General features: G+C 60.9%; 44 protein-coding genes (2 of these 44 cut by a window edge). 13 read left to right on the forward strand and 31 right to left on the reverse strand.

The window, feature by feature from the left end; all coding sequences use genetic code 11:
• The 4 genes from CGA21_RS15805 to hemE form a co-directional block, all read left to right on the forward strand.
• Nucleotides 1-1,417, forward strand: partial view of an SPOR domain-containing protein gene (locus tag CGA21_RS15805; protein ID WP_110754708.1) — the 3' portion only. The gene continues 167 nt to the left of window position 1, outside the view; the window shows 1,417 of its 1,584 coding nt (coding positions 168-1,584); the start codon falls outside the window, past its left edge; it ends in the stop codon at nt 1,415-1,417.
• 350 nt (nt 1,418-1,767) lie between these two features.
• Nucleotides 1,768-6,213, forward strand: coding sequence for a glutamate synthase large subunit (gltB, locus tag CGA21_RS15810; protein ID WP_110754706.1), 4,446 nt, complete (start codon nt 1,768-1,770; stop codon nt 6,211-6,213).
• Nucleotides 6,214-6,245: 32 nt separating this feature from the next.
• Nucleotides 6,246-7,664: an FAD-dependent oxidoreductase gene (locus CGA21_RS15815; protein WP_020796157.1), complete on the forward strand. Its 1,419-nt coding sequence runs from the start codon at nt 6,246-6,248 to the stop codon at nt 7,662-7,664.
• Between the two features lie 252 nt (nt 7,665-7,916).
• Nucleotides 7,917-8,984, forward strand: a complete 1,068-nt coding sequence (gene hemE, locus CGA21_RS15820) for a uroporphyrinogen decarboxylase (RefSeq protein WP_110754704.1) — start codon at nt 7,917-7,919, stop codon at nt 8,982-8,984.
• A 126-nt stretch (nt 8,985-9,110) separates the two neighbouring features.
• On the opposite strand, the gene CGA21_RS15825 is transcribed toward hemE, so the two are convergent.
• A complete protein-coding gene (locus CGA21_RS15825; protein WP_188264557.1) occupies nt 9,111-10,385 on the reverse strand; it encodes an MFS transporter in 1,275 nt (424 codons plus the stop codon).
• A gap of 119 nt (nt 10,386-10,504) precedes the next feature.
• Between CGA21_RS15825 and CGA21_RS15830 the strand changes: the two genes are divergently transcribed.
• The gene (locus CGA21_RS15830; protein WP_110754700.1) at nt 10,505-11,407 is read left to right on the forward strand and encodes a LysR family transcriptional regulator; all 903 of its coding nucleotides are present in this window, start codon (nt 10,505-10,507) and stop codon (nt 11,405-11,407) included.
• Nucleotides 11,408-11,546: 139 nt separating this feature from the next.
• Here the strand turns inward: CGA21_RS15830 and CGA21_RS15835 are convergent, their stop codons facing one another.
• The 19 genes from CGA21_RS15835 to CGA21_RS15925 are packed head-to-tail and all read right to left on the reverse strand — an operon-like array spanning nt 11,547 to nt 28,922.
• The gene (locus CGA21_RS15835) at nt 11,547-12,773 is read right to left on the reverse strand and encodes a beta-ketoacyl-ACP synthase (RefSeq protein ID WP_188264558.1); all 1,227 of its coding nucleotides are present in this window, start codon (nt 12,771-12,773) and stop codon (nt 11,547-11,549) included.
• Entirely contained in the window at nt 12,773-13,501 is a 729-nt protein-coding gene (gene fabG, locus CGA21_RS15840; protein ID WP_110754696.1) for a 3-oxoacyl-ACP reductase FabG, read from the reverse strand. Before fabG ends, CGA21_RS15835 begins: the two co-directional genes overlap by 1 nt.
• Nucleotides 13,498-13,959 (reverse strand): hotdog family protein, encoded by a 462-nt coding sequence (locus tag CGA21_RS15845; RefSeq protein WP_020796176.1) that lies wholly within the window; start codon nt 13,957-13,959, stop codon nt 13,498-13,500. Before CGA21_RS15845 ends, fabG begins: the two co-directional genes overlap by 4 nt.
• Complete coding sequence (locus tag CGA21_RS15850; protein WP_188264559.1) at nt 13,956-15,152, reverse strand: beta-ketoacyl-[acyl-carrier-protein] synthase family protein; 1,197 nt, start codon at nt 15,150-15,152, stop codon at nt 13,956-13,958. Before CGA21_RS15850 ends, CGA21_RS15845 begins: the two co-directional genes overlap by 4 nt.
• Complete coding sequence (locus CGA21_RS15855; RefSeq protein WP_020796178.1) at nt 15,149-15,631, reverse strand: hypothetical protein; 483 nt, start codon at nt 15,629-15,631, stop codon at nt 15,149-15,151. The genes CGA21_RS15850 and CGA21_RS15855 overlap by 4 nt, the downstream gene beginning before the upstream one ends.
• A 46-nt stretch (nt 15,632-15,677) precedes the next feature.
• A complete protein-coding gene (locus CGA21_RS15860; RefSeq protein ID WP_188264560.1) occupies nt 15,678-16,925 on the reverse strand; it encodes an NAD(P)/FAD-dependent oxidoreductase in 1,248 nt (415 codons plus the stop codon).
• Entirely contained in the window at nt 16,912-18,072 is a 1,161-nt protein-coding gene (locus CGA21_RS15865) for a sodium:proton antiporter (protein ID WP_188264561.1), read from the reverse strand. The genes CGA21_RS15860 and CGA21_RS15865 overlap by 14 nt, the downstream gene beginning before the upstream one ends.
• The gene (locus CGA21_RS15870) at nt 18,069-20,408 is read right to left on the reverse strand and encodes an MMPL family transporter (protein ID WP_188264562.1); all 2,340 of its coding nucleotides are present in this window, start codon (nt 20,406-20,408) and stop codon (nt 18,069-18,071) included. The genes CGA21_RS15865 and CGA21_RS15870 overlap by 4 nt, the downstream gene beginning before the upstream one ends.
• The gene (locus tag CGA21_RS15875; protein WP_188264563.1) at nt 20,392-21,084 is read right to left on the reverse strand and encodes an outer membrane lipoprotein carrier protein LolA; all 693 of its coding nucleotides are present in this window, start codon (nt 21,082-21,084) and stop codon (nt 20,392-20,394) included. The genes CGA21_RS15870 and CGA21_RS15875 overlap by 17 nt, the downstream gene beginning before the upstream one ends.
• A complete protein-coding gene (locus tag CGA21_RS15880) occupies nt 21,081-21,506 on the reverse strand; it encodes an acyl-CoA thioesterase (RefSeq protein WP_020796183.1) in 426 nt (141 codons plus the stop codon). The genes CGA21_RS15875 and CGA21_RS15880 overlap by 4 nt, the downstream gene beginning before the upstream one ends.
• Entirely contained in the window at nt 21,499-23,043 is a 1,545-nt protein-coding gene (gene hutH / locus CGA21_RS15885) for a histidine ammonia-lyase (RefSeq protein WP_188264564.1), read from the reverse strand. Before hutH ends, CGA21_RS15880 begins: the two co-directional genes overlap by 8 nt.
• Nucleotides 23,024-23,965, reverse strand: a complete 942-nt coding sequence (locus tag CGA21_RS15890; protein ID WP_188264565.1) for a glycosyl transferase — start codon at nt 23,963-23,965, stop codon at nt 23,024-23,026. The genes hutH and CGA21_RS15890 overlap by 20 nt, the downstream gene beginning before the upstream one ends.
• A complete protein-coding gene (locus tag CGA21_RS15895; protein WP_188264566.1) occupies nt 23,962-24,696 on the reverse strand; it encodes a glycosyltransferase family 2 protein in 735 nt (244 codons plus the stop codon). The genes CGA21_RS15890 and CGA21_RS15895 overlap by 4 nt, the downstream gene beginning before the upstream one ends.
• On the reverse strand, nt 24,689-26,368 hold the full coding sequence (locus CGA21_RS15900) for an acyl-CoA synthetase family protein (RefSeq protein ID WP_188264567.1): 1,680 nt from the start codon (nt 26,366-26,368) through the stop codon (nt 24,689-24,691). Before CGA21_RS15900 ends, CGA21_RS15895 begins: the two co-directional genes overlap by 8 nt.
• Entirely contained in the window at nt 26,365-26,910 is a 546-nt protein-coding gene (locus CGA21_RS15905) for a membrane protein (RefSeq protein ID WP_020796188.1), read from the reverse strand. Before CGA21_RS15905 ends, CGA21_RS15900 begins: the two co-directional genes overlap by 4 nt.
• Nucleotides 26,907-27,161: an acyl carrier protein gene (locus CGA21_RS15910; RefSeq protein ID WP_020796189.1), complete on the reverse strand. Its 255-nt coding sequence runs from the start codon at nt 27,159-27,161 to the stop codon at nt 26,907-26,909. The genes CGA21_RS15905 and CGA21_RS15910 overlap by 4 nt, the downstream gene beginning before the upstream one ends.
• Before the next feature lie 9 nt (nt 27,162-27,170).
• Nucleotides 27,171-27,431: a phosphopantetheine-binding protein gene (locus CGA21_RS15915; protein ID WP_110754676.1), complete on the reverse strand. Its 261-nt coding sequence runs from the start codon at nt 27,429-27,431 to the stop codon at nt 27,171-27,173.
• The gene (locus CGA21_RS15920; RefSeq protein ID WP_110754674.1) at nt 27,412-28,221 is read right to left on the reverse strand and encodes a lysophospholipid acyltransferase family protein; all 810 of its coding nucleotides are present in this window, start codon (nt 28,219-28,221) and stop codon (nt 27,412-27,414) included. Before CGA21_RS15920 ends, CGA21_RS15915 begins: the two co-directional genes overlap by 20 nt.
• The gene (locus CGA21_RS15925; RefSeq protein WP_188264568.1) at nt 28,197-28,922 is read right to left on the reverse strand and encodes a beta-ketoacyl synthase chain length factor; all 726 of its coding nucleotides are present in this window, start codon (nt 28,920-28,922) and stop codon (nt 28,197-28,199) included. The genes CGA21_RS15920 and CGA21_RS15925 overlap by 25 nt, the downstream gene beginning before the upstream one ends.
• A 355-nt stretch (nt 28,923-29,277) precedes the next feature.
• Between CGA21_RS15925 and CGA21_RS15930 the strand changes: the two genes are divergently transcribed.
• Nucleotides 29,278-30,048, forward strand: a complete 771-nt coding sequence (locus tag CGA21_RS15930; RefSeq protein ID WP_020796193.1) for a ParA family protein — start codon at nt 29,278-29,280, stop codon at nt 30,046-30,048.
• Between the two features lie 133 nt (nt 30,049-30,181).
• Here the strand turns inward: CGA21_RS15930 and trxC are convergent, their stop codons facing one another.
• The 4 genes from trxC to CGA21_RS15950 form a co-directional block, all read right to left on the reverse strand.
• Complete coding sequence (gene trxC / locus CGA21_RS15935) at nt 30,182-30,616, reverse strand: thioredoxin TrxC (RefSeq protein WP_034148665.1); 435 nt, start codon at nt 30,614-30,616, stop codon at nt 30,182-30,184.
• 72 nt (nt 30,617-30,688) lie between these two features.
• Nucleotides 30,689-32,152, reverse strand: a complete 1,464-nt coding sequence (gene selO / locus CGA21_RS15940; RefSeq protein WP_110754668.1) for a protein adenylyltransferase SelO — start codon at nt 32,150-32,152, stop codon at nt 30,689-30,691.
• 48 nt (nt 32,153-32,200) lie between these two features.
• A complete protein-coding gene (gene mscK, locus CGA21_RS15945; protein ID WP_110754666.1) occupies nt 32,201-35,551 on the reverse strand; it encodes a mechanosensitive channel MscK in 3,351 nt (1,116 codons plus the stop codon).
• A gap of 34 nt (nt 35,552-35,585) precedes the next feature.
• A complete protein-coding gene (locus CGA21_RS15950) occupies nt 35,586-37,328 on the reverse strand; it encodes a potassium/proton antiporter (RefSeq protein ID WP_110754664.1) in 1,743 nt (580 codons plus the stop codon).
• A gap of 355 nt (nt 37,329-37,683) precedes the next feature.
• On the opposite strand from CGA21_RS15950, the gene CGA21_RS15955 reads away from it, so the two are divergent.
• The gene (locus tag CGA21_RS15955; RefSeq protein WP_110754662.1) at nt 37,684-37,914 is read left to right on the forward strand and encodes a hypothetical protein; all 231 of its coding nucleotides are present in this window, start codon (nt 37,684-37,686) and stop codon (nt 37,912-37,914) included.
• Nucleotides 37,911-38,213, forward strand: a complete 303-nt coding sequence (locus CGA21_RS15960) for a cell division protein ZapA (protein WP_110754660.1) — start codon at nt 37,911-37,913, stop codon at nt 38,211-38,213. Before CGA21_RS15955 ends, CGA21_RS15960 begins: the two co-directional genes overlap by 4 nt.
• Nucleotides 38,214-38,307: 94 nt before the next feature.
• Here CGA21_RS15960 and CGA21_RS15965 read toward each other — a convergent pair whose 3' ends face one another.
• Nucleotides 38,308-38,718, reverse strand: a complete 411-nt coding sequence (locus CGA21_RS15965) for a hypothetical protein (RefSeq protein ID WP_188264569.1) — start codon at nt 38,716-38,718, stop codon at nt 38,308-38,310.
• 282 nt (nt 38,719-39,000) lie between these two features.
• On the opposite strand from CGA21_RS15965, the gene CGA21_RS15970 reads away from it, so the two are divergent.
• On the forward strand, nt 39,001-40,941 hold the full coding sequence (locus CGA21_RS15970; protein WP_188264570.1) for a methyl-accepting chemotaxis protein: 1,941 nt from the start codon (nt 39,001-39,003) through the stop codon (nt 40,939-40,941).
• Nucleotides 40,942-41,055: 114 nt separating this feature from the next.
• Here the strand turns inward: CGA21_RS15970 and CGA21_RS15975 are convergent, their stop codons facing one another.
• The gene (locus tag CGA21_RS15975; RefSeq protein WP_188264571.1) at nt 41,056-42,858 is read right to left on the reverse strand and encodes an acyl-CoA dehydrogenase; all 1,803 of its coding nucleotides are present in this window, start codon (nt 42,856-42,858) and stop codon (nt 41,056-41,058) included.
• A 248-nt stretch (nt 42,859-43,106) separates the two neighbouring features.
• On the reverse strand, nt 43,107-47,057 hold the full coding sequence (putA, locus tag CGA21_RS15980; protein ID WP_020796202.1) for a trifunctional transcriptional regulator/proline dehydrogenase/L-glutamate gamma-semialdehyde dehydrogenase: 3,951 nt from the start codon (nt 47,055-47,057) through the stop codon (nt 43,107-43,109).
• 81 nt (nt 47,058-47,138) lie between these two features.
• On the opposite strand from putA, the gene CGA21_RS15985 reads away from it, so the two are divergent.
• From CGA21_RS15985 to CGA21_RS16000, 4 genes are all read left to right on the forward strand, one after another.
• Nucleotides 47,139-47,522 (forward strand): hypothetical protein, encoded by a 384-nt coding sequence (locus CGA21_RS15985; RefSeq protein ID WP_188264572.1) that lies wholly within the window; start codon nt 47,139-47,141, stop codon nt 47,520-47,522.
• On the forward strand, nt 47,519-49,003 hold the full coding sequence (gene putP, locus CGA21_RS15990) for a sodium/proline symporter PutP (protein ID WP_033044748.1): 1,485 nt from the start codon (nt 47,519-47,521) through the stop codon (nt 49,001-49,003). Before CGA21_RS15985 ends, putP begins: the two co-directional genes overlap by 4 nt.
• A 288-nt stretch (nt 49,004-49,291) precedes the next feature.
• The gene (locus tag CGA21_RS15995) at nt 49,292-50,701 is read left to right on the forward strand and encodes a PAAR domain-containing protein (protein ID WP_188264573.1); all 1,410 of its coding nucleotides are present in this window, start codon (nt 49,292-49,294) and stop codon (nt 50,699-50,701) included.
• 528 nt (nt 50,702-51,229) lie between these two features.
• Nucleotides 51,230-52,066, forward strand: coding sequence for a 23S rRNA (adenine(2030)-N(6))-methyltransferase RlmJ (locus tag CGA21_RS16000; protein ID WP_188264574.1), 837 nt, complete (start codon nt 51,230-51,232; stop codon nt 52,064-52,066).
• 143 nt (nt 52,067-52,209) lie between these two features.
• On the opposite strand, the gene msrA is transcribed toward CGA21_RS16000, so the two are convergent.
• The 4 genes from msrA to aceF form a co-directional block, all read right to left on the reverse strand.
• A complete protein-coding gene (gene msrA, locus CGA21_RS16005) occupies nt 52,210-52,857 on the reverse strand; it encodes a peptide-methionine (S)-S-oxide reductase MsrA (RefSeq protein WP_110754095.1) in 648 nt (215 codons plus the stop codon).
• Nucleotides 52,858-52,919: 62 nt separating this feature from the next.
• Nucleotides 52,920-55,613, reverse strand: a complete 2,694-nt coding sequence (locus CGA21_RS16010) for a putative bifunctional diguanylate cyclase/phosphodiesterase (protein ID WP_110754093.1) — start codon at nt 55,611-55,613, stop codon at nt 52,920-52,922.
• A gap of 230 nt (nt 55,614-55,843) precedes the next feature.
• Nucleotides 55,844-57,238 (reverse strand): alkaline phosphatase D family protein, encoded by a 1,395-nt coding sequence (locus CGA21_RS16015; protein WP_188264575.1) that lies wholly within the window; start codon nt 57,236-57,238, stop codon nt 55,844-55,846.
• Between the two features lie 258 nt (nt 57,239-57,496).
• On the reverse strand, nt 57,497-57,671 hold the 3' portion of the coding sequence (gene aceF / locus CGA21_RS16020) for a dihydrolipoyllysine-residue acetyltransferase (protein ID WP_188264576.1). It continues 1,784 nt past the right edge of the window; 175 of the gene's 1,959 nt are visible here — the last part of the coding sequence; the start codon falls outside the window, past its right edge; it ends in the stop codon at nt 57,497-57,499.

Below are 57,671 nucleotides of genomic sequence, written 5' to 3' on the forward strand. Positions count from 1 at the left end.
AGGTCCGCATGGCAGTGGCAAGACCCTGCTGCGTCAGGCCCTGGTGGCCAGTACCAACAAGCAGACCGTGCAAAGCGTGGTGGTTTCCGCCCGTGGTGCTGGTGATTCGGCTGGCGTGTTGCGCCAGGTTGCCCAGGCACTGGACGTTGCCCAGGCTGAGATCGGGGCAATTCTGAAACAGGTGGTGCAGCTTGCTCTGACTGGGCAGGAAGTCTATCTGCTGGTCGATGACGCCGAGCAGCTCGACGAGTCTGCGCTTGAAGCCTTGATGGCCCTGGCCGCAGGAGCTCCGGAAGGCCGCCCGCATGTGTTCCTGTTCGGCGAGTCCTCGATGATCGCTCAGCTTGAGGCCTTGCAACTTGAGGAAGAACGCTTCCACGTTATCGAGCTGCAGCCTTACACCGAAGAGGAAACGCGTGAATACCTGGAGCAGCGGCTTGAAGGCGCCGGCCGGGGTATCGAACTTTTCACTGTAAATCAGATCTCTGATATTCACGAAAGCTCCGAGGGTTGGCCTGGCAACATCAATCAGGTTGCCCGCGATGCGATGATCGAAGCCATGATTGCCAGCCGCTCAGCGGTGAAGCGTCCAAGTATGGGGTTCAATATGCCGAAGAAACACGTATTGGCAATTTCCGCCGTCGTTGTGGTCGCGGTAGCCGCCGCCTGGTTGATGCCCGGTCGCAGCAAGGCACCGACCACGGGTGCGCCTGCCAATGAACAGGCGCAACTGCCGCTTGGCCAGGGTTCGTCGGGCGGTGCTCCGGCCGTCGAGTTCGCGGGCAATACGCAACCAACGCCATTGCCGTTGGTCGGTAATTCGCAGCCCGTCATGCGGGCGCCATTGGCCGAAGCGGCGGGTGGCATTACCGAGGGCGATGACGGCGTGCCGGTCGAGGGTTCCAGCGCGACGCCGCCGACCGTGACCACCATTGCACCGCCAGCGGGTGTTCCAGCCGGTCCTGCGCCCACGCCAACCGCCAAACCGACGCCTGCACCGACCCAGGTCGCTACCGCCAAGCCAGCGCCTGCTCCGGTTGCCAAGCCGGCTCCAGCTCCAGCGCCAGCCAAGCCAGCCGCCGTTGCTGCCAAGCCGGCCGAGAAGCCAGCGACCGCTGCCAAGGCTGCCGGTGGCACCTGGTACGCCGGTCAGGCGCCGGGCAACTACGTGGTGCAGATCCTCGGCACCAGCTCGGAAACGGCCGCGCAAAGCTTCGTCAAGGAGCAAGGCGGCGAGTACCGTTATTTCAAGAAAGTCCTCAACGGCAAACCGCTCTACGTGATCACCTATGGCAACTTCGCCAATCGTGATGCAGCCGTTTCCGCCATCAAGGCCTTGCCAGCGAAGGTCCAGGCTGGTAAACCTTGGCCTCGCACTGTCGCCAGCGTCCAACAGGAACTGGCAACAACTCGCTGAAGATTCGGCGGCCTTACCCAGGCCGCCTCTCCAAGCACCTCAAAATTTCTACAAGTGCGCGCAACCTTCCGGGCTGCGTGCCTTGTGGTGTCTGCGTCACAGTAGTCTTTGAGTCGTAGCGGTCAAAATTAAAAAAAGTTTTGACTAGCACAGCAGATCGCTTTAAACCTTTCACAAATGCGACATAGATTTGCGACATTTCGTCGCCAAATTTGTGAGGCCAAGTGTCGGTGTGTACAATGACCTCCCTTTTGCCCCCGCAAAGCTGGCGTACGTTCGGCGCGGATGGTAAGTGGTTGAATTGAAAAGAAATTTGCCTCGATAAGGGGCAGCCTGGTGAGAAAGTGTCTATGAAAGCAGGTCTGTACCAACCAGATGAATTCAAGGATAACTGCGGTTTCGGCCTGATTGCCCATATGCAGGGCGAGCCCAGTCATACCCTTTTGCAAACGGCCATCGAGGCCCTGACCTGCATGACCCACCGCGGTGGGATTAATGCTGACGGCAAGACCGGTGACGGTTGCGGTCTGCTGATACAAAAGCCGGACGTGTTCCTGCGAGCCATCGCCCAGGAAACCTTCGGCGTCGAACTGCCCAAGCAATACGCGGTGGGCATGGTTTTCTTCAACCAGGACCCGGTCAAGGCCCAAGCCGCTCGCGAGAACATGAACCGCGAGATCCTGGCTGCCGGCCTGCAGTTGGTCGGCTGGCGCAAAGTGCCGATCGACACCAGCGTCCTCGGCCGCCTGGCCCTTGAGCGCCTGCCACAGATCGAGCAGGTGTTCATCGGTGGCGAAGGCCTGAGCGACCAGGACATGGCCGTCAAGCTGTTCACCTCTCGTCGTCGTTCATCGGTGGCCAACGCCGCCGATACCGACCACTACGTCTGCAGCTTTTCGCACAAGACCATTATCTATAAAGGCCTGATGATGCCGGCGGACCTGACCGCCTTCTATCCAGACCTGAGCGATGAGCGCCTGCAAACCTCGATTTGCGTGTTCCACCAGCGCTTCTCCACCAATACCCTGCCGAAATGGCCGCTGGCCCAACCGTTCCGCTTCCTGGCGCACAACGGCGAGATCAACACCATCACCGGCAACCGCAACTGGGCCGTGGCCCGTCGCACCAAGTTCGCCAACGATCTGATGGATCTGGAAGAACTCGGCCCGCTGGTCAACCGTGTCGGTTCCGACTCCTCGAGCATGGACAACATGCTCGAGCTGATGGTCACCGGTGGTATCGACCTGTTCCGCGGCGTGCGGATGATCATTCCGCCTGCGTGGCAGAACGTCGAGACCATGGACCCGGACCTGCGTGCGTTCTACGAGTACAACTCAATGCACATGGAGCCGTGGGACGGCCCGGCGGGCGTGGTAATGACCGACGGTCGCTACGCAGTGTGCCTGCTCGACCGTAACGGCCTGCGTCCGGCGCGCTGGGTCACCACCAAGAACGGTTTCATCACCCTGGCTTCGGAAATCGGTGTCTGGAACTACCAGCCTGAAGACGTGATCGCCAAGGGGCGCGTGGGGCCTGGCCAGATCTTTGCCGTGGACACCGAGACCGGTCAGATCCTCGACACCGATGCCATCGACAACCGTCTCAAGTCACGTCATCCGTATAAGCAATGGCTGCGCAAGAACGCCCTGCGTATCCAGGCGACCATGGAAGACAACGACCACGGTTCGGCGTTCTACGACGTCGACCAGCTCAAGCAATACATGAAGATGTACCAGGTCACGTTCGAAGAGCGCGACCAGGTGCTGCGCCCGCTTGGCGAGCAAGGCTACGAAGCCGTGGGCTCGATGGGCGACGATACGCCGATGGCCGTGCTGTCCCAGCGCGTGCGTACGCCTTACGACTATTTCCGCCAGCAGTTCGCGCAGGTGACCAACCCGCCGATCGACCCGCTGCGTGAAGCCATCGTCATGTCGCTGGAAATCTGCCTCGGTGCCGAGCGCAACATCTTCCAGGAGTCTCCGGAACACGCGTCGCGCGTGATCCTCAGCTCGCCGGTCATTTCCCCGGCCAAGTGGCGCTCGCTGATGAACCTCGATCGTCCGGGCTTCGAACGCCAGAAAATCGACCTCAACTACGACGAAAGCGTCGGCCTCGAAGCGGCGATCCGCAACGTTGCCGATCAGGCTGAAGAAGCCGTGCGCGCCGGTCGTACGCAGATCGTCCTGAGTGACCGTCACATTGCCCCGGGCAAGTTGCCGATCCACGCCTCCCTGGCTACCGGCGCGGTACACCACCGCCTGACCGAGAAGGGCCTGCGTTGCGACTCCAACATCCTGGTGGAAACCGCGACTGCTCGCGATCCGCATCACTTCGCCGTGTTGATCGGTTTCGGTGCCTCTGCCGTTTATCCGTTCCTGGCCTACGAAGTGCTGGGCGACCTGATCCGTACCGGTGAAGTGTTGGGCGACCTCTACGAGGTGTTCAAGAACTACCGTAAAGGCATCACCAAGGGCCTGCTCAAGATCCTCTCGAAGATGGGCATCTCGACCATCACTTCGTACCGTGGCGCACAGTTGTTCGAAGCCATCGGCCTGTCCGAGGAAGTCTGCAACCTGAGCTTCAAGGGCGTGCCAAGCCGCATCAAGGGTGCGCGATTTGTCGACATCGAAGCCGAGCAGAAAGCCTTGGCCACCGAAGCCTGGAGCCCGCGCAAGCCGATCCAGCAAGGCGGCCTGCTGAAGTTCGTCCACGGTGGCGAATATCACGCGTACAACCCGGACGTGGTCAACACCCTGCAAGCCGCCGTGCAGCAGGGCGACTACAGCAAGTTCAAGGAATACACCTCGCTGGTCGATAACCGCCCGGTGTCGATGATCCGTGACCTGCTCAAGGTCAAGACCCTCGACACCCCGCTGGACATGAGCGAAATCGAACCGCTGGAATCGGTGCTCAAGCGCTTCGACTCCGCCGGTATCTCGCTGGGCGCCCTGTCGCCTGAAGCTCACGAAGCCCTGGCCGAAGCCATGAACCGCCTCGGTGCGCGTTCCAACTCCGGTGAAGGTGGTGAAGACCCGGCGCGCTACGGCACCATCAAGAGCTCGAAAATCAAGCAGGTTGCGACTGGCCGTTTCGGTGTGACCCCGGAGTACCTGGTCAACGCTGAAGTGCTGCAGATCAAGGTTGCCCAAGGCGCCAAGCCGGGCGAAGGTGGTCAGCTGCCAGGCGGCAAGGTCAACGGCCTGATCGCCAAGCTGCGTTATGCAGTGCCGGGCGTGACCCTGATTTCGCCACCGCCGCACCACGACATCTATTCGATCGAAGACTTGTCGCAGCTGATTTTCGACCTCAAGCAGGTCAACCCGAAGGCGCTGGTTTCGGTGAAGCTGGTAGCGGAAGCGGGCGTCGGCACCATCGCCGCCGGTGTGGCCAAGGCCTACGCGGACTTGATCACCATCTCCGGCTACGATGGCGGCACCGGCGCATCGCCACTGACCTCGATCAAATACGCGGGCGCTCCGTGGGAACTCGGCCTGGCCGAAACCCACCAGACCCTGCGCGGCAACGACCTGCGCGGCAAAGTCCGGGTGCAGACCGACGGCGGCCTGAAGACCGGCCTCGACGTGATCAAGGCAGCCATCCTCGGCGCTGAAAGTTTCGGCTTCGGCACCGCACCAATGATCGCCCTGGGCTGCAAATACCTGCGCATCTGCCACCTGAACAACTGCGCCACCGGCGTCGCGACCCAGAACGAGAAGCTGCGCAAGGATCACTACATCGGTACCGTCGACATGGTGGTGAATTTCTTCACCTACGTCGCCGAAGAGACCCGTGAGTGGCTGGCCAAGCTGGGCGTGCGCTCCCTCGAAGAGTTGATCGGCCGTACCGATCTGCTGGAAGTCCTCGAAGGCCAGACCGCCAAGCAGCATCACCTCGACCTGACCCCGTTGCTGGGCAGCGACCACGTGCCGGCGGACAAACCGCAGTTCTGTGGCGTAGACCGCAACCCACCGTTCGACAAGGGCCTGCTTGCCGAGAAAATGGTCGAGATGGCCACCTCGGCGATCAACGACAAGAGCGGCGCGGAGTTCGAACTGGATATCTGCAACTGCGACCGTTCCATCGGCGCGCGGATCTCCGGCGACATCGCCCGTAAGCACGGCAACCAGGGCATGGCCAATGCGCCTATCACGTTCCGCTTCAAGGGCACGGCCGGCCAGAGCTTCGGTGTATGGAACGCCGGCGGCCTGAACATGTACCTGGAAGGTGACGCCAACGACTACGTCGGCAAGGGCATGACCGGCGGCAAGCTGGTGATCGTTCCGCCCAAGGGCAGCCTCTACAAGACCCAGGACAGTGCCATCATCGGCAACACCTGCCTGTACGGCGCCACTGGCGGCAAGTTGTTCGCCGCCGGTACCGCGGGTGAGCGTTTCGCCGTGCGTAACTCCGGTGCCCACACCGTCGTGGAAGGCACTGGCGATCACTGCTGCGAGTACATGACCGGTGGTTTCGTCTGCGTCCTGGGCAAGACCGGTTATAACTTCGGCTCTGGCATGACCGGCGGTTTCGCCTACGTGCTCGACCAGGACAACACCTTCGTTGACCGGGTCAACCACGAACTGGTGGAAATCCAGCGGATCAGCGGCGAGGCGATGGAAGCCTACCGCAGCCATTTGCAACGCGTGCTGAACGAGTACGTCGAGGAAACCGACAGCGAGTGGGGTCGTGAACTCGCCGAGAACCTCGATGATTACGTGCGTCGTTTCTGGTTGGTCAAGCCCAAGGCTGCCTCCCTGAAATCGTTGCTTTCCAGCACCCGTGCCAACCCGCAGTGATATGCGCCTGAAGAGTTTGATGAGGTTTTAAAATGGCTGAACGTCTGAATAATGACTTCCAGTTCATCGAGGTCGGGCGCAAGGATCCGAAGAAGAAACTGTTGCGTCAACGCAAGAAAGAGTTCGTGGAAATCTACGAACCGTTCAAACCCCAGCAGTCGGCCGACCAGGCCCACCGCTGCCTGGGTTGTGGTAACCCGTATTGCGAATGGAAGTGCCCGGTGCACAACTTCATTCCCAACTGGCTGAAACTGGTGGCCGAGGGCAACATCCTCCAGGCCGCCGAGCTGTCCCACCAGACCAACACCCTGCCGGAAGTCTGCGGCCGGGTGTGCCCGCAAGACCGTCTGTGCGAGGGTGCCTGCACCCTGAACGACGGTTTCGGCGCGGTGACCATCGGTTCGGTGGAGAAGTACATCACCGACACCGCGTTCGCCATGGGCTGGCGCCCGGACATGTCCAAGGTCAAGCCGACCGGCAAGCGTGTCGCGATCATCGGCGCGGGCCCGGCGGGCCTGGGCTGTGCCGACGTGCTGGTGCGTGGCGGCGTGACGCCGGTGGTTTTCGACAAGAACCCGGAAATCGGTGGCCTGCTGACCTTCGGCATCCCCGAGTTCAAGCTTGAAAAGACCGTGCTGAGCAATCGCCGCGAAGTCTTCACCGGCATGGGCATCCAGTTCCGCCTCAACACCGAGGTGGGCAAGGACGTGACCATGGAGCAACTGCTCGAAGAATACGATGCCGTTTTCATGGGCATGGGCACCTACACCTACATGAAGGGCGGCTTTGCCGGTGAAGACCTGCCGGGCGTGTACGACGCCCTGGACTTCCTTATCGCCAACGTCAACCGCAACCTGGGCTTCGAAAAGTCGCCGGAAGATTTCGTCGACATGAAAGGCAAGAAGGTCGTGGTACTCGGCGGTGGCGACACCGCGATGGACTGCAACCGTACTTCGATCCGCCAGGGTGCCAAGTCGGTAACCTGTGCCTATCGTCGTGACGAAGCGAACATGCCGGGCTCGCGCAAAGAGGTGAAGAACGCCAAGGAAGAAGGCGTGAAATTCCTCTACAACCGCCAGCCGATCGCGATTGTCGGTGAAGACAGGGTCGAAGGCGTGAAGGTGGTCGAGACCCGTCTCGGCGAGCCGGATGCCCGTGGCCGTCGCAGCCCCGAGCCGATCCCGGGCTCCGAGGAGATCATCCCGGCCGACGCCGTGGTCATCGCCTTCGGTTTCCGTCCGAGCCCTGCGCCGTGGTTCGAGCAGTTCAGCATCCAGACCGATAGCCAGGGCCGTGTAGTAGCGCCGGAACAGGGGCAGTACAAGCACCAGACCAGCAACCCGAAAATCTTCGCCGGTGGCGACATGGTTCGCGGCTCTGACCTGGTGGTGACGGCGATCTTCGAAGGCCGTAATGCGGCTGAAGGGATCCTGGATTACCTGGGCGTCTAAGCCGTAATCCAGAATTGGAATGCAATCAAATGTGGGAGCGGGCTTGCTCGCGAAGGCGGTTTTCCAGTCAACATCTCCGTTGAATGTGATGGCCTCTTCGCGAGCAAGCCCGCTCCCACATTGGTTTCCGGGTGTTGCGAATACTGTGTTTCAGCGCGACAAATTGACCCGATAGACAAAAGGCTGACCTGCATTCGTGCCTTTTGCGTCCGGCTCTGAGAAAATGCCCGCACTTTTTTTCCGGATGCCGACATGACTGCCCTGAAGAACGACCGTTTCCTGCGCGCCCTGCTCAAGCAACCCGTAGACGTCACTCCCGTGTGGATGATGCGTCAGGCCGGTCGCTACCTGCCTGAATACCGCGCCAGCCGTGCCAAGGCCGGCGATTTCATGAGCCTGTGCATGAACCCGGCGTTCGCTTGCGAAGTCACGCTGCAGCCGCTCGACCGCTATCCGCAACTGGACGCGGCGATCCTCTTCTCCGACATCCTGACCATTCCCGATGCCATGGGCCAGGGCCTGTACTTCGAAACCGGCGAAGGCCCGCGCTTCAGGAAGGTCGTCAGCACCCTGGCCGACATCGAAGCCCTGCCGATTCCTGATCCGCAGAAAGACCTGGGTTATGTGATGGACGCGGTCAGCACCATTCGCCGTGAACTGAACGGCCGCGTGCCGCTGATCGGCTTCGCCGGCAGCCCATGGACACTGGCTACCTACATGGTCGAAGGTGGCTCGTCGAAAGACTACCGCAAGACCAAAACCATGCTCTACGACAACCCGCAAGCCTTGCACCTGCTTCTGGACAAGCTCGCGCAGACGGTCACCAGCTACCTCAACGGCCAGATCCTGGCCGGCGCGCAAGCGGTACAGATCTTCGACAGCTGGGGCGGCAGCCTCTCGGCGGCGGCGTACCAGGAATTCTCCCTGGCTTATATGCGCAAAATCGTCAGCGGCCTGATCCGCGAGCACGAAGGCCGCAAGGTGCCGGTCATCCTGTTTACCAAGAACGGCGGCCTGTGGCTGGAAAGCATTGCCGACGCTGGCGCCGACGCGCTGGGTCTGGACTGGACGTGCGACATCGGCAGCGCCCGCGAGCGTGTCGGCAGCAAAGTTGCCCTGCAAGGCAACATGGACCCGACCGTGCTCTACGCCAAGCCTGAAGCCATTCGCGCTGAGGTCGGGCGTATCCTGGCCAGCTACGGCAAAGGCAGCGGCCACGTGTTCAACCTCGGCCATGGCATTACTCCGGAAGTCGATCCGGAACATGCGGGTGCGTTCTTGCGCGCCGTGCATGAGTTGTCGGCGCAGTATCACGAGTAACCAGCGCCCGGCTTCAATGTGGGAGCGAGCCTGCTCGCGAAAGCGGTGGATCAGTCAGCCAGGATGTTGAGTGTGAAGCCCTTTCGCGAGAAGGCTCGCTCCCACATTTGTTTGTGGAGGCCGATTTCAGGCTTTTACACCATGCAGCGGCGGCAACTTTGCCAGCTTCAGGGCGACCAGTAATGCCACGGCCAGCAGTCCACCAATGAACAAGCCGATTCCATTCCAGCCAGCCCAGTGCCAGAACACGCCGCCGGCCGTGCCGGCGATGCTTCCTCCTGCGTAGTAGCTGAACAGGTACAAGGAGGATGCCTGGCCCTTGGCCTTGGTGGCACGGCGGCCGATCCAACTGCTGGCGACGGAGTGGGCGCCGAAGAAACCGAAGGTGAAGACCAGCATGCCGATGATGACCAGCGGCAATGGCGTGAACATCGTCAGGGCGAGACCGCCGATCATCAGCGCGATAGTGCTCCAAAGCACTTTGCGGCGGCCGATTTTGTCGGCCAGCGAGCCGATTTTCGCCGAACTGTAGATACCTGAGAGGTACACCACCGAGAGTAATCCGACGAAGGCCTGTTCCATGTGGTAAGGCTCGGCCAGCAGGCGGTAGCCGATGTAGTTGAACAGGGTGACGAACGCACCCATCAGCACAAAGGCCTCGAGGAACAGCAGCGGTAGCCCGGCATCGCGAAAATGCATGGTAAAGCCGTCGACCAGGCTGCGCGGGTGCAGCGAGCGGGCGCGGAAGTTGCGCGATTCGGGGAGGATTTTCCAGAATACTGCTGCCGCAATCAGTGCCAGGCCTCCGATCACCAGCATTGCCGTGTGCCAGCTGACGAAGTCGATCAAGACATCGGTGATAAGACGCCCGCTCATCCCGCCGATGGCGTTGCCGCCGATGTACAAACCCATGGCGAGGCCGATGTGCTGCGGGTGAATCTCTTCGCTCAAATAGGTCATCGCCACCGCCGCCAGGCCGCTCAACGACAGTCCAATCAGCGCGCGCATCGCCAGGACACCGTGCCAGCTCGGCATCATCGCGCTGGCCATGGTGCACAGTGCGGCGGCAAACAGCGCCGCCACCATCACCGGTTTGCGCCCGACGCGATCGGAGATCGGGCCGGTGATCAGCAGGCCAATGGCAAGCATGCCCGTGGCTACCGAGAGAATCAGGCTGCTCTGCGCCGCGTTGATCGAGTATTCGTGGGACAGCAGCGGCATCATCGGTTGCACGCAGTAGAGCAGGGCAAACGTCGCGAAGCCGCCGCAAAACAGCGCCAGCACCGTGCGCATGAAGGCTGGCGTGCCTTTTTCGATGTAGATCTCTTTCAGCTCGGCAGCCACATCGACTGGTGTGGCGGGAGGAACTTCATGGGTAAGTGGAGCGACAGCAGTTTTCACGGTGGACCTCGGAGGAGCGCAGCCCGTCAGGGAATGAAAAAAGCATATAGCTGGCTAATGATTCAATCCAATATATTGTTCGACCTGTTTGATAGCTTTAACGACCTAATGGGGTTTTCATGGAATTGCGTCATCTGCGTTACTTCATCGCCGTCGCCGAAGAATTGCACTTCGGCCGAGCTGCGCAGGCCCTTGGCATCTCGCAGCCGCCGCTGAGCCAGCAGATCCAGGCCCTGGAGCAGGAAGTGGGTGCGCGATTGTTCGAGCGTACCAATCGTCGGGTCGAATTGAGCGAGGCCGGTCGACTGTTCCTGGAAGAGGCGCGCCTGGTGCTGGCGCAGGTCGACAAGGCGGCGGATGTGGCGCGGCGAGCGCAGCTGGGCGAGTTGGGCGAACTGAAAATCGGCTTCACCTCGTCGGCACCATTCAACTCAACGATTCCCCAGGCGATTTTTTCGTTTCGCCAGCGCTTTCCGGCGGTGCATTTGAATTTGCGGGAAATGAGCAGCACCCAGGTGGCCGATGCGCTGGTGGATGAGTCGATCGAGGTCGGGATCATGCGCCCGCTGGGGCTGCCAGACTCCCTCAGCGTCGTCGAACTGATGCGCGAGCCCCTGGTCGCGGTGCTCAGCTCCAAGCATCCGCTGGTGAAGAACAGTGAGGAGGGCTTGTTCCTGTCAGCCCTGGCCCTCGAGCCCTTCGTATTCTTCCCGCGCAGCTACGGTAGCGGCCTGTATGCGCAACTGCTGAGTCTGGCCCGGGACGCCGGATTCAGCCCCCACTTCGCCCAGGAGGCCGGCGAGGCGATGACCATCATTGGATTGGTGGCCGCGGGGCTGGGTGTGTCGGTGCTGCCGGCGTCTTATCAGCGGATGCGCATTGACGGCGTGGTCTATCGACCGCTGCTCGATCCGGCAGCGGTGTCGGCGGTGTGGCTGGTGCAGCGCAAGGACCAGAAGTCGCCGATGGCGCGGGCGTTTGTGGAGTTGTTGACGAGGAAGGTTGAGCCGTTGAAACCATGAAGGCTGCACCGTCCCTGTGTAGGAGAGAGCCTGCTCGCGATGGTCGTCAACGATGTCGTTTGTTTCCTGGTGACACGCGGCGTTCTTTAGTCCATCGCGAGCATGCTCGCTCCTACAGGGATTGAAGTGCGCCCGCCGCCTACGCCCAGCGCTTGAAAATCAGCGACGTATTCACCCCGCCAAACGCAAAATTATTGTTCATCACGTACTGATTGCTCATCTGCCTAAACTCGCCACGCAGGTAGTCGAGCTTGCCGCAATGCGGGTCGACTTCGTCGAGGTTCAGGGTATGGGCGTACAGGTCGCTGTTCATCATTTCAATGCTGAACCAGGACTCCAGCGCACCGCAGGCGCCGAGCGTGTGGCCGAGGAAGCTTTTTTGTGAGCTGATCGGCATGTCTTCGCCGAACAGGCTGCTGGTGGCCAGGGTTTCGGCGATGTCGCCCTGTTCGGTGGCCGTGCCGTGACCGTTGACGTAGCCGATGTCGGCAGGGCTCAAGCCCGCATCTTCCAGGGCCAACTCCATGGCCCGGCGCATGGTGACTTGCTCCGGGCGGGTGGTGTGCTGGCCGTCGGCATTGCTGCCGAAACCAACGAGCTCGGCATGAATACGGGCACCTCGTGCCAGCGCGTGTTCCAGTTCTTCGAGCACCAGCATGCCGCCGCCTTCACCGATCACCAGGCCGTCGCGCCCTTTGTCATAGGGGCGCGGGGTAGTGTGCGGTGCGTTGTTTTTCAGGCTGGTGGCGTAGAGCGCATCGAACACCATAGCTTCGGTCGGGCACAGTTCTTCGGCGCCGCCGGCGAGCATCAGCGGCAGGCGCCCGAACTTGATGGCTTCATAGGCATAGCCGATGCCCTGGCTGCCGCTGGTGCAGGCGCTGGAGGTGGGGATCAGGCGGCCGGTGAGGCCGAAAAAGATGCTGATGTTGGCCGCCGTGGTGTGGGGCATCATGCGCACGTAGGAATTGGCGTTCAGGCCTTCGGCCACCGAGTTGAGCAGCATGTTGCCGAATGCCTTGATCTCGTCGGTGCTGCCCGTGGAGGACCCGCAGGCAACACCCATGCGTCCGTCCTTGATCGATTCGTCATCGAGCAATCCGGCATCGGCCAACGCCCGCTCCGCAGCGCCCACGGCCAGTCGTGAAACGCGGCCCATGCTGCGCAGTTGTTTGCGCGTCCAGTGGCTCGGCACGATGAAGTCATCGATAGGCCCGGCCAGGCGCGTATTGAGTTCAGTGAAGCGGTCCCATTCGTCCATGCGGCGAATGCCGCTGCGGTTGGCTGCGAAGTGGTCGGCGATGGTTGCCCAATCGCTGCCCAGCGAGGTGATGCCGGCCATGCCGGTGACGACGACACGTTTCATCAGCACAGGCCTCCGTTGACGGCCAGCACCTGCCGGGTGATGTACGAGGCTTCCGCCGACATCAGGAAATTCACCGCGCCGGCCACCTCTTCAGGGGTGCCCATGCGTTGTGCGGGGATCATTTTCATCATTTCTTCCACCGGCACGTTTTCATCGAGCATGGCTGTGTCGATCAGGCCGGGTGCGACACAGTTGACGGTGATCTTGCGCTTGCCCAACTCGATCGCCAACGCCTTCGCCGCGCCGATCAACCCGGCCTTCGAAGCGCTGTAGTTGACCTGACCGCGATTGCCGATCAAGCCGGACACCGACGTGATGCACACGATTCGCCCGGCGGCGCGCCGACGGATCATCGGCATCATCACCGGGTGCAGCACGTTGTAGAAACCGTCGAGGTTGGTGCGCATCACCTTATCCCAATCATCCTCGCTCAGCGCCGGAAAAGCACCGTCACGCGTCAGCCCGGCGTTGAGCACCACGCCATAGTACGCGCCATGGGTGTCGACGTCGGCCTCAAGGATGGCTTTGCAGCGGGCGCGGTCGGACACATCGAATTGCAGGATGCGCGCAGTGCGACCCAGGGCCTCGATTTCCACTTGTACAGCTTGGGCATCCGCCAGGCCACTGCGGCAATGCAGCACGATGTCATGCCCGGCCTGGGCCAGGCGCAGGGCAATCGCGCGGCCGATGCCACGGCTGGAACCGGTGACCAGTACGAATTCAGTCATGACTGGACTCCTTCGGATTCATCAAGATATTGAGCCGCCTGAGGCGGGCGATACACGTTCAGGCGGGCGCTGGCGTGAATGCCGGGTGCGTTGATGTGGCACTCGAACACGCCCATGCCGTTGTCATCTTCCAGCGAGCGGATGCCATGCAGGGTCAGTTCGGTGCCGGCGGGAAAACGGTCGACGTTGCATTCGAACTTGCGAGAGCCGAGCAAAAAGCCCAGCTGCGTTGCATCGCCGCGCTGGCGCGCATGGCAACCTGCGAAGGCCGCGACGCTCTGGGCCATCAGTTCAATCCCGACCCAGGCCGGCAGGCTGCCGTCGGGGAGGTTGAACAGACCGTCGGGCTTGACCCTGAGGCGTGTGTGAATCTGCTCTTCATCGAATGCCAGGATCTGCTCGATGAGAATCATGTCGCCAGCATGGGGCAGCAGTTCGGCGAGCGGCCAGTCAATCATGGGGCGTCTCCGATAATCAGGCTGACGTTGTTGCCACCGAAGGCGAAGGAATTGCTCATCAGGTAGCGAGGTCCAATGGACGCCAGGCGATCGGCGGGAGTCACCCATTTGAGGGCAGGTAGCTCGGGATCGGCCTGGCCGTCCCAGACATGTGGGGCCAGGAGGTGCTTGCGGTTGTCGTCACTCAGGCTCAACCAGCAGAAGGCGGCTTCCAGCGCGCCGGCCGCGCCAAGGGTATGACCGGTCATGGGCTTGGTCGAAGAACAGGGCACGCCGGCCGGGAACACCGCCGCCACTGCGTGGCTTTCCATGGCGTCGTTGTGTTGGGTGGCGGTGCCATGCAGGTTCAGGTAGGCGATTTGCTCAGGCCGCAGACTGGCCCGGCTCAAGGCCTTGCGCATTGCCTGTTGGGCGCCGCGGCCGGTGGGTTCTGGCGCGGAAATGTGGTGCGCATCGGAACTGGCGCCACTGCCAAGCAGGGTAATCGGCTGGCTGTCGCCAGGCTGCTTGCTCATCAGGAACAGCACGGCGGCCTCGCCGATGTTGATGCCGTTGCGGTTCACTGAAAACGGATTGCAGCGTTGCCCGGACACCGCTTCGAGTGCCGAAAAGCCGTTGAGCGTCAGCTTGCACAATGTGTCGACTCCACCGCACAGCACCACATCGCACACGCCCAGATCGAGCAGGCGCTGGGCGCTCATCAATGCGCGTGCGCTGGAGGTGCAGGCGGTGGAAATCACATAGGCCGGGCCGCTTACTTGCAGCCAGTCGGCGAGAAAATTTGCCGGTGCGCCGAGTTCCTGTTGCTGATAGTCGTATTGCGCCGGAAATTGCTGTTCGCGCACGTAGCGGGCCAGGCTCTGGCTGGCTTCGTCGATGCCCGACGTACTGGTGCCCAGCACGATGCCGATGCGGTCGCGGCCGTAGGTCTGGATGGCCTGATCGATGTCACCGCGAATTTGCAGTGTGGCCTCCATCAGCAATTGATTGTTACGACTGCGTTGGCAGGCCAGTTCCGCGGGAATCGGCACGAGATCGCCACGCACCGCGCCCACCGGTAATGACCGCTCCGGCACCCAGCCGGCTTCGCTGCGCATGCCTGAGCAATCGCCGGCGAACAGGTGGCGGGCGACTTCGTGTTTGTCACGGCCCAGGGCGCAGACGACCCCGAGGGCATTGAGGTAAGCCGTCATGGTGCGTCACCGCTCAGGGGGGTGATTAGATATTTCGGGCCTTTGGGCAAATTCAATTCGAAGCTCAATGGTTGTGAATAACGGACGTCCCAGCGCGCTGGCAGCGAGCGTTGCGCCCCGTATTGCCACGCCTTTGGATAGTTGCCAGGCAGTTCATCCCTGGGGGTCAGTGCAAACAGCAACGCGGCGAACAGCTCACGGGCTTCCGGGTTAGGCGGCAACAGGCCATCGGCTTGCCAATGGCTATCGACCAGTTTCTGGCGGGCCTGCGGAATACCCAGCAAGTCCATCATCGACCAGCGTATGGCAGGGCCTTCACGCTGGATGACCAGTACCCAGTCCTGGCGTTGTTCGGCCTGCAGGCGCTGGATGTGCAATTGCAGCGGCAACGCCATGCTTGGGGTCTGCGCGGGCAGTGGCGCCTGGCTCGCGCAGGCGCTCAGCAGCAGGATGCAGCCGAGCAGCAGAACTCGAATCATCAGGCACACCCTTCAACGGGCTTGCGCAGCACGTTGCTCAAGTCGCTCATGTCGCATCCCTTGCACAGAGTTCTGACAACATCCGCAGGCGACGTTTCGGTTCGGCGACGAATGGATTGCGCTCGTCCCAGGCATAGCCGGCGAGGATCGAGCTGATCATGCGGCGGATTTCCGCATTGCCATCCGGGTAGTAAATCACGTCCTGGAAAGTCCCGGCGTACCAGCCCTCGACGTAGCAGCGGAACGTATCGACCCCGCGCTTGAGCGGTTCGGCGAATTCACGTTGCCAGTCCACGGACTCGCCTTGCAGCTGGCGGTGCAGCACCCCGGCGGCCATGCTCGCCGAGCGCATGGCGATGGTCACGCCAGAGGAAAACACCGGGTCGAGGAATTCCGCCGCATTACCCAGCAACGCAAAACCAGGCCCGTGCAGGGTTTTCACGTTGGCGGAGTAACCGCCGATGGTGCGTGCTGGCGTGTCCCATACGGCGTTGTCCAGTACCCTGGCCAGGCTGGGCGTCTCGGCAATGAAGCCGCGCAGGCAATCGTCGAGGTTATCGCTGCGACCTTCGAAATGTTGCGCGGCGGCCACCACGCCGACCGAGCAGCGGCCGCCGCTGAACGGAATGGTCCAGAACCAGATGTCACGCTGGACAGGATGGGTGGTGATGAGGATCTTGGTGCGATCGAAGTTCGGGTGGTCGATGTGGTCTTCGACATGAGTGAACACAGCCTGGCGCACCGGGAAATTCGACGGTGCTTCAAGGTCAAGCAAGCGCGGGAGGACGCGACCGTATCCGCTGGCGTCGAGCATGAAGTCAGCCTCTATGCGGTACTCGGTGCCGTCTTCGCGACGTACGCCAAGCAGCGGTTTGGCCTGGTCGATATCGACGCTGACGATGGTTTCGCCATAGCGGATTTCCACGCCTTGCAGTGCGGCCTGATCGGCCAGCAGTTTGTCGAAATCCGCGCGCTGGACCTGAAAAGTCGTCGGCTTGCCCTGAGTGAATGTGTCGCCGAAATCGAACGTACTGTAACGCTCGCCCCAGGCAAACGCGGCCCCGGTTTTCAGTTGGAAGCCCGCAGCATTGACGGCATCGAGCATGCCCGCTTCTTCGACGAAATCCAGGCAGTGCGACAGCAGGCTTTCGCCGATCGAAAAGCGCGGGAAATGCTGGCGCTCGATCACCAGTACATCATGTCCCTTGCGCTTGAGCAGCGCGGCGGCGATGGCGCCGGACGGACCTGCACCGATGACCACGATCTGGCGACGTTGCATTTCAACGATTGGCATGGGGGCTCCTTGCCGGGGCGGCAGCTATCAATGGGATGCGGTGCATGCCGGCCAGTGCCGGCAGCACGGTCGCGACCAGGCCCATCAGCATCAACGCAAAGTACAGCGCCGGGCTGATGAGCTGTTGTTGCAGCAGCAGGTTGAGGAAGACGATCTCGCTCAAGCCGCGAATGTTCAGCAATATGCTTTCACGCCAGCGGCTGGCGCCCTGGAACGAGGCACCGGCCCAGCCAAGGCCAAGCCAGTTGCCCAGCAGCTTGCTGGCAATCGGCAGCAGCAGCAGGGCCGCCAGCTGCACCCAGCCAAGGCTGTCCATCGCGCTGTGCACGTTGATCTGGACGATACCGAAGGTGAGTATCAGGGGTATGGCGATGTACGTCTGCAAGCGACTCATCCAGATTGCCGGCAACGGCAGGACCAGCGGCGCCTTGAGTGCCGCCATGACCAGTACATAACCGATGCCGAAAATAAGGGCATTGAGCTTGTAGTGTTCGGCGACTACCAGCAGTGCGAAAAAGCCCAGGCTGTACAGCCAGGTTTGACGCAGGCCCAGTAACCGCAGGAGCACGGGCAGGCATGCGCCGGCCAAGGGTAGCAACAGGCTGCTCAGGTGCAGGCTGCCTTGGGCGAAGGCGAACAGGGTCCAGCAAGTCAGGTCGATGATAATCGCAGTCTGCACCAGTCGCCGGGTGGCGGCGTGCGGGTAAGCGATGTGTCGCAGGTACAGGTACAACACCGGGATCGCGGTAATGGCGAACAGCAGGCCGACCGCCAGCGAACTGATCCAGGGTTGCGGTGGCAGCAGCCAGATGGCCGTGGCCAGGCCGCAGGCAAACGGAATGCAGAAACTCGGCAGGGCGATTTTCAGGCTCTGGCGGTCCAGTTGCAGATCGATCACGTCGCTGAGGATGTAGCCCAGCAGCAGCGCGAAACTCAAGCTGTAGAGGTTCTTCAGCCAGGACGGTGACACCAGCGCCGCGCCACTCAGTTGCCATTGCGGTTCGATCCAGAAGTACATCAGCAATGGCAAGCCGAGGGTCGCCAGCAGCAACTGGCTGACGATTGGAATCAGGCCGAAATGGCGACCGACCCGGGTCGCTAAGGCGAACAGTACCAGGGCCATCGCCCAAAACAGCGCGATCATCATGTTGTCGGTTCCGTGAGACTGGCGGCATGCGCCTGGCGACCGGCCCAGGGCGCCAGCAGGAAGCTGAAGATCAGGCCCAGGCTTACCGACAGGCCGAAGTTGCTCACCGCTGGCGTGCTCGACACTGCCAGCAGGCCGAAGGACAGCCAGGTGGTCAGTGCGGCCAACAAGGTGCCCAGCAGGCTCACGGCGGCGCCGCCGACTTGTTCGCGCATGAGGATGGCATAGTCGACACTGATCGCCGTTACCAGCAGCAGGCCGAACAGGCTGAAGAGGGTCAATGGCTGTCCCAGCCAGCCGAGACTGGCCAGGCTGCACAACGCCGCCAGCAATGGCAGGGACACAATGCGTAACGCGCCGCCAAGACCGAACGGCAGGGCAAGCACCAGCACGATCAATACGCAGGAGGCGAGTTTCAGTTCTGCGGCACTGACCTGGGTGGCGGCGAACACGTTATTCAACTCGCCCAGTCGATCCACCAGCTTCACGCCTGGCAAATCCTCGGCCTGTACCCGCAACAGAGCAGGATTGTTCAGGCCCTGCAAGCTGACCATCGCCGCCACGCCGTTAGCGGTCGGCCCCAGCCACAACAGGCGATAAGGCTCGGCCAACGGGCCGGCCAGTGCGCTGTCGATGTCTTCGATGGGCAGGGCCTGCAACTGGCTCAACTCTGCTTGCAGCGCCTGTGCCGGTACGCCCACCTCGAGCAACGGCTGCCAGAACGCCGACAATCTGCCCAGCGCCTCGCGCACCTTGCGTTGTTCGCTGGGCGGGCTGACCAGTTGATTGAGCGACAGGTAACCCTGGAGTTTCTGCAGGCCAACCAATTGATCCAGGCGTTCACTCAGGGCGCCCTGGCGCTCGAGCAGTTGCTGTTGATCGGCCGCCTGCACCAGGAAAAACTGGCTGGTGGGTTGATAGCCCGTGATTCGCGCAATGGTCTGCGCTTCGTCAGTCAACTGCTGCGGGGCGCCCACCCATTGGCGGATGTCGTTGCGGGCCTCAAGCTGCACCAGGCCGCCGGCACAAAAAGCGATCAGCAGTGCCAGCAATACCGGTGTGCTCAAATGCCTGAGCAACGCTTCGCGGCGTCCCAGTAAGAACTCGCTAAGGCGCAGTGGCCATTGCGCCGGGCGCAGTTCGGCGCCCTTGAGCAGCGCCGGCAGCAGGCACACCGCGGACAAATAGGCACCGAGCAGTCCCGCCGCCGAGAACACGGCAATCTGGGTCAGCGCCGGGAAGGGCGTCCAGGCCAGGGCCAGGTAGCCGATGGCGCTGGTGATCAGGCTCAGGGTCAGGCCTGGCAAGGTCAGGCGTAGCGCCGGCCAGCTGTGCCAGGGTTTCAGGCTCCAGCTCTTGGACAGGTAATGCAGCGGGTAATCGACGGCGACACCGATCAGACTCGAACCCAACACCAGCGTCATCACATGCATGTGGCCGAACAATGCCACGCAGGCCACCGCGCCGAACAGCATGCCCACCAGCACCGGGACAAACGCCAGCACGACACGCCAGCGACGGAAGGCCAGCAACAGCAACAGCAGGATCCCGACAGTGGCACCGCCCCCCACCCAGGTCATCTCACGGGAAGCCTGGCGCTGGCCGTTAGCCGCATACAACAAACCACTCGCGGCGAGCAGTTGCACATCGTCTCGTGCGGCCTCCTCACGGCTGTGCTGGAGGAGGTCGGCGACCTGCAGTGGCAGGTTCATGTCGAAAGCATTGCCGGTGGCGCGCGCCCGCAGCAGCACCCAGTGCTTGCCATCCGCTTCGGCGATCAAGGCGCCACTGCCAATGTCCAGTTGCACGGCACCGTGCTGTGGCTGGCTGTTCTGGATGCGCCCGGTCAGGCCCAGCCAGTCATCCTGGCTCGGCACCAGGCTGAAACCGGTGAAGGGGTCAAACAGCGCCTGCACCCGTTGCTGGATAAAGGCATCGGGGTGTTCGATCAGTTGTTCGCGATCTTCTGCCGCGAGCATGGCCAATCGGCCTTGCAGCAGTTGCGTGCGCAAGGCCGGCAAGTCGGCTTGCAGGTTCCATTGGACCTTGTCGAACAGGCCGCTGGCTTGCCACTGATCGCCCAGTGTTTGCGCCATGGCAATGGCTTGCTGGCGATCGGTGTGGCCAACCAGCACCAGCATTTCGCGATTCAGCGGTTCCTGCATGCGTTGTTCGGCACGCAGTTCCAGCGCATCGGGCGCGGTGCCGGGCACCAGCTCCATCAGGTTGGCCGACAGCGGGGCGCCGTCGCGCCATTGCCAGCCGGCGAGCGCCAGCACTGCCAGCAGCAGGATCAGGAACAGCCAGGGCAGCCTGCGCTCACTCGGCAAAGTCATGCTGCTCCGTGTCGCTTAACGGTAGCGCGCTGGTGCTGTCTTGCATGCGCAACAGCGTGCTGTCACCTTGGGTTTCCAGCAGCTCGATGCTGTGGACCAGTTCGCCGCCGGTGATGTTGATCTGGTTGAACACCTGCTTGAGCAGCATCGAGCGTGGCGTCAACCTCAGTGTCCAGTTCTGTGCGTCGCCACTGAGCGACAGCTCGAAATCTCGTTGCAGGCCGCTGCTGTCGCCTTGCAGGACGGCCAGGAACAAGCGGTTCTGCTCAGCGCCGGCGCTCTTGCCCGGCAACATCTGCCAGCCGCCGGCATCACGCCGGGCAATGCCTGTGGGGGTGATGCGGTAGTCCTGTTGCAATGGCGTTTTCAGTAGCCACAACAACCCGTGATTCTTCGCCAGGACGAAAGTGCCCTTGCTGGTCAGTGGCTGGGGCAGGGCACGCAGGCGTTTTTCCTGGATGAAGTTGCCGTGGATGACATCGGGCCTGGCCAGTTGCTCGCTGAGCTGTTGCAGGTCGAAGGCGTTGGCCAGCCCAGGAGTGCCCAGTAACAGCCAGAACACTGTAGGAGCGAGCATGCTCGCGAAAAACCTGAGGGCACCGCGGGGTGACAGGCGCCCAGCGTCATCGTTAGCGACCATCGCGAGCAGGCTCGCTCCTACAGGGCCGGAAATCATGGTAAGGCCCTCGCCACGGCGTCGGTAAATACCTTCGGCGAGGCCAACTGCATTTCGCGATTGCTCATGTCGACGGCGACCTGTACGGAAACACCACGGGTCAGGCGCTCGCCGGTTTCCAGGTCGCTGATCAGGTAATTGATCTTCAACCGGTTCTCCCATTCCACCAGATTGGCGCGCACGTTGAGCGTCTGGCCGAACTGGGCGCCGCGTATGTAGCGCAATTGCAGGTCGATCACCGGCCACGCATAGCCCGATTCGGACATTGCCGTGTAGTTGTGGCCGATCTTGTCCAGCAAGGCGCAGCGGGCGATTTCCAGGTATTTGACGTAATGGCCGTGCCAGACGACGTTCATCCTGTCGACGTCGAAGAACGGCACGAGGATTTGCGTATCGGTGTAGAGCACTCCCTTGCTACGCATGCAGCCTCCAGTGTTGTGCGGCGATACGTTGCAGGCACAGGCGCAATTCGCCCTCCAGCGCACGGTCTTCAATGACCGGTGGGAAATCCTTGGCCAATGCTTCATGCATGGCCGCCAGAGCCGGTGGCAGTGGCCGCGCATCCTCGGCCTGGGCGCGCAACCAGACGCCTTGGTTGGCAGCCAGCAAGGTGGCGGCGGCGACCTGTTCGGTCAGCTCCAACACGCGGATCGCATCACGGGCGGCGATGGTGCCCATGCTCACCTTGTCCTGGTTGTGGCACTCGGTGGAACGGGAGAATACGCTGGCGGGCATGGTGTTTTTCAGCGCTTCGGCGGTCCAGGCGCTGGCACCGATCTGCACGGCCTTGAAGCCGTGGTTGAGCATGGCGCGGTCGGCCGTGGCCCCGGACAAGTTGCTGGGCAAACCGTGGTTGTAGCGCTCATCCACCAACAGGGCGAGTTGTCGGTCCAGCAGGTCGGCGACGTTGGCCACGAGGTTTTTCAGGCTGTCCATGGCGAACGCGATGTGCCCGCCGTAGAAGTGCCCACCGTGCAGCACGCGTTCGGCCTCGGCATCGATGATCGGGTTGTCGTTGGCGCTGTTGAGTTCGATTTCAATGAACGAGCGCAGCCAGTTCAGGCTGTCGGCCAGCACACCGAGGACATGCGGCGCGCAACGCAGCGAATAGCGGTCCTGCAGGCGATGCAGCGGTGCGGTCGGCGCGTCGATGGCCAGGTCCTTGCGCAACCAGGCGGCGACCTGCATCTGCCCGGGGTGTGGCTTGGTGGCGAAGAGGCGCTCGTCGAAATGTTCCGGGTTGCCTTGCAGCGCTACCACGTTCAGCGCGGTGATGCGCGTGGCCAGTTGCAGCAGATAATCGGCGCGGGCGTAGGCCAGGCAGGCGAGCCCGGTCATCACGGCGGTACCGTTCATCAGTGCCAGGGCTTCCTTGGGACGCAGCACCAGTGGCTGCCAGCCGAGTTCGCGGTGAACATCGGCGGCTTGCCGGCGCTCGCCGCGATACATCACCTCACGCTCGCCGGACAGCGTGGCGGCAACGTACGACAGCGGCGTCAGATCACCGCTGGCGCCGACCGAACCTTCTTCCGGAATCAGTGGCAGGATGTCGTGTTCAAGGAATGCCTGCAGGCGTTCCAGCAGCTCCACGCGCACCCCGGAGACACCTTGGCAGAGTGACTGCAAGCGGGCCGCCAGCACCGCACGGGTGGCTTGCGCGTCCAGCAATTTGCCCAGGCCGCAGCCGTGGAAGGTGTACAGATGACGCGGCAACGCCTCGACGTGATGCAACGGCACCGCGACCACGCAGGAATCGCCGTAGCCGGTGGTCACGCCGTAGATCACGCCTTCCTTGTCGAGCAGGGAGTCGAGGAACTGCGCGCCTTTGGCGATGCGCTGGCGGAACTGCGGATCGCCCTGCAACTGCGTGGGCACCTGGCGGTTGGCCAGGGCCAGCACATCGTCGATGCGCAAAGGGCGTTCGCCGAAGATTACAGGCTCAAGCGTTGGCGTCGTCATCGGTCTTCCAGAAAGGGTAAAAGTTGAACCATTGTCGAGGTGCCTGGAGGCAATAGTGACTCAGGCGCTCGGCATAGCGGGTGGCCCACTGATGTATGACCTGTTCGCGGTCGCTGCGTTTCCAGGTGATCGAGTCGGCGAAGGGTTCGAGGGTGAGTCGATAATTGCCATCGGCCTTTTTCAGGCACAGCAGCAGGTGGACCGGGCATTTCAGCAGCCCCGCCAGCAGCCACGGTCCTTGAGGGAACTTTGCCGGATGACCGAGGAAGTCCACGGTCACGCTGCGCCCGCCGTGCAGCGGCACGCGATCGCCGGCAATCGCCAGCCATTCGCCGCGTTCCAGGCGTTCGTGCAGTTGCAGCATGATCACCGGGTCCAGTTCGCTCACCTGGATCAGTCGCAGATTGGTCGCCCCGGCTTCGCCCAGCAAGCGGTTGAAGCGCTCGGCGTGCTTGGTGTGCACCAGCACGTTCATGGTGACCTTCTCGCCGATCTCCGCCAGTGCGCGGCAGACTTCGAGGTTGCCCAGGTGGGCGCCCACCAGCATTTGCCCGCGCGTGCCGCGTAACTGGTTGCGCAGCAGCGCCGGGTCGATGATTTCGATGTGCTCGATGCCCAGCTTGCCGTTCCACACGTCGAGCTTGTCGAGCAGGGAGTCGGCGAAGGCCATGAACTGGCTGAATACTCGCCAATGGCTCGGGCGCAGTTCGTCGCGACCGCTCCAGTCGGCGAGTCGTTGCTGGTACTCCCAGGCGCTTTGACGGGCACTGCGGCCGAACAGGAAAAAGTACAACACGATGCCGTACAGCAGCGGGCTCAGCAGTCGACGCCCAAGCACCTTGGCGGCGACCGCGGTAAATTTCATCAGCCAGAAGCTGCCGCGCTCCTCGCGGTCGGCCCAGTGTTGCTTGTCGACGTTCATGTGCGCCACCGACGCCAGAGGATCAGCGGCGAGCGCAGCAGCATGCCGAAGAACAACCGGGTGTGCATGCTGGTAATCAGTACGTTGTCGTGGAACATGCGGAAATGCGAAACACCGTCCAGCGGGTAATGGACTCTGGTTTGCAGCCATTGCATCGGCTGCCCGCGCCACGCCAGGCGGACCAGGATGTCCGAGTCGAAGTCCATGCGCTTGCCGATTTTCGCCGATTCGATCAACGCCAGGACCGGGGCCAAGGGATAGAGGCGATAGCCGCACATGGAGTCGCGAATCTGCAGCGACAGCGTATTGATCCACACCATCACGTGGGTCAGGTAGCGGGCGTACAAACGCCCCTTCGGCACGCTGTCGTCATACAGCGGATAGCCGCAGATCACGGCGTCGGGATGGGCGCGGGAGCATTCGACAAAACGTCGCACGTCCTGCAGGTCGTGCTGGCCGTCGGCGTCCACCTGCAAGGCGTGGCTGAAGCCCAGGCGCGAGGCTTCCCGCAGACCGGTCATCACCGCACCGCCCTTGCCCTGGTTGGTGGCGAGGCGGATCAGATACACGTTGTCGCGCAGCGCCAGTTGATCGAGCACCCTGGCACAGGGCGGGCTGCTGGCGTCGTCCACCAGAATGCACGGCAGGTGGTTGGCCAGCAGCGCATCGACCACGGTGGTGATGGCGGTCTCGTGGTTGTAGACCGGGACGACGGCGCAGGGGTTATGCATGTGCCGGCTCCAGCAAAATCCGTCCACTGGAACAGGTGGCGGTTTCGTTGCGATAGGCGAAATACAGCTTGCCGCGGGCTGGGTCGAAGCGCAGGTGCAGTTGGACTTCGTCGCCGGGACGTACCAATTGCTGGAATTTCAGCACCTCCATGCCGGCGAATTTCTGTGGCAGGTTCATCAGTTGCTGGCCCAAAAGCAGCGCCCACTCCACCTGCACCACGCCCGGCAATACGGGAGCTGTGGGAAAGTGTCCGCTGAAATAGGCAAGATCCGGCGGCACGGCCAGCTGCAAGCTCCACTCGCCATTGGCTTCGACCTGTTCCAGCACCACAGGCGCCTTGGGGCGCGGTGCCAGCAGCACGGCTTCGACGTCGGCCTGGGGCAGTTTGCCCTGGGCGTTCAGCGGCATTTGTTGCAGCAGGCGCCAACGCCTTGGCAAGGCCAGGGTTTCACAATGCAGGCTCAGGTGTTGGCGCAGTTGTTCGGTGAGTGTGCGTCGGCCTTGATTGCGCAGCACATGCAACCCTGCGTCAGTCAGGACCAACAATGCGCCCAGCGAGGCGCGGTTTTCCTGGACGACACCCAGGCGCGCTTCGGCCACCCAGTCGTGGGCCATCAGTGCCTGCTCCAGCATCGGCAGCGAGATCCGTTTCTCTTCCAGCTTGACGATCCGGTCCAGTCGTCCAAGCAACTCGAAGCGGCCGTCAGCCGCGATTCGCGCGGCATCGGCGCTGTGCTCGATATGGCCGTCAGGCAAGTAGGGCGAGGCGATGAGCAAAGCCCCCTCGTTGTCCTGGGTCAACTGGACGCCAGCAAAGGGTTGCCACAGTGACTGACCCTGCCGCCAGGCGATGCCGCCGGTTTCCGAACTGCCGAATATTTCCGTCGGCCATTGGTGCAGGCGTTCATGCAGACGCTGCGCGGCCTCGACGGGCAATGCGCCACCGGAGGAAAACACCCGACGTACTGCGCTCAGCGCCGGCCAGTCGAGGTTGTCGCCCATGCGCTTGAGCAGCGCCGGGCTGGCCACCCAGGCGAAGGCCGGGTGTTCGAGACTGGCACGCTGCAGGTCTTCGGGGAAGGCCAGTTGTCTGCGAACGAACGGGCGTCCCGCGCACAGTGGCCACAGTACCCGGAACAGCAAGCCATAGATGTGCTGGGTGGCGACGCTGCCAATGATGCAGGCTGGGCCCAGGTCGGCGCCCCACAGCTGTTCCAGGGCCTGGACTTCATTGACCAGCTGGCGCAGGGTTTTTTCGATTCGCTTGGGTTCGCCGCTGGAGCCGGAGGTGCACAGGCTCAGCGAGCAGCCGTCAAGATCAAGGGCGGCGGCGCCAAGGGGGGCATCCTGATAATCACCCGGGTGTGCGTCGTCGGACTGATCGGTCAGCCATAAATCGACTTCACCCGACCAGCGCTGGCGGGTTTGCGGTTGCAGGTCGGCCGGCAGCAACACGCTGACTCCGGCGCGCCAGGCACCCAACAAGGCAATCGCCAGGTCCGCGGCGTCTTCGAGGTGCACGGCAATGCGCCGCACACCTCGGGTTTGCAGGCCGGCGGCCAGGCGCAGGGCTTGCTCGCGCAATAGTGCGTGATCGAGCTGCGGGTCGGCCGTCACGGTTCGCCCCGGCTCGGCCTTGAGCAATAGGTGCTCAAGTTTTATCCAGTTCATGCGCGGCCTCTTACCCGTTGGCGTATTAGCCATTCAATGGCAAACATCAGGCCTATCAATCCATAGGAGATCAGGCCGGTGTAAAGCATCCACCAGCTCAGCGGCGCCCACAGTGTCAGGGCTGCGGCGCAGATCCCGTTGCACAGGAAAAACACGCACCAGGCGATGGTCACCTGGCGGGTATAGCGAATGGCCTTGGCCGGCAAATGTGCTTCGCGCAAGCGGGCCAGGCGTTCGACCATCGGTGGGCCGTACTTCAGGCTCAACCCGAACAACCCCAGCATGAAGGCGCTGATCAATACCGGATACCAACGCAGCAGTGCCGGACTGTCGAACAACGCCAGCAACAGGCAGAACAGGATGGCCACGCCCGCCATCCACGAACTGCCTGGCCGTCGCTTGCCGGTCAGCGCGCGGGCCAGCCACAGGCTGCCCAGCAGCAGCCCGAACTGCCACGGGGCGAAATGCTCCATGCCGAAATACACCGCAAAAGGGTATAGCAGGCCCGCCAGCAGCAAGCCGAGGCCGATCAATCGACTCATGCGGCCGGTTGAACCAGACGGTAGACCGCCTCGACCACGTCGCTGACGGTACGCACCGACTTGAATTCTTCGGCCGCGATTTTCTTGCCGGTCTGGCGCTTGATGTGATCGATCAGGTCGACCGCATCGATGCTGTCGATTTCCAGGTCCTGGTACAGGTTGGATTCGAGGCTCACCCGGTCCGGATCCAGTTCGAACAGTTCGACCAAGGCATCGCGCAGGGTGTTGAAAATGTCGTCACGAGTTTGCATGGTCCGGTCTCAAGCTGCCTGTTTTGCAGTGACGAAGGCCGCGAGGCTCGCCACGTTACTGAAGTGATTGCGCGTGTCCTTGGCGTCGGCATCGATCTTGATGCCGTATTTTTTCTGGATGGCCAGGCCGAGTTCCAGGGCGTCCACCGAGTCCAGGCCCAAGCCTTCGCCGAACAGGGTCTGATCGTCGCCGATGTCCTCGACGCTGATGTCTTCGAGGCCAAGGGCGTCGATGATTAGCAGTTTAATTTCACGGTTCAGATCGCTCATCTTCGGCGAGCTCCTTAATAAAGTAGGAATGCAAATAATCGTTGAGCTTGCGCGAGGCCTGGGGGGGCGGGCCGAGCGCGGCGAAGGCCTGGGGGTCTATATCGTCCCCCACGCGGAAACTGAAGTGTACGCGGCGCTTGGGGATCCGATGCCAGGGTTCGGCCTTGGTCAGTGTGGTCGGGCTGACCCGGATCACCACGGGGCTGAGGATTTTCGCACCACGCACGGCAATTGCCGCGCCCCCCCGATGAAAGGCGGGCGCCTGGCCTGGCTGGGTGCGTGTACCTTCGGGAAAAATGATCAGGGTCTGGCCTTGTTTCAGCGCATCGGCGGCGGCATCGAGCATGTCCATGCTGCCATCGTTGCTGATGTATTCGGTGCGACGCAGGGGCGTACGGGTGAACGGGTTATCCCAGAGGCTTTGCTTGACCACGCAGTTGGCGTGGGGGACCAGACCGATCAGAAATACCACGTCGATCAGCGATGGGTGATTGGCAACGATCATCTGGCCGGGCCGACCGAGTTTTTCCGCACCTTCGATTTCGTAGGTCAGCACGCCAGCGCGGGCCATGAAGCGCACGAACAACCAGAAACAACGGCTGACAGTCTGGCGCGCCCGTAACCGGTGGGTATGGGCATCACCTGGCAGGCAGGCCAGCAGCGGGAAAATCACCAGGCGCAGGCACAGGCCGCCCAACCCGAACAGGGCAAAGCTTGCGGCGGTGGCCAGCAGGCGCCAGTAATAGGCATCGCGGTTTTTTTCAGTCACAGGTTGCGTTGCCAAGTCCATACACGATTTTTCCAGGCATGTTGGCAGGTGGTTTGCGGACCCAGCAGCGTGCACAACAGATTCAACGCGTGCGGCCATCGAGCGTTGGACAACGCATCCGTGGCACTGTTCAGGGACAGCTGCCAGTCATTGCCCGGGGTAATCAGCAGGGCGACGGCATAAGGGAAGGGCACGTCGTCGATCCAGGCCGAATAGGCCTGCGGCGGTTGCTCTTCAGTAACCACCAGTAAAACCGCGGGCGAGCCTTCAGCCAGCAGGGCCGCCGCCTCCAGCATGCCATTTTCAAGGCCGTCGCCGGCGGCGGCCAAGGCAGTCATTTCGCTGGTTTCACCGCGCATGATCGACCACAGGCCGATGATCGCGTTATGCACCGATAGGCTGAACTGGGTCGGCGACAGCGGTTGCTCGACGGCCAGGTCGCTTAGAATGTCGAAGGTTCGCGGGGTTTCGCCGTGACGGGAAACAAAGACCAGTGGCAGGTCCTGACGACCTTCGGCCAATGGCCAGCCGACACTGAATGCCATTCGCGCCAGACGGCTGAGCCGCCGGCGTTGCATGGCCGGCAGGAACGAGACATCGGGTGCGGCATCGCTGGCCGGTAACATCAACGGTTGCTGGCGCCAGGCCTGCCAGTCATCCACGCTTTCGAGCCCCGGGGCCCAAGCGCGCCACTGGGCGATGTTGAAATTAATCACAGACATTCAATCCCGCCCTTGCAGGCTTCCTGACGCGGTGAGTGGCGCAACGGCACGGCACACCCTACGTGGCGCTTGGCGCCGAGTGGTGCGCATTATCCCGGTGCGACGAACGTGTAGCAAACACTGGTTACGTTTTGCTCGATGAGATGTACCGGTCAGCTCACAAAAACTGAACGTTTGGCAATTATTCACATCTTCATCGGGCCGTCTGTCGGCTCAAGTCTCGGCTTAGAGTGCCCCCAGCGGCGGTTTCCGCAAGAAAACACTGATGACTATGTAGTCCATGCGCCTGCGAGCTAGCGAAGCCATGCCCTGCACCACTACACTCGGTCATTCTTTGGTACACGGAGGTTTTGCAATGCGGCGTGTGGTGTTCAATCAGAAAGGTGGCGTGGGCAAATCCAGTATTGCCTGCAATCTGGCGGCGGTCAGCGCCAGCGAGGGCTATCGCACCCTGTTGGTCGATCTCGATGCCCAAGCCAACTCCACTCAGTACCTGACGGGACTCACCGGTGACGATATCCCGATGGGTATCGCCGATTTCTTCAAGCAAACCTTGTCCTCCGGGCCCTTTGCCAAGAAGAACCAGGTCGATATCTACGAAACGCCGTTCGACAACCTCCATGTCATCACCGCCACCGCCGAACTGGCCGACCTGCAGCCCAAGCTTGAGGCCAAGCACAAGATCAACAAGCTGCGAAAGTTGCTCGAAGAGCTGGATGGAGATTACGACCGGATCTACCTGGATACACCGCCGGCCCTGAACTTTTATGCGGTTTCTGCGTTAATTGCCGCCGATCGTGTGTTGATTCCCTTTGATTGCGACAGCTTCTCCCGCCAAGCACTTTACGGTTTGCTGGCAGAAATAGAAGAATTGAAAGACGACCACAACGAAGGCCTGGAAGTCGAAGGCATCGTGGTTAACCAGTTCCAGGCCCGTGCGAGCCTGCCCCAGCAAATCCTTGACGAGTTGATCGCCGAAGGCCTGCCGGTGCTACCGGTGTACCTGGGCAGTTCGGTGCGCATGCGCGAATCCCATCAGGCCAACATGCCGCTGATCCATCTCGATCCGCGGCACAAGTTGACACAGCAGTTCGTTGAATTGCACAACTTGCTGGAAAACACCTGATTCCCAAGGGCAAAACGAAAACACTGTGGGAGCGAGCCTGCTCGTGAAGGCGGGAGTTCAGTCAACAGAGACGTTGGATGTGAATCCCTCTTCGCGAGCAGGCTCGCTCCCACATTTGGTTTTCGGGTGGCCTTTAGATCCCCTGGCTACGCAACCAGCTCATCAGCTGCGGTAACGGAAACGCCCCGCTCTGACGCGCCACTTCCCGGCCGTTCTTGAACAGAATCAGGCTCGGAATCGAGCGAATCCCCAGCTGTGCCGACAACTGCTGGTTCGCCTCGCTGTCCAGCTTGGCCAGCCGGCACTTGCCCGCCAATTGTCCCGCCGCCTGCTCGAACACCGGTGCAAACGATTTGCAGGGGCCGCACCAGTCTGCCCACACGTCTACCAATAGCGGCAGATCGCCCTTGATCTGACTGGCGTAATCACCTTGCTTGAGTTCGAAGGGCTTGTTCAGCAGGACCTCGGCCTTGCAGCGGCCGCATTTTGGATGGTCGCCCAGGCGCTCGGCGGGAATGCGGTTGAGGCCGTTGCAGTGGGGGCAGGGTATGAGGAGTGGGTCAGTCATGACGGATGTCCAGTGAGGAGCGAGTAGTCTGTATCTGGAGCCACTCGCTTGTATTTTCAATCGCGCGGCACTTCACGACGAACAACTGATCTCCAGATGCTTGCCCCATTCCGGTGGCCTCTCGGCGTAGCTTTCCATCCCCGGCTGTTCCTCGAACGGCTTGCTCAGCACCGCGTGCAGGCGGCGGACTTCCGAGTAGTCGCCGCTCTCTGCCGCATCGATGGCCTTCTGCGCCAGGTAGTTGCGCAGGATGTACAGCGGATTCACTGCGTGCATGCGCTTGCGACGCTGCTCCTGATTCACCTCGCCTTCGCGGGCCACTCGGGCGACGTAGAGCTCGCCCCAGGCATCGAAGCCCTTGAGGTCGACGAAGTCGTCGCGCAAACGGCCGATGGCCACTTCAGGTGAGTCCTCGCCCAGGCGCCGGAAGAACAGGCTGTAATCGACGCCGCTGTTCTGCATCAGTTGAAGCAATTGCTCCAGCAGCTTCTGGTCGTCCTCTTCGGCGGTGGTCAGGCCGAGACGGCGGCGCATCAGGTCCAGGTAATGGGCCTGGAACAGCGGCAGGTACAGGCCGAGGGTTTCGCGCAGGGCCTCGACGCTGATGAACGGCGTCAGGGCCTGGGCCAGGGCGCTGAGGTTCCACTGGCCAATGGGCACCTGGTTGCTGAATGAATAGCGGCCCTGGTCATCGGAGTGGTTGCAGATGAAGTTGGCGTCGAAATCATCGAGGAAGGCGAACGGGCCGAAGTCGAAGGTAATACCGAGGATCGACATGTTGTCGGTGTTCATCACCCCATGGCAGAAACCGTAGGCTTGCCACTTGGCGATCAGTTCGGCATTGCGCTCGACCACTTCGCGGAACATCGCCAGGTACGGTTCCGGTTGTTCCAGGCACTGCGGGAAATGCATGGCCAGCACATGGTCGCCCAGGACTTTCTGCTGCTCGGGACGTTTGGTGTAGTAGAAATATTCGAAATGCCCAAAGCGTACATGGCTAGGTGCCAGGCGCAGGACCATGGCCGCGCGCTCTTGTTTTTCGCGCCATACCGGAGTGTCGGAGCCGATGACGCACAACGCCCGGGTGGTCGGGATGTTCAGGGCCTGCAGGGCTTCGGAGGCGAGGAACTCGCGGATCGAGGAGCGCAGCACCGCGCGCCCATCGCCCATACGCGAAAACGGCGTCTGACCGGCGCCCTTGAGGTGAAGGTCCCAATGCTCGCCGGCCTCGTTGTACACCTCGCCCAGCAACAGGCCGCGACCATCGCCCAATTGCGGGTTGTAGGAACCGAACTGGTGACCGGAATAGACCATCGCCCTGGGAATCGCGTCAGCCCAGAGCTTGTGGCCGCTGAACAGCTCTGCGAATTCCTGGGTTTCGGCCACGGCGGGGTCGAGATCGAGCAACGCCATGGCAGCGGGGCTTGCGACCACCAGGCGCGGGTTATCGATAGGCTCGGGCAGCACGTGGGCAGAAAACGCATCGCCCAGGCGGTCGAAGCGATTGTCGAAGGTCAGTTCGTCGAGGGCTTTCAAAGGCCGACTCCAGCAGAATGTCCGAGCATTCTGCTGGGGAATGGCCGGTTAGTCGAGCTTGGCTGGCGGTGGCTCTTGCACCGGCTTGCCATCGACCAGTGGCACGATGGTTTTCGCTTCTGGCTCGATCGGCACCATCTTGTATTCCTGGCCGTGGAGATTCTTGAGGTAGACCTCCATCTGGCGGAACGAGATGTTGATGTGCTGCTTCTTGAACTCGCGGTTGATGAAGCGGTTGACCTCATCGAGCACCGGGTTGCGGTCGCCGAGGTCGCGCACGTGCATGCGCAGCTCGTGGTCGAGAGTGCTTTCGCCGAAGTTGAGGAAGTACACGTGCGGCTCGGGTTCCTTGAGTACCCGCGGGTTTTCCCGTGCAGCCTTGAGGAGCAATTCCTTGACCAGGTCCAGGTCCGAGCCGTAATCGACCCCCAGCTTGAGCGTGACCCGGGTGATGGTATCGGTCAGCGACCAGTTGATCAGTTGCCCGGTAATGAACGTCTTGTTCGGGACAATGATGTCCTTGCGGTCGAAATCGGTGATGGTGGTGGCACGGATGCGAATCTTGCTTACCGTACCCGACAGGTTGCCGATGGTGATGGTGTCACCGATGCGCACCGGGCGTTCGAACAGGATCATGATGCCGGAGATGAAGTTGGCGAAGATCTCCTGCATACCGAAGCCGAGGCCAACCGAGAGCGCCGCGACCAGCCATTGCAACTTGTCCCAGCTCACGCCGAGGGTCGACAGGGTCGAGACGAAACCGATACCGGCAATCAGGTAGGACAGCAGCGTGGTGGTGGCATAGGCGCTGCCTTGGGCCAGGTTCAGCTTCGAGAGCACGAACACTTCCAGCAGGCCGGGCAAGTTACGCGCCAGGGCAAAGGTGATGCCGATGATGATCAGTGCACCGAGCATGTCGCCGATGCTGATCGGCACCATGCTCATGTTGGCACCGGTGCCGCTGGTGTATTCGTAGAGGGTGACATTGTCCAGGTACGAGAACACCGTGATCAAGTCGGCCCAGACCCAATACAGCGCAGCGATGAAGCCACCCAGCAGCGCCAGGCGGATCAGGCGCAGGGATTGTTCGTTGACCTTCTCGATGTCCAGCGTCGGTTCTTCGATGACCGCTTCGCCATCGCCGGCTTCTTTCGCCGCCTGGCGTTTGGCCAGGGCGCGCTGGTAGGCCAGGCGCCGTGCCGCCACGCTCAGGCCGCGCACGAAGGTCGCTTCGATCACCAGCCAGAACATCAGCAGGTAAAGGGTGTTGATCAGTCGGTCGGTGAGTTTGAGTGCGGTGTAGTAATAGCCGAAGCACACGGCCACGAACAGCGCGATGGGCAGCGCGGTAAACAGAATGCCCAGGACCTTGCGGAACAGCGAGGCGTTCTCATGGGTCGGGCTGCTGATCAGCAAGCGACTGAGCAGCCAGGTCATCAAGGCATAGCAGATCAGCACCACCGGCATGCCGAGCACGTCATCGGCCAGTGCCGCCGGTTGCAATTCCGCTACCGCCACCACGGTGACCAGCGCCATCACCACCATGCCAAGGCGGCGGACCCAGCCCCGGAGGAATTCGACCTGGGGTTTTTCCCAGCGGAAATGCAGTTCCGCCACCCCACCCGGCGCGAGGATTCGGTAGGCCGTGTAAAACACCAGCCACGCCCCGGCCATTTGCAGCAAGGCCGCGCCCATGCTCGCGTTCTGCCCGCGGGCGTCGATTTGCAGGGCCAGGCCGCACAAGGCGAGGCCCAGTGACACCGGCATTGCCAGCAGGATGTTGATCAGAATCGCCTGGGGCGTGTGCCACTGGCTGTCGCGCTTGAAGTGGCCGATGTCCTGGTGAACCTTGTTCAGGCGGGCATACAGCTGCTTGCGTCGCCATAGCAGGGCACCAATCAGCAATGCCAGCGGCAGGAACAGCAGTGGACGCTGGGTCAGGCCGTCGACCAGTTCACTCAGGCTCGAAGCCCAGGGCAGGGTATCGACCTGACGGCTCAGGCGCTCCGGCACAGTACGAAACCACTCCACATCCAGCGGTTTGTTACTGGGAATCCAGAACATCTGCTCGTCGAGTGTCGCCCGCAAGCTTTGCGCGGTACTCAGCAGTTGTTTCTGGTTCAGTTGCAGGGTGATGGATTCGTTGAGGACCGCGCTCAGTTCGCGGTTCAGCCGCTCTAGCAGGTCGGCACGGGTGGTGGCCAGCTCCAGCAGGCTCTTGCGCAATTGCGGGGTGACCTGCTCGGGCGGTTGGGTCGACAGCAGGTTGTCGACGTAGCTCTGCGGGTTGCTCAGCAGCTCCCGTTGCTGGCTGACTTCGAATTGATACAGGCGAATGTCGGCGATCTGGTCCGCCAGGTCACGGTCGACCCTCAGGCGTGGCAAGGCCTGTTTCTGCTTGTAGAGAATCTTGGACAGCAGCAGGCTGCCCTTGAGCACGTTGATCTGTTCGTCCAGGGCCGAATCGCTCTGGGTCAGGCTGTCCAGTTGTTGCTTGGTTTGCAGGTTTTTCTGCGTGACTTCGTTGAGGCGGTCGGTGCTTTTGAGCAGATAGTCCGAGAGTTTCAGGTTCGCCGTGCTTTCGACGGCCAGCAGGCTGCTGCCGCCGGCCTTCTGTGCTTCGATCGATTGTTGGGTGACCGTTTCCTGGGACTGTGCGAGGCGCTTCTGGTTGATCAGGTTTTGCAGCTCTTGGATTTCCTGATCCAGGCGATCGGATTTTTCCGTCAGCAGGTCATGCTGGCTGTTGCCCAGGTCTTGCAACTGAGTGTTGCTCGCCAGTTCCTGGCGGCGCAGCGGGATCAGGGCGTTCAGCGCCATGAGCTCGGCATTGAGCTGGTCGCGCTGCTCGGCACTCAGGGTTTTGCCGGCGTCTTTGCCCGCCTTGAGGATGTTGTTGATCTGCTGGATGCGCGTCTGGCTGGCGGAAATTTCCCCTTGGGCGCGTTCGGGGCGAGTCTGGGCGGTAATGATCAGGCTGTTGGCGTCGCCCAGGGCTTTTTGCAGATCGCTTTGCTGGGTCGAGCGTTCGGTGAGCAGTTGCTCAAGTTGCTGGATCGACTCTTTGGCAAAACGCTGCGCCACCGGTACCACGCTGCTGGCTTTCAGGCGGGTCAGTTCGCGTTGGTTCTCAATGGTCAGTTTGGGCGCGCTGGCCAGTTGTTGCTTGAGCTCGACCAGCTTCTGCTCGTAATCACGCTGATTGTTGAGCTGTGTCAGCGTGCTCTGCAGGATGGATTGCAGGGCCTTTTGATCGGCTTCCGGCAGTTTGCGGTCGGCAATCTTGTCCAGGCTTGCCTGCACGGATTCACGGGTGGGCGGTTCGGCGGCTTGTACGGTACCGACAGAGAGGCTCAGGCCCAACAGGACCATGACGAAAAACGTGCGCAGGCTTGACATAGTGACCGATCGAAAACGAGACGAAGAATGGAGTTTAGAGGAAGAGTCCCGGGCCGGGGCGACTTCCTTCGGGGAATCTGACGCCCACTTTGCCGATCTTGTTCCCTTCCATGACCGCAACGGTCCAGATGGTGTTGTTCCATTCAACCTGGTCACCGACCACGGGCGCACCCCCAACTTTCTGGGCAATGAAGTGCCCCAGGGACATGTCCGGATCGATGCCTTCGACCTTTAACCCGTACAGGGCGGCAACAGCGGCCAGCTGGGCGTCTCCTTCAAGGACGAAGTCGCCGAAGAAACGCAAATCGAGGCCCCGCTGTGGCGCCTGGCTGAACAGTTTTCCGAGGGCCGGCAGGTTGTGTTCGTGGCCGATAACACACAGCAAATCATCGACTTCCAGTACCGTACTACCCGACGGATGGAGCAGTTGTTCGCCACGAAACAGGGCTGCGATACGGGTGCCTTCGGGCATTTTCAGCTCGCGAAGGTGCGAACCGATGCACCATTTCTCGGCGCCGAGGCGATAAACGAACAGTTCCCACTCGCTGGTGACGTGCACTTCCAGGGCCGAGCGGGAGATTGGCGCAGGCTCGGGTGGCACCGTCACCTTCAGCAGTTTGGCGATCCACGGCAGGCTTGTGCCTTGCACCAGCAGCGATACCAGCACGATAAAGAAGGCGAGGTTGAAGTACAGCTGGGCGTTGGGCAGGCCCGCCATCAGCGGGAACACCGCCAGAATGATCGGTACCGCGCCGCGCAGTCCTACCCATGAAATGAACGCTTTCTCGCGCCCGTGGAACGCCTTGAACGGCAGCAGGCCGACCATCACCGACAACGGCCGGGCAAACAGGATCATCCACAGCGCCAGTCCCAGCGCTGGCAAGGCAATTGGCAACAGATCGTGGGGCGTGACCAGCAGCCCCAGCACCAGGAACATGCCGATCTGCGCCAGCCAGGCCATGCCATCGAGCATGTGCAAAATGCCGTGACGGCTGCGCACCGGACGGTTGCCGATAACCAGGCCGCACAGGTACACGGCCAGGAAGCCGCTGCCGTGCAGGGCGTTGGTCAAGGCGAACACCACCAGGCCGCCGGCAATCACCAGAATTGGATAGAGGCCAGTGGCCAGGTTGATACGGTTGACCAGTTGCAGCATCAGCCAACCGCCACCCAGGCCGATGATGCCGCCGATGCCGAACTCGCGCAGCAGGTGGGTCAACAGGCTCCAATGCAGGCCGGTCTGGCCGCTGGCGAGCATGTCGATCAGGGTCACGGTGAGGAATACCGCCATCGGGTCGTTGCTGCCGGATTCGATTTCCAGGCTGGCGGTCACCCGTTCATTCAGGCCTTTGCCGCCCAGCAGGGAAAACACTGCGGCGGCGTCGGTAGAGCCGACGATGGCACCGATCAGCAGGCCCTGGATCAGGTTCAGGTCGAACAGCCAGGCCGCGGCCATGCCGGTCAGCCCGGTGGTAATCAGCACGCCGACCGTGGCCAGCGATAGAGCCGGCCACAAGGCCACGCGAAAACTCGATACGCGCGTACGCAAGCCGCCGTCCAGCAGGATTACCGCCAATGCCAGGTTGCCGACCAGATAAGCGGTGGGGTAGTTGTCGAAAATAATACCGCCGCCATCGACGCCGGCCGCCATGCCCACGGCCAGAATAATCACCAGGATCGGGATGCCGAGGCGCGACGAAAGTGAACTTACCAGGATGCTCGCACCTACCAGCAACGCGCCGATCAAGAACAGGCTGTTGATGGTCGTCGCATTCAAAGGCAGTACTCCGGAAGTCTGAAAAGCGGGCACAAACTGACCATGCAGTCTGCGTGCCAGCGATTCTAACCTGTTGAAATGTGATGCTGTCAAAAAGCTTTTGCCAATCAAAAGATCGCAGTCTGCGACAGCTCCTACAGGGAAACGCGAATCTCCTGCAGGGCTGGCGAAAGCTGCGAGCTTTTGCGCTTCATGGCGACGAACTGCAGGAACCAGATGGGACAATCACAGTCTCTACAGTTCGCAAGAAGGGTCACTGGTCAGGAAAATCAAGGCCTTGCGCCTGTTTATCCCTGGCATCCACGGTGACTTTTCTTTATCGTACGCGCCCTTTGAAAATGCCCGGAAAATCAAAATGTTGGAAGCATCCCTAAGCCAATTGGAACAACTGGTCAGCGATCTGGTGCAACAGAACCAGGCCTTGGTCAGCACTAACCAGAGCCTGACCGCCGAACTGGCCCAGGCCAAGGATGAAAACGAAAGCCTGCAACTGAGCCTGATGGAACAGGAAGAGAAACAAGGCGCTACCGTGGCACGCATCCAGGCCCTGGTTGAGCGCGTCAGCGCTGGCCCTGTCAACGCATGAGTTATGGCCCAGGTGTGAAAGTCGTCTCGATCCTGGGGGAAGACTATTCGATCAAGGCGCCGGCCGGGGAAGAGCAGACCCTGCTGGACGCCGCATTGATGTTGAAGGCTGCCCTGGCCGAGACCAAGAAGAAGTACCCGACCCTGATCGGTGACCGACTGCTGGTGCTGGCTGCCATGAACCTGTGCTCGCAACAGATCGAATTGCAGAAGCAGCACAAACTCGAACTCGACCGTTACCAAGAGCAAGTCAGCGCCACGGTTGAAGTGATCTCCAAGGCAATAGGCAACGGTGATTGAAGCGTTGCCTGGATGCCTGCCAACTGCGCGCTTGGCTACTGCAAAGCGCGTAGTTGAATGGTGTGTTTTGACGCTAAGGGTTTAACGCTGAAGATCACGCGTAGTAAAACCCTATCTTCAATCTGCCACCTGACATCTCTCGAAAGTATTTTCCTGTCACCTTCCACATTTTCCCATTTCTATCAAGATAGTCGTCACCCACAGCAATGATTAAATGGTGCTCATAAGTATCCAATGAAGGGTTAGGCAGGTCGGGCAATGCAGAACTCTCTTGTTGCCCTTGGTTAAGATGGTCGATCCCTTGCTCGGCGTTTAGCACCGGATCAGCGTCTATTTCGATGTCGTATTCATTATTGTCCTTCATGATGTATTTCTTGATTGTCACCCGATACTCGCCGTTTGCGCTGAACCAGCTATCGCCTCTCCTTAGGTAAATGTCTTCAGGGTTTTTCCCTACATACTTACCGGGCAAGAGAGTTTCTCTGGGGGAACGTTCAAGCTTCATTTTGTGCACTCCTGGGTAACGGTTTGATGCAGGCACGTGCCTGCCGGTTTCCCGAAAAACTGCAAAACATCGAATCAGGTCGCAGGAGCTTAAGCCTCGTTGAGAGACTTGACACCTGTCAGAGTTGACAGTTAAGGCAAGGTTGTTTCACTGCGGGGGGCAGCCCTTTATTGGGGGCGATTCAGTGTTTGCGTACAAAAATTGATGCGATTGTAGATTAGTGTGTATACATCGGGCATGACTGTTGCAGTGTTTCAGCCTCTTATTCTTTGGGGGTGCTCCATGCAGTTCTGGCGACGCAGTATTCAGTGGCAGTTGATCCTGAGCATGGGTACCGCCCTGCTTGTCAGCATTCTGCTCGTGGTTGGCGTATATACCCTGGTGGTCAACCGCCTCGCCCAGCGCTATCTCGTCGAGCAAGCACTGCCGTCGAGCATCGAAGCGATGCGCAACGACATCGAACGCATCCTCGTGCAACCCCTCACTGCCGCCAAGGACATCGCCAGCAACAGCATGGTGCGCGACTGGCTGGCCGCGGGTGAAGACAGTGCCCAGACCGGCACGTTTACCGCCTACCTGGAAGGCGTTCGTGCCGAACACAAAGCTTTTACCGCGTTGATGGTCGGCACGGCGTCCAATCATTACTTCAACGAAAAAGGCCTGGACCGGACCCTCAGTCGTTCCAATCCAAAAGACGCCTGGTTCTATGCGTTCCTCGACAGCGACCAGCCGCGCACCCTCAATATCGACAACGATTCAGCCACCGGAGAGTTGGCGCTCTTCATCGACCTTAAAGTCGAGAAGGCCGCAAAGGTGGTGGGTGTTGCCGGGCTGGGCCTGAGCATGAAAGAGCTGTCCGAGCTGATTCACAACTTCAGTTTCGGTGAGCGTGGCAAGGTCTACCTCGTGCGTTCCGATGGGTTGATCCAGGTGCATCCCGAGTCGCAGTTCAGCGGAAAGCGTACCCTGGCCGAACAGATCGGAGAGCCGGCGGCACGGGCGGTGATGGGCCAGCGCACGGCTTCCAAAACGTCTGCCTTCGTGCGCAATGATGAAGATTTCCTGGCGTTGAGCCTGCCTCTTCGCGATCTGGGCTGGACTCTGGTGGCCGAAGTACCACAGTCGCAGATCTACGCCGAGGCCCGTCGCGCCATGTGGATGAGCGGCGGAATCGGCTTGGCGGTGGCCCTGGTATGCCTGTTGCTGGTGGTGTTACTGGCCCGTGGGCTGGTCAGACCGATTCGTCAGGTAACAGCCGCGCTGGTAGCCATCGGTAGCGGTGGTGGAGATTTGACCCATCGGTTAGATTCCAGTCGCGCCGATGAGCTGGGCGATCTGGCGCGCGGGTTCAATCGGTTCCTTGAAAGCCAGCGCGAGATGATCGGCGAAGTGCTGGCCACCAGCGAACGCTTACGTAACGCGGTCGGCCAGGTGGCGCGAGTGGTGGATAACACTGCAGAGCGTTCCGGGCGCCAGCAGGAGATGACTGACATGGTCGCCACCGCTGTCCACGAAATGGGCCTGACTGTGCAGGAAATTGCACAAAACGCTGGCAACGCCGCAGTCGCTTCGCAAAATGCCCGAGAAGAAGCCATGCAGGCGCGAGAAGTGGTCGGCGGTTCGATCCGCCATATCGAAAGCATGTCCGATGAAATCGGCGTCGCCGCCAGCGCCGTGGGCGAATTGGCAGACCAGGTGGCATCGATTGATCAGGTGCTCGCGGTGATTCGCGGGATTTCCGAACAGACCAACCTCCTGGCGCTCAACGCCGCCATTGAGGCTGCTCGCGCTGGGGATATGGGGCGCGGGTTTGCGGTGGTTGCCGATGAAGTGCGCACGTTGGCTAGACGTACACAGGCTTCCACCGATGAAATCCAGCAAATGATCGGTAGCCTCAAGCAAGGAGCAGAGAATGCGGTGTCTTCGATGCACACCGGGCAAGCAGCGACGGGCACGGGGGTTGAGTCGAGCCAGCGCACCGGGGCTTCGTTGGCGGCGATTACCGGCCAGGTCGAACACATCAGCGACATGAACCATCAGGTCGCGACGGCGACTGAAGAGCAGTCGGCGGTGACTGAGGAGATCAACCGCAACGTGCAGGGGATATCCGACCTGGCGCGGGCGACGGCGGGGGAGGTCAGGGCTTGTCGGGAGGATTGCCAGACGTTGCAGCGCCTTGCCGATGACCTGGCGCGGCAGATGGGTGGGTTCAGGCTGAGCTGATGTGTTGTCAGTGATGACCTCTTCGCGAGCAGGCTCGCTCCCACAGTGTTACGCGTTCAACTGTGGGAGCGAGCCTGCTCGCGAATGGATTTCAGCAGCATATCAAGACTTGGATCAAAACCACTCATCCTGCATGCCCAGGCAAACATCATCCCGCGCCTCAAGAATCGTCAACTCATGGTGGCAAGCCGGGATTTCCCAGGTCAGGAAGTACCGCGCCGCCTGCAGCTTGCCTTTATAGAAGCTCGCATCCGCCGCATTGCCTTTGGCCAGCCCTTCCTCGGCGCGAATCGCCTGTTCCAGCCAGCGCCAGCCAATTACCGTGTGACCAAAAACTTTCAGGTACAGCGCCGAGTTCGCCAGGCTGCTGTTGACCTTGCCCTGGGCCAGGTCGGTCAGCAAGCCAATGGTCACCGTTTGCAGGCGCGCCACCAGTTTCTCCAGCGGTTCACGCAATGCGCTCAGCGTCTCATGAGCTTGCGCCCGCTCGGCGGTATCGGCGATCAGGCGGATCAATTGCTTGAGCCCTGTGCCGCCGTTCTGCGCCAGTTTGCGCCCCAGCAAGTCTAGCGACTGAATGCCGTGGGTGCCTTCGTGGATCGGGTTCAGACGGTTGTCGCGGTAGTATTGTTCCACCGGGTATTCACGGGTGTAGCCATGGCCGCCGAGGATCTGGATCGCCAGTTCGTTGGCCTTCAGGCAAAACTCCGACGGCCAGGATTTGACGATGGGGGTCAGCAAGTCCAGCAGTTCATGGGCCTGTTTGCGTTCGGCCTCGCTCTCCAGTGTCGTGGTGTCATCAAACAGCCGCGCCGCGTACAGCCCCAGGTCGAACGATCCTTCGACGTAGGCTTTTTGCGTCAGCAGCATGCGCTTGACGTCGGCGTGCTGGATGATCGCCACCGGAGCGGTGTTCGGGTCCTTGCTGTCCGGCACGCGACCCTGAGGGCGCTCGCGGGCGTATTCCAGCGAATACAGGTAGCCGGCGTAGCCGAGCATCACCGCACCCATGCCGACGCCGATTCGCGCCTCGTTCATCATCTGGAACATGTAGCTCAAGCCCTGATGCGGCTTGCCTACCAGATAGCCTACGCACTCGCCATTATCGCCGAAGTTCAGCGCGGTTGAGGTGGTGCCGCGCCAACCCATCTTGTGGAAAAGCCCCGCCAGCAGCACGTCGTTGCGTTTGCCGAGGCTGCCGTCATCGTTGACCAGGAATTTGGGCACGATGAACAGCGAAATGCCCTTCACCCCGGCAGGTGCATCCGGCAGCTTGGCCAGGACCATGTGCACGATGTTTTCCGACAGCGGATGATCGCCACCGGAGATGAAAATCTTGTTGCCCTTGAGTCGATAGGTGCCGTCGGACGCAGGCTCGGCTCGTGTACGAATATCCGACAGCGACGAACCTGCGTGGGGTTCGGTCAGGGCCATGGTGCCGAAGAAGCGGCCGTCGATCATCGGCTGCAGGAAACGGCGTTTCTGCTCTTCGGTACCGAAACTTTCAATCAGGTTGGCCGCGCCCATGGTCAGGAACGGGTAGGAGGTCGACGCCGCGTTGGCGGACTGAAAATGCGCGAAGCAGGCCTGCGACAACAGGGTAGGCAGTTGCATGCCACCCGCGTCGAAACTGCGCGCGGCATTGAGGAAGCCGGCTTCGAGGAAAGCGTCGACTGCCGGTTTCACTTCCGGAATCAGGATTGCCTGACCGTCCTCATAACGCGGCTCGTTCTCGTCACCCTTGCGATTGTGCGGGGCGAAGAATTTCTCGGCGATGTTGCGGGCGGTGCCGAGGGCGGCATCGAAGGTTTCGCGATTGTGTTCGGCGAAACGCTCACGCTGGGTCAGGCCCTCGGCATCGAGGACTTCATACAGCTCGAAAGCCAGATTGCGGGAACTGAGCAACGTCTCGGACATGGCGGCCTACCTTTTGTTGGAGTAGGGCGAGTCTAGGCGGGGGAATAGAGGCTGAACAGGATGATTGATGTCGGTGATGGAAGGGCAAAACACCGACCTGTAGGAGCCGGCTTGCTGGCGATCGATACTGCGCAGTTCACCTGATGCACCGCCATCGCCAGCAAGCCGGCTCCTACGGATTGTGTACAGGCAAAAAAAATGGGCGCCGATGAGGGCGCCCATTTTGTAGCGTTAGACGTTCGGCGAATTTAGCCGATGGTCATCAGGCTGGCATTACCACCCGCAGCAGCGGTGTTAACGCTCAACGCACGCTCGATCACCAGGCGCTCCAACGCAATGTTGGTTTCACCCTGCGACAGACCCTGGACGCCGACAATGGCACCGGCACGCTTGGCCACTTGCTGGCAAACCGCGCGCAACTGGTCGGAATGGCCGTGATGCAGAACCGCATCAATCACCACGTCGTCCTTGTTCCAGTCGGAAACCAGCTTGATGCGTGCCTGGATGTCCTTCGGCAGACGGGCGAGCAAGGCCTTGGTCAGTTCAGCTTCCGGCCATACCGCCGAACCGCCGACAGCCAATACCGCAGCCAGTTGCGTCAGCAGGTCGCCTTCGACTTCCGCCAGGCACAGCACGTGCTCGCGCGGCAGGATCGCATAGCTGTTACGTTCGCCGGTCGGGCCGGCCAGGACGCGGGTGATACCGCTTTGCGATTGTGCGGCGAACTGCGCGCACAGGGTGCTCAGGTCGGCGAACTTGTTGCTGTCGGCCCAGGCTTTCAAGGCGGTCAGCGGTTTGCTCATGGCATCGCGAAGGCGAACGTCCGGTGCTACGGCAGCGTCGCCGCGAGCGAAGGATTGTTCGATCGCATCGGCAGGGCGGGTCGACAGCAGGCGGTACAGGTAGAGCGGACCACCGGCTTTCGGGCCAGTACCCGACAGGCCTTCGCCGCCGAACGGCTGCACGCCGACCACGGCACCCACGATGTTGCGGTTGACGTAGACGTTACCGGCATTGACGTTGTCGATCACCTTGGCGATGGTCTCGTCGATACGGGTGTGCACGCCCAGCGTCAGGCCGTAGCCGGAAGCGTTGATTTGGGCGATCAGTTGATCGATGTCCTTGCGCTTGTAGCGCACCACGTGCAGCACCGGGCCGAAAATCTCCCGTTGCAGTTCGTCGAAGCTTTCCAGTTCGATCAGCGTCGGCATCACGAAGGTGCCGCGTTTAACTTCTTCGGCGTCGGCGATGGCCACCTGGTACACGCTGCGACCTTTGTCGCGCATGGCCTGGATGTGCTTCTCGATGCCAGCCTTGGCTTCGGCGTCGATCACCGGGCCGATGTCCACGGACAGGCGCTCAGGGTTGCCGAGGCGGCTTTCAGCCATGGCACCCTTGAGCATTTCGATGACGCGATCGGCAGAATCTTCCTGCAGGCACAGCACGCGCAGGGCCGAGCAACGCTGGCCGGCGCTATCGAAGGCCGACGAAACCACATCGATCACCACCTGTTCGGTCAGTGCCGAAGAGTCGACGATCATCGCGTTCTGGCCACCGGTTTCGGCGATCAACGGAATCGGACGACCCTGGCTGTCCAGGCGGCCGGCAATGTTACGTTGCAGCAGACGCGCAACTTCGGTGGAACCGGTGAACATCACGCCTTTGACGCGATCGTCGCCCACCAGGCCGGCGCCGACGGTTTCGCCACGGCCCGGCAGCAGTTGCAGGACGCCTTGTGGAATCCCGGCCTCGAGCAGCAGGCGCACGGCTTGAGCGGCGACCAGCGGCGTCTGTTCCGCAGGCTTGGCCAATACCGGGTTACCGGCGGCCAGCGCAGCAGCCACTTGGCCACTGAAGATTGCCAGCGGGAAGTTCCACGGGCTGATGCACACCACCGGGCCCAGCGGACGGTGGGCGTCATTGGTGAAATCGTTGCGAGCCTGCACCGCGTAATAACGCAGGAAGTCCACGGCCTCGCGCACTTCGGCGATGGCGTTGGCGAAGGTCTTGCCAGCTTCGCGAGCCAGCAGGCCCATCAGCGGCTGGATCTCGGCTTCCATCAGGTCGGCGGCGCGTTCCAGGATCGCGGCGCGTTCGGCCGGCGGGGTAGCCTGCCAGATCGGCGCGGCATTGAGGGCGCACTGGATCGCGTTATCGACGTCTTCGACGGTCGCTTCCTGTACATGACCGACCACGTCACGCAAGTCGGACGGGTTCAAGACGGGCGCAGGGGTTTCGCTACTGGAAGCGCAACCAAGCATCGGCGCGGCCTTCCAGTTGTTGTGCGCGGTGGCCAGCAGGGCGCAGGACAAGGACGCCAGGCGATGTTCGTTCGCCATGTCGATGCCGCTGGAGTTGGCGCGCTCGGAACCATACAGGTCGCGCGGCAGCGGAATGCGCGGGTGCGGCAGGCCGAAGCCACCTTCCACGGTCGCCATCTGCTCGATGCTCGCCACCGGGTCGGCCACCAATTCCTGGATAGAAATCGACTGGTCGGCAATGCGGTTGACGAACGAAGTGTTGGCGCCGTTTTCCAGCAGGCGACGTACCAGGTAGGCCAGGAGGGTTTCGTGGGTGCCGACCGGGGCGTACACGCGGCACGGGCGGTTCAGCTTGCCTTCGGAAACCTTGCCTACCACTTGTTCGTACAGGGGTTCACCCATGCCGTGCAGGCACTGGAACTCATACTGGCCCGGGTAATAGTTCTGACCGGCAATGTGATAAATGGCCGACAGGGTGTGGGCGTTGTGCGTGGCGAATTGCGGGTAGATGACTTCCGGCACCGACAGCAGTTTGCGCGCGCAAGCGATGTAGGACACGTCGGTGTACACCTTGCGGGTGTAGACCGGGTAGCCTTCCAGGCCTTCGACCTGGGCGCGCTTGATCTCGCTGTCCCAGTACGCGCCTTTCACCAGGCGGATCATCAGGCGATGACGGCTGCGGCGAGCCAGGTCGATCACGTAGTCGATCACGTACGGGCAACGCTTCTGATAAGCCTGGATCACGAAACCGATGCCGTTCCAGCCCGTCAGTTGCGGCTCGAAGCACAGGCGCTCGAGTAGATCCAGCGACAGCTCGAGGCGGTCGGCTTCTTCGGCGTCGATGTTCAGGCCGATGTCGTATTGCTTGGCCAGCAGGGTCAGCGACAGCAGGCGCGGGTACAGCTCATCCATCACGCGCTCGTACTGCGCACGGCTGTAGCGCGGGTGCAAGGCCGACAGCTTGATCGAAATGCCCGGACCTTCATAAATACCGCGACCGTGGGACGCTTTGCCGATCGAGTGGATGGCTTGTTCGTACGAGGCCAGGTACTTCTGCGCGTCGTGCTCGGTCAGTGCGGCTTCACCGAGCATGTCGTAGGAATAGCGGAAGCCCTTGGCTTCGAACTTGCTGGCGTTGGCCAGGGCTTCGGCGATGGTCTCGCCGGTGACGAACTGCTCGCCCATCAGGCGCATCGCCATGTCGACGCCCTTGCGGATCATCGGCTCGCCGCTCTTGCCGATGATGCGGCTGAGGGACGAAGTCAGGCCCGCTTCGTTATGCGTGGACACCAGCTTGCCGGTCAGCAGCAGGCCCCAGGTCGCGGCGTTGACGAACAGCGACGGGCTGTTGCCCAGGTGTGGCTGCCAGTTGCCGGTACTGATCTTGTCGCGGATCAGGGCGTCACGGGTGCCTTTGTCTGGAATGCGCAACAGCGCCTCGGCCAGGCACATCAGCGCTACGCCTTCCTGGGACGACAGGGAGAACTCTTGCAGCAGGCCCTGAACGATACCGGCACGGCCGCCGGCGCTCTTCTGGTTGCGCAGTTTTTCCGCGATCGAGGCCGCGAGCTTGTTGGTGGCTTCGGCCATCGGTGCCGGCAGGCGAGCCTGCTCGATCAGCATTGGCACCACTTCCGGTTCCGGGCGACGGTACGCGGCGGTGATCGAGGCACGCAGGACCGATTGCGGCAGGATGCTCTCGGCGAACTCGAGGAAGCACTGGTGCGCGTGGTCGACATGGACGTCGCCCGCTTCGTCGGTGTCTCGGGCGATACCGTTGAGCTCGGACAGGGTTGCACCACCCTCGAGTTTTTCCAGGTAATTGAAAATTGCCTGCTTGATCAGCCAGTGCGGCGTGCGATCAATCGAGGTCGCGGCAGCCTTGAGGCGTTCGCGGGTCGGGTCATCGAGTTTGACCCCAAGGGTGGTGGTAGCCATGTTTTTATCCTCATGTTTGCCACGACTGCGTGGCATCAGCTGGCGCAAAGATTAGCCGTGTGATGAATGAGGTGCAACCGGGTGCAACCCTTTTTTTACGGGAATAAACGGCAGTTCGTCAGGAAAAAAATTCCACTGCGCCATTACCGCATCGCCTTGGTGCTTTTTGAGTGGAAAGCCAATCGTTCTTGCTCCGAAAAGGAGCAAAAACCCTGGTTTGATATAAATTTCCGACTGGGTGCAACTTATTCTCCAGAAATGGGTTGCACCTTATTTGCTTTGTTGCATAGCATTCGCGCCCAAGGTGCAACCAGTCGCAAGGCTGGTGTGCCGGCCGATGGCTTTCCTGGGGAAACATCGGTCATAAATGCGCGGGATCCCGGATCGTCTGTCAAACCTCACCGTTTGCCAGCACTTCACCAGCCGCCGCTACATAAAAACAAAGCCAGGGCATCACTTAAATGAGCGTAAGCAATCCAACCCTGATCACGTTCGTGATCTACATCGCAGCAATGGTGCTGATCGGCTTCATGGCCTATCGCTCCACCAACAACCTTTCCGACTACATCCTGGGCGGCCGTAGCCTGGGCAGTGTCGTGACCGCGTTGTCCGCCGGTGCATCCGACATGAGCGGCTGGTTGTTGATGGGCCTGCCGGGCGCCATCTACATGTCCGGTCTGTCCGAGAGCTGGATCGCCATCGGCCTGATCATCGGGGCTTACCTGAACTGGCTGTTCGTCGCCGGCCGTCTGCGCGTGCAGACCGAGCACAATGGCGATGCGCTGACCCTGCCGGACTACTTCTCCAGCCGTTTCGAAGATAAAAGCGGCCTGCTGCGGATCATCTCCGCCGTTGTGATCCTGGTGTTCTTCACCATCTATTGCGCTTCCGGCATCGTGGCTGGCGCCCGTCTGTTCGAAAGCACCTTCGGCATGTCCTACGAGACGGCGCTGTGGGCCGGTGCTGCGGCGACCATTGCCTACACCTTCGTGGGCGGTTTCCTGGCGGTCAGCTGGACTGACACCGTGCAAGCCACGCTGATGATCTTCGCCCTGTTGCTGACGCCGATCATCGTGCTGCTGGCCACCGGCGGCGTCGACACCACGTTCCTGGCCATCGAAGCGCAAGATCCAAGCAATTTCGACATGCTGAAAAACACCACCTTCATCGGCATCATCTCGCTGATGGGCTGGGGCCTGGGCTACTTCGGCCAGCCGCATATCCTGGCGCGGTTCATGGCGGCCGATTCGGTGAAATCGATTGCCAAAGCCCGTCGCATCTCCATGGCCTGGATGATCCTGTGCCTGGGCGGCACCGTGGCTGTCGGTTTCTTCGGTATCGCCTACTTCTCGGCCAACCCGGCCGTGGCCATGCCGGTCAGTGAAAACCACGAGCGTGTGTTCATCGAACTAGCCAAAATCCTCTTCAACCCATGGGTTGCCGGCGTTTTGCTGTCGGCCATCCTGGCTGCCGTCATGAGCACCCTGAGCTGCCAGTTGCTGGTGTGCTCGAGCGCCCTGACCGAAGACTTCTACAAGACCTTCCTGCGCAAATCCGCTTCCCAGGTTGAACTGGTCTGGGTCGGCCGCGCCATGGTGCTGCTGGTTGCCCTGATCGCCATCGCCATGGCGGCCAACCCGGAAAACCGTGTACTGGGCCTGGTGAGCTACGCCTGGGCAGGTTTCGGTGCCGCGTTCGGTCCGGTCGTACTGATCTCCGTGATCTGGAAAGACATGACCCGCAACGGCGCACTGGCCGGCATCCTGGTCGGCGCGATCACCGTGATCGTCTGGAAGCACTTCGAATTGCTGGGCCTGTACGAAATCATCCCTGGTTTCATCTTCGCCAGCCTGGCGATCTACATCGTCAGCAAGCTGGGCACGCCGACTGCTGGCATGCTGCAGCGCTTTGCTGCTGCCGAGGCGGATTTCCGTTTGAACAAGTAAAAATTGATAGGGTGAGTTTTTCCCATCGCTGATAAAAGAACGGCTCGCAACCTTAAGTGCGGGCCGTTTTTTTTGGGCACATCAGAGCCGAAAACAGGTATTGCTCCCCCCAATATCCGTGGTCCTTTTCAGTACTGGTCGTAAGACATTTCCTGATTTTCTCGGCCATCTTGAGTTTCCTTTCTGTCCACGTACTTTGCGTTAAGCCACTCAGCCCGAGTCGGCTTATCGATCGTTAACAGGGGGCGCTTTCCTTGACTGGGGCGCTCTTAGAGAGGGAGATCAATAATGGCACAAGGACATTTCATTCGCCTGGGTGACAAGACCACTTGCGGTGGCCAGGTTTTGGAGGCCGACACACGCGTCATGATGTTTGGTATCGCCCATGCCCGTGAAGGCGATCGTGTTTCCTGCGGCAAAAACGACGAAACCTTCAAAATCGTGGGAGGCGTCTCCTACATCAACAGTCATGGCAGGATCGTGGCGGGCTCGCTGGACAGCTACAGCACCTGCCCGTGCAGAGCCAGGTTGATTCCGTCGGTGTTTACCGCCACTTATGAGTCGCGCAGCAGCGCTGCGCCCCAGACCACAAGGGCCGCGCCCCAACCGAACACACCTCTCGCCAGCAATCCGGCACCACGATCAGCCGGTTTCGCGCCTGCGTCGAGCACTCCCAAGCCAGTGCCCTTAGGCAGTGCAGCTGCCCAAGAGCCAGGCTTCTACATCGTGCCCAAAAGCACCACCCGCGAAGAGCTCGAAGCCTCCTTGTTCACCCTGCGTGACCCGGCGGTGATGGGCAAATTCAAGCTGCTCAATCCCAACCTGCGCGACGTCAAAGCCGGTTCGATGATCGTGCTGAGCGACCCGAACAACTACCAGTGCACCCGTGAAGAAGCCCTGCTCATGGATGTGGCAGCCAAGACCAACCAGATCATTGAAACGCTTAGCCCTGAAGAAGCGGATTTCATGGTGCAACACCGTGATGTCATCCAGACCTTCCTGACCTATGGCTCGAACGCTACTGGCATTGGCGCGAGCGTGTTCAAGAACAACCTGGACAATGTAGGCAATGCCTTGAGGGATATTGAAGCGTTGCAAAAGAATACGCTGCAAAGAGATGGGCACCTGCGTTCGCCAGCGTTCTTTGTAGAGCGCCAGCGTCTGCTCGCGCAACTGAACAGCCATATGACGACGCTGACCCGCAAGGGCATTGGATTCCCTGACCATATCAATTTGAAAAAAATGTTGGGGATTTCCAGTCAAAGCCTGGTCCACCACTGGACCAATGCCAGTCCCGGGGGGCAAATACCGGGTCATGCGAGCCATCTTCAAGGTGTGGCGAAGGCTTCTAAGTACGTCAAATACGGCGGTTGGGTAGGGACTGCAGTCGGCGGTGGAGCATCTGCCATGAAGGTGCAGGATGTGTGTACGGCTGGAAATACCGAGGCTTGCGAGCGGGTTAAGTTTACTGAAGCAGGGAGTTTTACCGGAGGAGTTGTAGGTGGCGCAATCGCAGGTGCAGCTCTATCAACCTCCGCAGTCGGCGGACTTTGTGTTGGGCTGGGTATACCATCAGGCGGTGTGGGATTACTGGTCTGTAGTATTGTTGTGGTGGGGGTAGGCTCCTTTTCTTCCAGCGCTATTGGGGGCGCTGTTGGTGAAGTAATGGGCGAGCGTATTTTCGAGGCCACTCAATGAGCGTTAGCGTTGCAGACGCACTATTTCTGGCATCAGGGCTAGTAGTTTTCGGTGGGGCACTTGTTGTTTTTGGGGTTGCATTGCACCTGGGCTACACCAAGGGAGACGTCATGTCTGAGCATTTCCAAAACAGTTCTCCACTTATAACTGTTGCAGTGCGCATAGACAAAGGATTGAGGGGTAAGACTCGGATGGTTTACTCAATATCCAGTGTCGTTACGTTTCCCCGCTTTTTTCTGAAGCGCGGCCTTGTCACTGCTGAGGATATCGACAATTTCCCCCATGACCTCAGGCGAAAGCTTGTAGTGCTGCAATGGACTCTTCTAGGGGTGGTAGCAGGGATGGTGCTACTTGGCCTTATAGTGATGTCGGGGATATACAGGTAACTACTCCATAAATATGGGCATCCAACTTGTTTGGCGTGCCCATTCATCATTCCGCTCCGCGATGTAAGTTGGCCGCTCGGCCGCGAGCCCCTGACTTGCCGCCCAGTAAAAGGTAAACTTGCCGGCCTTCGCAGGAGCAACCATGAATTATCGTCACGCCTTCCATGCCGGCAATCACGCCGATGTGTTCAAACACCTGACCTTGACCCGCCTCATCGCCCTGATGTCGCGCAAGGAGCAGCCGTTTGCCTATCTCGATACGCACGCCGGCATTGGTCTGTACGACCTCCAGGGCGATCAGGCCAGCCGGACCGGTGAGTACCTGGAAGGCATCGCGCGTTTGTGGGATCAGCCGGATCTGCCGATCCTGACCGCTGATTACATGCAGGTGCTGCACGAGATGAACCCGGATGGCCAGTTGCGCTATTACCCGGGGTCGCCGGAGTTGGCGCGCCGTTTGACTCGTCCTCAGGATCGGGTGTTGCTCAACGAGAAGCACCCGGAAGATGGCGTGCTGCTCAAGGACAACATGGCCGGTGATCGTCGGGTCAAGGTGCATCTCGGCGAAGGCTGGCATGTGCCGCGGGCGTTGTTGCCGGTGCCGGAGAAGCGGGCGGTGATGTTGATTGATCCGCCGTTCGAAAAACTCGACGAGATGCAGCGCTGCGCGGCGGCCTTGAAAGAGGCGGTCGGGCGGATGCGCCAGACTGTGGCGGCGATCTGGTATCCGGTGAAGGATCAGCGCGCGCTGCGGCGGTTCTATCAGGACCTGGCCGGTACCGGTGCGCCGAAGTTGTTGCGGGTGGAGCTGCTGGTGCATCCGCTGGATACGCCTGACAGCCTGAACGGCTCCGGCCTGGCCATTGCCAATCCGCCGTGGGGGCTGGAGGAAGAGTTGCGTGAGTTGCTGCCGTGGTTGTCCGAGAAGCTCGGGCAGACCCAGGGTGGGTGGCGAATGGATTGGTTGATCGCCGAATGAGGCGTTGATCGTTCCCACGCTCTGCGTGGGAATGCAGCCCGGGACGCTCCGCGTCCCAAATCAAAAGCCGAACGCGGAGCGTCCGTTGAGGCATTCCCACGCAGAGCGTGGGAACGATTAGCGTGAGAGCGCTCGGGCAGTGGTCAGATCGGGCAGGTCACGCCGGTGCCGCCAATGCCGCAATAGCCTTCCGGGTTCTTGGCCAGGTACTGCTGGTGGTACGCCTCGGCGAAGTAGAACGTCGGCGCTTCGTCGATTTCGGTGGTGATGATGCCCTTGCCGGCCTTGGTCAGTTCGACCTGGAACACTTGTGCGCTTTTTTTCGCGGCTTCCAGTTGGGCCGGGTTGGTGGCGTAGATCACCGAACGATACTGGGTGCCGAGGTCGTTGCCCTGGCGCATGCCTTGGGTCGGGTTGTGCAGTTCCCAGAACATCTTCAGCAGTGCTTCGTAGCTGACCTTTGCCGGCTCGTAGACCACCAGCACGACTTCGCTATGGCCGGTCAAGCCGGAGCAGACTTCTTCGTAAGTCGGGTTCGGGGTGAAGCCGCCAGCGTAACCTACGGCCGTGCTGACCACGCCTTCCCGCTGCCAGAACTTGCGCTCCGCGCCCCAGAAGCAGCCAAGGCCGAAGATCGCAAAATCCACATCCATCGCGAATGGGCCCAGTAGCGGGGCGTCGTGGACGAAGTGTTTTTCCGGCACGGTCATGGGGGTTTCGCGGCCAGGCAGAGCTTGTTCTTTTGTTGGGAGCACGTTTTTGTTCACCAGAATTTCCGAGCGCAGAACCATCTTCAGTCCTCTCAGTCGTTGGAATAATCAGAAATGCAGTTTGCCCGAGAGTTGACGCGATGTCAGGCAATCGGGCCGCGCGGATAGCGTTTGAGCTTGTCGATCAGGTCGAGGCCCGGGATCGGTTGGTCGAACAGGTAGCCCTGGCCGACGTCGCAACGGTGGCGACGCAGGAAGGCCAACTGCTCGGCGGTCTCGATGCCTTCGGCCACGACCTTGAGTTTCAGGTTGTGAGCCATGGCAATCACGGCAGAGGTGATTTCCATGTCGTCCTGGTTATCCGGGATTTCGTGAATGAAGCTTCGATCGATCTTGATGATGTCGATGGGGAATTTTTTCAAGTAACTGAGCGACGAGTAACCGGTGCCGAAGTCGTCCATCGCCAGGGTCAGCCCCAGGCGCTTGAGCTGGTCGAGCTGCAGGCGAGTGTCATCGGTGGCTTCCAGCAGCAAGCCTTCGGTCAGTTCCAGTTCCAGCAGGCGCGAGGGCAGTGCTTCCTCCTTGAGGATGTTGGCGATGGACGCCACCAGGTCCGGGTCGGAGAACTGCTTGGGCGACAGGTTGATTGCCACCTGCAGGTTGCCCAGGCCGGCGGCGGTCAGCGCCTTGCTCATGCGGCAGGCCTGGCGGGCGATCCACTTTCCAATCGGAATGATCAGGCCGGTTTCTTCGGCAACACTGATGAACTGGTCCGGGCGGATCATGCCCTTTTCCGGGTGGTTCCAGCGCAACAGCGCCTCCATCCCCAGCAGGCGACCGCTGCGCAGGCAGAGCTTGGGTTGGTAGAACACGTCCAGTTCGTTCTGGGTCAGGGCGCGGCGCAGGTTGTTCTCGACGAACAACTTGTAGCTGGCTTCGGCGTTCAGGGCTTCGGTGAAAACCTGCACCTGATGTTTGCCGTTGGCCTTGGCCTTGTGCAGGGCCAGGCCGGCGTTACGCATCAGGGTCTGCGGGTCTCGCCCATGCAGGGGCGCGCAAGCCAGGCCAACAGAGCCGGTCACGCTGATCAATTGGTTGTCGACGAACATCGGTTTGTCGAGGGTCGTGAGCAACTGGTTGGCGACCTGCTGCCCGAGTTCAAGGCCAGTGTTGTCGAGCAAGACCGCGAACTCGTTGCTGGCAAACCGCGCCAGGCTGCCGCCCGGGTTGAGGCTGTTGCGCAGGCGCCGGGCCAGGCTGATCAGCAGCTTGTCGCCGGTCTGGTGGCCGAGGCTGTCGTTGATCCGCTTGAAGTTGTCGATGTCCACCAGTAGCAGGCTGATAGGTGCGTCACTGTCGCGGGCGAAGCGTTCATCGAGGTTGCGGATGAAAGCCGGGCGGTTGCCGAGGTTGGTCAGGTTATCGGTGTAGGCCAGGCGCTCGATGCGTTGCTGGGCGAGCTTGGTCTGTGTGATGTCTTCATAGATACCGATGTAATGGGTCAACTCGCGGTTGTCGCCATAGACCTTGGATATCGACAACTGACCCCAATAGGGTTCGAGGTTTTTGCGCCGACTCTTGAACTCCCCCTGCCAACTGTTGCTCTTGGCCAGTGCCGAGGGCGCGTCGAACAGCAGTTCACTGAGGTTCTCCAGTGCCGGCAGTTGCGCCAGGCGCTGGCCGTGGACTTCTTCGGTGGTGTACTGGGTGATTGCCGTGAAACTCGGGTTGACGTACTCGACGATGCCATCGCAATTGACCAGCAAAAAGGCGTTGGCGCTTTGCTCGACCGCACGCTGGAACAGATGCAGGGCGCTGGTGGCGGTGCGTCGATTGTGATTGCTGATGACCTGGGCGAACTGATCCGCCAGCTCGCCGGCGAAGGCGATTTCGTCCTGCTGCCAGGCGCGGGTCACGCCTGTTTGTTCCAGGCACAACACGCCGACCACCTGGCCGTCGACGCGAATGCTGGCATCGAGCATCGCGTTGACATCACGCGAGCGCAGGCTTTCGGCGATTTCCCGGGTGCGCGGGTCGCGCATGGCGTTGTGGGCGTCGATGGCGCGACCGGTATGCAGGGCGTCGAGGTAATCGGGGAACACGCTGACGTCGATCGGTGCCGGCAGCAGGTATTCCTGGGTCGAACGGTGATAGGCCGAGATGGGCGCCAGCATCGAGCCTTCCAGGTGCCACAGGCTGGCGCAGTCGATCTGGTAGATCTCGCAGGCGCTGCGCGTGATCAGTTTGGCGGCTTCCTGCAGGGAGTTGTTGCTGCTGTAGCGTTGGCGAGTCAGCAGCAGGATCAGGTCCTGCTGGGCGCGCACCCGGTCCAGATGCTGCAGTTGTTCCTGCTGGGCGCGCTGATTGAGCTCCAGGGCGATTTGCAGGCGCGAGTTCTGGGTTTCCAGATCCAGCGCTGGCAGTAGTGGGTCATCCTCGAACAGGCCGTCGATGACCAGCAGGTAGCCGCGCAGCAGGTGTCGATTGTGTTGTTTGTAGGCTTCGCCCAGCTCCAGCAGGTTCAGCGCGCCCGAGGCGGTGTGCAGGGTGTAGCGGATCAGATAGTGGGTGCTCTCGCTCAACTGCGCCTGGATCGCGTCATGCAGCTGATAGCGTGCTTGCGGCTCCATCAGGCTGGCGTAGGGCGAACCGACCAGGGCGCACAGTTCCACGGCCGGCAGGCCGAACTGGCGTTCGCAATTGGGATCGAGAAACAGCAGTGCCCAGCTTGGTTCGTTCAGCCGTTCGAAACGCAGCATGCCGAGCCGCGAGGGCACAGGCAACTGCGTCACTACCTCGGCCACCATACGGCTGGCGGCATCGGGTTGGCTTTTCATGGAGGGGACTCGCTTCGAATGTGCTGATCGCGCCGGGCTCTCGCCCTCTTTACTGTTGCCTGCGGCAAGGTTGCATCATTGCGACACTGACTGACAAGAGAGATGAAGGCCAAGTGCTATAAGAATATGTCGGCAGAGGCGAAGATTTCTCCAGCGCGTGACTGAAAGATTGTATTGAGCCCAAAAGATCGCAGCCTGTAGGAACTGCCGCAGGCTGCGATCTTTGCTTTTTAATGCAGCGAAATAGCGATCGATTGCAAAAGGCCGCCATCCCGGTCGTGATATCGCACCTGAACCCGTTCCGCGTCGACGGTCAGGTGCGCGAAGTTATCCTGGCTGATGACCTTGCCCTTCAATTCGTGCTGATAATTACCTTGAGCGGTTCGCGCGAGCGGCTGGTCAAGCAGGAAGGTAGACGCCTTCGCATAGGGCAGCAGTTTGCTGTTGCACAGGGGCGAGGAGACGATGGTGTGAACTTCAAAGCCCGGGTCCTCGCTGTGGGTCAGGCGGCTGATCAGTGAGCCATGGACGTCGCCTGATACGATGAAGACATTCTTGATCGCGTGTGTGCGAATCGTTTCCAGCAGCCGCAGCCGCTGTTCGGGAAAGCCTTTCCAGGCGTCATCACCCTGGCGTTTGCTGTCGGGGTAGAACATGACGCTGGTGACCACGAATTTGACCCGGGCCGAGCTGTTGACCAGCCAGGTGCACAAGGCCTGCTCCTGCTCGATATCGAGGATGCGTCGGTCGCTGGCTGCAAGATTGCGCCGGGTTCGGCTGTCGGTGACAAACCACTCGATATCGCCATCGGCAAACAGGTACCAGTATTTGTCCAGCGTCTTGTCGACTTGGCCATCGGCGCAGAGTTCGTGTGCCGGGCCATGGCTGGCCTGGTAGATCTCATAGGCGTTTATCGCATTGGCATACAGAAAGTCATCGGACTTGTTTCTGTTGGCCGGCCAATTGTCTTCGATCTCATGATCATCCAGGATCATGTAAGTCGGCAGGGTCGACATTAACTTTGCAATGTTTGGCTGGGAAAAGGCCACGCGATACTTGAGAAGAATATCCTTGAGCTCGCGGTCCGGAGCAATGAGGTTCAAGTCATCGACATAGATCTGGTCGCCGGTCATCAGCATGGCGCTGATAGGCGGTTCGGCCTGCCCGGCCAGTCTTGATATTGTCGCGAACATCCTGTCACCCAGGTGCGGTTCGGCGGCAATGCCTGCGGTGAGGCGTAGATAGCGACAAGAGCCCACGACATAGGCCCTGGATTTTCCGGTCTGGTTCGAGCGGGTACGCAGGCGATGAATCTGCCCTGGCCATTGCAAGCTCAGTTCCTGCATTGCCTCGGCAGCGCACACAGGCTGCATCGCGCTGAACCATCCAGCCTGATATTCATACACGGTGTCGGCAGCCAGGTCGCTGAGAGCCAGGACGGCGGACATGTCCCGGGCTTTCTCGAGTTCAGCGAAAATTTCGTTTGACCAATGCTCGTCATCGAGTCGCCGATAGCGAATGCCGGCGAATGCATGGGCGTCTTTACTTGATTCTCCACGCAAGAATATACGTGCATGGTTCGTGGTGGTGTGGCCAATGATCGGCCCGACAGTTGGTTTGAACATATTCGAATCCATTCGATTTTTAATCAATCGGCTTTAAATGGCCTTGCAGGCAAGGCTAGTTATTTGGCCTTGAAAAAAACCGGGCGCAAATGGATTCGATTTGTGGGGGATATCAGCCACAAATGTAGGAAGGGATCTGTCGAGGTAATTACAGTGGGCAAAAAAAGCCCCGCCAAATTGGCGGGGTTGAGGTACGAGCGTGGCGCTCGGAAAACGTGAAACGCGACAGGCCCTCCCCTGGAGGAGGGCCCGCCGGTGTTACAGCAGGATGGTGCGGATGTCCGCCAGCAGGTCGCTCAGTCGCTTGGTGAAGCGAGCAGCAGCGGCGCCGTTGATCACACGGTGATCGTAGGACAACGACAGCGGCAGCATCAGTTTCGGCTGGAAGGCCTTGCCGTCCCAGACTGGCTGGATGGTTGCCTTGGAAACACCG

The sequence above is a fragment of the Pseudomonas sp. PSB11 genome (genome assembly GCF_014596605.1).
GTDB lineage: Bacteria > Pseudomonadota > Gammaproteobacteria > Pseudomonadales > Pseudomonadaceae > Aquipseudomonas > Aquipseudomonas umsongensis.

Excerpts from the sequence above, each read along its gene's own strand:
- putA (WP_020796202.1), bottom strand. The coding sequence starts at position 47,057 with ATGGCTACCACCACCCTTGGGGTCAAACTCGATGACCCGACCCGCGAA.
- CGA21_RS15845 (WP_020796176.1), bottom strand. The coding sequence starts at position 13,959 with ATGATTGACTGGCCGCTCGCCGAACTGCTGCCCCATGCTGGCGACATG.
- CGA21_RS15865 (WP_188264561.1), bottom strand. The coding sequence starts at position 18,072 with ATGATGATCGCGCTGTTTTGGGCGATGGCCCTGGTACTGTTCGCCTTA.
- CGA21_RS16015 (WP_188264575.1), bottom strand. The coding sequence starts at position 57,238 with ATGTTCAAACCAACTGTCGGGCCGATCATTGGCCACACCACCACGAAC.
- CGA21_RS15910 (WP_020796189.1), bottom strand. The coding sequence starts at position 27,161 with ATGCAAACTCGTGACGACATTTTCAACACCCTGCGCGATGCCTTGGTC.
- CGA21_RS15870 (WP_188264562.1), bottom strand. The coding sequence starts at position 20,408 with ATGACTTTGCCGAGTGAGCGCAGGCTGCCCTGGCTGTTCCTGATCCTG.
- CGA21_RS15930 (WP_020796193.1), top strand. The coding sequence starts at position 29,278 with ATGCGGCGTGTGGTGTTCAATCAGAAAGGTGGCGTGGGCAAATCCAGT.
- putP (WP_033044748.1), top strand. The coding sequence starts at position 47,519 with ATGAGCGTAAGCAATCCAACCCTGATCACGTTCGTGATCTACATCGCA.
- CGA21_RS15855 (WP_020796178.1), bottom strand. The coding sequence starts at position 15,631 with ATGATTCGAGTTCTGCTGCTCGGCTGCATCCTGCTGCTGAGCGCCTGC.
- CGA21_RS15975 (WP_188264571.1), bottom strand. The coding sequence starts at position 42,858 with ATGTCCGAGACGTTGCTCAGTTCCCGCAATCTGGCTTTCGAGCTGTAT.
- CGA21_RS16010 (WP_110754093.1), bottom strand. The coding sequence starts at position 55,613 with ATGAAAAGCCAACCCGATGCCGCCAGCCGTATGGTGGCCGAGGTAGTG.
- CGA21_RS15895 (WP_188264566.1), bottom strand. The coding sequence starts at position 24,696 with ATGCATAACCCCTGCGCCGTCGTCCCGGTCTACAACCACGAGACCGCC.
- CGA21_RS15915 (WP_110754676.1), bottom strand. The coding sequence starts at position 27,431 with ATGAGCGATCTGAACCGTGAAATTAAACTGCTAATCATCGACGCCCTT.
- CGA21_RS15830 (WP_110754700.1), top strand. The coding sequence starts at position 10,505 with ATGGAATTGCGTCATCTGCGTTACTTCATCGCCGTCGCCGAAGAATTG.
- CGA21_RS15970 (WP_188264570.1), top strand. The coding sequence starts at position 39,001 with ATGCAGTTCTGGCGACGCAGTATTCAGTGGCAGTTGATCCTGAGCATG.
- CGA21_RS15835 (WP_188264558.1), bottom strand. The coding sequence starts at position 12,773 with ATGAAACGTGTCGTCGTCACCGGCATGGCCGGCATCACCTCGCTGGGC.
- CGA21_RS15815 (WP_020796157.1), top strand. The coding sequence starts at position 6,246 with ATGGCTGAACGTCTGAATAATGACTTCCAGTTCATCGAGGTCGGGCGC.
- CGA21_RS15900 (WP_188264567.1), bottom strand. The coding sequence starts at position 26,368 with ATGAACTGGATAAAACTTGAGCACCTATTGCTCAAGGCCGAGCCGGGG.
- CGA21_RS15860 (WP_188264560.1), bottom strand. The coding sequence starts at position 16,925 with ATGCCAATCGTTGAAATGCAACGTCGCCAGATCGTGGTCATCGGTGCA.
- CGA21_RS15965 (WP_188264569.1), bottom strand. The coding sequence starts at position 38,718 with ATGAAGCTTGAACGTTCCCCCAGAGAAACTCTCTTGCCCGGTAAGTAT.
- CGA21_RS15880 (WP_020796183.1), bottom strand. The coding sequence starts at position 21,506 with ATGCGTAGCAAGGGAGTGCTCTACACCGATACGCAAATCCTCGTGCCG.
- CGA21_RS15925 (WP_188264568.1), bottom strand. The coding sequence starts at position 28,922 with ATGTCTGTGATTAATTTCAACATCGCCCAGTGGCGCGCTTGGGCCCCG.
- fabG (WP_110754696.1), bottom strand. The coding sequence starts at position 13,501 with ATGACTGAATTCGTACTGGTCACCGGTTCCAGCCGTGGCATCGGCCGC.
- hutH (WP_188264564.1), bottom strand. The coding sequence starts at position 23,043 with ATGACGACGCCAACGCTTGAGCCTGTAATCTTCGGCGAACGCCCTTTG.
- gltB (WP_110754706.1), top strand. The coding sequence starts at position 1,768 with ATGAAAGCAGGTCTGTACCAACCAGATGAATTCAAGGATAACTGCGGT.
- msrA (WP_110754095.1), bottom strand. The coding sequence starts at position 52,857 with ATGGTTCTGCGCTCGGAAATTCTGGTGAACAAAAACGTGCTCCCAACA.
- CGA21_RS15995 (WP_188264573.1), top strand. The coding sequence starts at position 49,292 with ATGGCACAAGGACATTTCATTCGCCTGGGTGACAAGACCACTTGCGGT.
- CGA21_RS16000 (WP_188264574.1), top strand. The coding sequence starts at position 51,230 with ATGAATTATCGTCACGCCTTCCATGCCGGCAATCACGCCGATGTGTTC.
- CGA21_RS15960 (WP_110754660.1), top strand. The coding sequence starts at position 37,911 with ATGAGTTATGGCCCAGGTGTGAAAGTCGTCTCGATCCTGGGGGAAGAC.
- CGA21_RS15850 (WP_188264559.1), bottom strand. The coding sequence starts at position 15,152 with ATGACGGCTTACCTCAATGCCCTCGGGGTCGTCTGCGCCCTGGGCCGT.
- CGA21_RS15920 (WP_110754674.1), bottom strand. The coding sequence starts at position 28,221 with ATGGACTTGGCAACGCAACCTGTGACTGAAAAAAACCGCGATGCCTAT.
- hemE (WP_110754704.1), top strand. The coding sequence starts at position 7,917 with ATGACTGCCCTGAAGAACGACCGTTTCCTGCGCGCCCTGCTCAAGCAA.
- trxC (WP_034148665.1), bottom strand. The coding sequence starts at position 30,616 with ATGACTGACCCACTCCTCATACCCTGCCCCCACTGCAACGGCCTCAAC.
- CGA21_RS15955 (WP_110754662.1), top strand. The coding sequence starts at position 37,684 with ATGTTGGAAGCATCCCTAAGCCAATTGGAACAACTGGTCAGCGATCTG.
- CGA21_RS15905 (WP_020796188.1), bottom strand. The coding sequence starts at position 26,910 with ATGAGTCGATTGATCGGCCTCGGCTTGCTGCTGGCGGGCCTGCTATAC.
- mscK (WP_110754666.1), bottom strand. The coding sequence starts at position 35,551 with ATGTCAAGCCTGCGCACGTTTTTCGTCATGGTCCTGTTGGGCCTGAGC.
- CGA21_RS15890 (WP_188264565.1), bottom strand. The coding sequence starts at position 23,965 with ATGAACGTCGACAAGCAACACTGGGCCGACCGCGAGGAGCGCGGCAGC.
- CGA21_RS15875 (WP_188264563.1), bottom strand. The coding sequence starts at position 21,084 with ATGATTTCCGGCCCTGTAGGAGCGAGCCTGCTCGCGATGGTCGCTAAC.